The sequence below is a fragment of the Bhargavaea beijingensis genome, assembly GCF_900101985.1.
In the GTDB taxonomy this organism is placed as follows: Bacteria; Bacillota; Bacilli; order Bacillales_A; family Planococcaceae; genus Bhargavaea; species Bhargavaea beijingensis.
Map to the genome: position 1 here is coordinate 281,846 of NZ_FNAR01000001.1, position 48,053 is coordinate 329,898.

The following is a 48,053-nucleotide window of genomic DNA, read 5'->3' on the forward strand; positions in this document are numbered from 1 at the left end:
TCCCGCCCCCTCGACTGGAAAACATTTATAATAGATGGTACAAAGCTGGAACAAGAGGAGGACCATCCAATGCCCATCCACAACAAACTCGTCCGCGACCGGATCCCGGAAATCATCGAACTCGCCGGCAAGGAAGCAAAAACACGCGTCCTGAACGACGATGAATACATGCAGGAACTCCGCAAGAAAATCGATGAAGAATACGAGGAATACCTCGCCGCCGAAAACGCCGTCGCCGCCGTCGAGGAACTCGCCGACATGCTCGAACTCATCTACGCAACCGCCGCCGCACACGGCGCCACACCCCATCAGCTGGACATGATCCGGGAGGAAAAGGCGAAGAAGCGGGGCGCGTTTGATGAGAAGATTTATTTGGTTGAGGTTGTTGACGGTTAATGATTAATGATCTAGTAATTCCCACTAGCCAAAAAGCGGGCGTCCACAACATGGATGCCCGCTTTTAATCAATTTCCGGCCGAATCCCCCAAGCATCCACAATACTGGAGTAAAAAAAGAGTGGATTACTAGAGTTGGGATGATAGGTAGAGTTCCGGAGCAGCGTCTCCCTGATCTCGTTCGTGGTATCCTTGCCGGGAACATACAGCCTCGGATAGTCGAGCATCAGGTGCTGCCTGATTTCCTCAACCGTGGCAAGGCCGCCGCGGTGCTTGAGGATTTCAATCAGGATGCGAAGGGGCAGTTCGTCCGGCCAGATGCTCCAGAGGCCGGAACCGATTCCTTTGGGTGCATAGAAGAGATCATAGCTGTCCCATCTGAACGTGCCTCTGAAGATTTCGCAGTCGCTCGAATGGCGGTAGATGATGTTGCGGATGATGGCCTCTTCGTCCTGGTAGTGCCGGATGGCCGGTTCGTTGTTGCGGACATATGTATAGATATCATCCAGGTGGCAGATCGGTCCTTGTGTTCTGATGGCTTCCTGGACGGCGGTCAGGATGGCTTGCTGGTTGGACATGACGGAGTACCTCCTTTCATATGAAGGGATTACTTGTCGATCGTCATATACCTATTGTATCTGAAATCTCCGAATGCTTCCTGGTTAGGAACGATAAAATCGGCTCCCGCACGACGGGCCGCTTTTCAGGTACGCATATTTACATCCAATTCCAAAGTTCATCGTCCCGGTCGCCTCACGAAAATGAAACTTCTCCGGGCTTTGGTCCGGAGCGGCCGGTTGGAGGCGGAAGGTGACCTGTCATCCATCCGGATGTATAAAATCAGGCTGGCCCCCAACCGATAAGAAAAAGCGGTTCATCACGCGGGAGCCGCTTTTGTGTTCGATCAAAACCTCATTGTACAGGCTATCATTAAAAATTCCTTGCCGAAGTTCTGGGTGTTGGAGGTGAAGGCGACGCTGGCGAGGAGTGTTTTGCCTATCACGGAATCTTAAGTGCCGGGCATTCCTCTGCTTCAACCTCCTCGTCACCGAATAGTTGATAATAGTGAGTCCGCTCCGGTTTTCCTTCCTCCTTCACAGATCCGTTGGCTCCAAATCGGATTTTCTCCTGTGGAAGTTCCTGCACTTTGTTCCCGGCCTGATCTACATAAAAGGCTCTTAACCGGGAGGCCCCCGAGTTTTCTTTGCTCACCCAGCCGAAGTCCATCGGCGAGGATGTATTGATGATCCCGTCATCAGGGACTTGGTACACGATTTCATTGTCTTCGATTTTCAGGGGCGGGGCGCCTACCACCTCATAGTTGATCAGGACGCATCCTTCGAAGCCCATCGGCAGCAGGAAGGTCTCGTCAACTCCCGGTTCGCTGTTAATGGCAGATAAATAGAGCAAGGCGGCTATAAATAGGACGGATACAATCATGCCTGCCCGCTTTGTGAGGCTTCCTTTTCGGTCGTTCCAAAGTCCGATGAACAAGACGTAGAGGAGGAGCGCCAATACCGCAAGCGCCACACCATAAAATTCGATTCTGAAGATGGTCTTCATGAGATAGCAGAAAAGCAGGGTCACGGCGAACCCCGACATCAACGTAAGTACGCCTTGTTTCCGGAACTTATGAAGAAGCTGGCGGACAACGAAAGCGATTCCTGCGCTGGCCAGCACTGAAAGCGCGATCTGGTACAGCGTGATTAAAGACAAGTGGGCTCCTCCTGTTCCAAGCTTCGTGATCCTGCTCTTTCCATTTGATAACGTTCAGGCACCGTGGCGGGTTCCCTGGTCTTGTTGGGCGATCCATAAAAACATTGAAAGCCCCCGGAATCCTTACAGATCCGGGGGCTTGATGTTTCAGTAGTGAACGATTCTTACTTGGTCGTGACAGCTTCCTTCGATGTGTGTTCCATCTTTTCCTCGGCCACTTCTTTCGTCGCTTTGGCGATGCCGATTCCCGTGTAGCCGAGGATGATCGCGAAGATGAACCCGGTATAGCAGAGGATGGCCCACGGCGCGTAGCTGAAGGTGGAGACGCCGAGGGTGCCGGCCATGAAGACGCCTGCGGACGACCAAGGGATCAGCGGCACGACGACGGTGCCGGAGTCTTCGAGGGTCCTGGAGAGGTTCTTGGCGGCGAGGCCTTTGACCTTGTAGGTGTCTTTGTAGATTTCCCCCGGGACGATGATGGACAGGTAGGAGTTGCCGGTGACGAGTGCCATCGTGATGCACGAAAGGACGGTTGACAGGATCAGGTCCCCTGTGCGTTTGACGATCTTCATGAGGGCGTCGATGATGACTTCGAGCGCGCCCATCTTCGTCAGGATGCCTGCGAAGATAAAGGCGGCGAAGGCGATCAGGACGACGCCGGTCATGGACTGCATGCCGCCCTGGTTGACGAGGCGGGTCACCTCGAAGATGACGCCGGCCGGGTCGAATCCGTCCCGTTCAACCATCTCCACGGTGAATCCGGAAACGGTCGAAGCGAAGATGTTCGACGCGCTGACGCCCTGGACCAGCCAGGCTAGGACCGCTGCCACGATCGACGACAGGATGATGACCGGGAGGGTCGGGTACTTCTTGATCGAGCCGAACAGGACGATGGCCGGCGGCAGCAGGAGAAGCCAGCTGAATGTGAACATCTCTTGGAGCTGCGCCAGCATGGTGATCATCGTCTCCGGTGTGCCGGCGTTGCCGGTGTCCAGATTGAATCCGGCGATCAGGTAGATGATCATCGCGATGACAGCGGCGGGGATGGTCGTCCAGAGCATGTGCTTGATGTGTTCGTACAGTTCGCTTCCCGCGGCGATCGGCGCGAGGTTGGTCGTGTCGGACAGTGGGGACAGCTTGTCCCCGAAGTAGGCGCCGGACACGATGGCGCCTGCGGTTGCGGCGAGGTTCGCGTCGAGACCGGTGGCGATGCCCATGAGCGCCACGCCGACTGTTCCGACGGAGCCCCAGGAGGTTCCGGTGACAATCGAGATCAGGGCGGAGACGATAAAGGCGATCACAATCAGGTAGGTCGGGTTGATGATTTCAATGCCGTAGTAGATGAGCATCGGGATGGTTCCGGCAATCATCCATGTCCCGATCAGGATGCCGATCGAAATGAGGATGAGGATCGATGGCATCGCCTGGCGGATCTTGTCCTGGATGCCTTCCATCATCTCATCCCATTTCAGGCCGACGCGGAGGGCCACGAGCCCGGCGTACAGGGATGCCAGGATCAGGAGCGGCTCAGGCGGGAACTTAAAGACGCCGTAGCCGATGGCGAGCAATAGCAGCATCACGACAATCGGGGAAAAAGCTTCAAACAGATTCGGTTTTCGAGCGGTCAACGGGTGCCTCCTTGTGGTGGATGTGTCATGGGGGTCAGTGTTTCTCGAACGTGCCGAACACGATGATTTCGCCGTCTTCCATCAGGCGCCGTCCTTTGGCGAAGACGTCGCGCAGGGCGAGCGTGTCCTTGTCGAGAATGAGCAGGTCGGCATCGGCACCTTCTGAAACGATGCCTTTGCGGTCCAGTTTAAGCGCGCGTGCAGTGTTGGAAGTGAAGAGCGGGAGAACTTCTCCGAGCGGGAGGCCGTGCTCGTTCACGCTTGAAACGAACTGCTCGTACAGCGTCCTCATGCTGGCGACGCCGAGACCGGTCATCACGCCGGCTTCGTTGAAGACGGGCAGGCTGCCATTGCCGTCGGACGAGACGGTCAGCTGGTTCATGTCGCCGCCGTTTTCCTTGTAGTAACGGATCCATTCGCCGGTCTTGCCGTCCGCGGTAATGTCGACGAACGAGCCGCGTGCGGCCAGGCGGATCGCATCATCTACGAGACCCCGGCTGCGTGTGATGTGGGTCGCATAAAGCGTGGTCGGCGGAATCTCGTAATGGTCAAGCAGTTCGTGCAGCTGGGAAAGATAGGCCTTTCCCGGGCCGGTGTGGAAGTGGACGACGCCGGCTTTTCCGCTGAGGAGTCCTCCGACCCGTGCCTGTCCCGCCAGTTTGGACAGTTCTTCGACGGTCGGCTGGCCGGAGCGGGAATCCGAGATGGCGATTTCGGCGATTCCGACCACTTTGTCGATGAGGATGATGTCGTCTTTCGCACTGCCGGTGATCGTCGGGGTGTCGACGTCATAGTTTCCGGTATATATGTAGGTGGTGACACCTTCCTCCTCGAGGCCACGGGCTTTCGCAAGAAGGGAGGTCATGTGCCGGGTCGTGCCGTCGGTGCCGAGCAGGCCGACCGCGGTCGTGATTCCGCCGCTGATCATATCGCTCAGCTGCAGTTCAGGCGTGCGTGTGGCGAAGCCGCCTTCGCCGCCTCCTCCGATAAAGTGGACATGGGGATCGATCAGCCCGGGAATGACGAGATTCCCTTCGGCATCGATGATCTTCACCTCGGCGCCGGAGTTCTTAAAGGCGGCTTCGTCGATTTCTCCGATTTTAAGGACTTCATTGCCCGCGAACAGGATGGAATGGCTTCCGAGGGGTTCTGGAGCATAAATTTCAGCATTTTTGATTAAAGTCAACATGTCGCATCAGCCTCCTTATTTGATTACTATATTCAAACTACTCTTTCGTGTCACTAAAATTAATAAAGTAATAATATTAAAAATAAAGAAGGGTTTTTGCGCCTTCATTTTCAAATGGGTGAATATGATTTCCGTGTAACTTGACTAACAAAAAACGTCTCAGATTTTCAGCTTCAGCTGAATCTGAGACAGTACATGATTATGTCCGATTCCAAAACCTCATCGTCCCGATCGCGTCCACAAACTCGTCGCCGAAGTTCGGGTTATCCGCCGCATACACGACGCCGGCGAGGTTGTTCTGCGGGGTGGCGATCACGTAGTTCTGGCCGGTGGTGGCGACGCCGATCGGCTTGAAGTGGGTGTAGGCGACGCGGACGAATTCGACGATGTCGCGGTCGAATTTCACCTGATTCCTCGCGCTTCCGCCGACGACGTAGACCGAGTCGACGAGGTACGGGCTGTAGGTGAGGAACGTTTCGTCGACCTTGAGCGTCGAGCCGTCAGAGCCTCTGACCGGGTTGAGGGTGTCGGAGATGATGGCGACGAAGACGCCGTTTTGCTTCAGGGTCTCGAGAGTGCGGCCGACTTCCTGGCTGTCGTAGCCGTCGCCGATCAGGACGCCGGCTTTCTGTGTGGCGGGGGATTTCGGTGTGGTGTACTGGCTCAGCGACGGGTAGCGGGCTTCCGCGTCCACCTGGGAATTGGCCGAGCGCCGGACGCCGATGTTGTCGGCGACGACGGCGGCCATGCCTTCGTCGACTTTGGCGAGGATGTCGACGTTCTGTTCGCGGACGGATTGGTTCCGGCATTTTCCGAGCTGGTAGCTGAGCCCTTCGATCGTGTGCTGTTTCTCGACCGGGGTGAGGGAGTTCCAGAAAATGCGAGGCTGGGAGAACCAGTCATTGAACGATTCGCTCCGGGCGCGGATTTTGTGGCCCTCGACCCGCGTCGGGTAGTATTCGTAGCCGCCTTCATCGACCGGGACAGTGTACGGGGTGTTATCGGCGAGCGAGTTCTGGTGGTAGTTCACCTGGTCCGTGTCGATCCGGTACCGCATGTGGCCGCGCCGGGTGTTGTTTGTGAACGGGCAGAGCGGACGGTTGATCGGGAGGTCCTGGAAGTTCGCGCTGCCGAGCCGGTGGTACTGGGCGCTCTGGTAGGCCATGAGGCGGCCCTGCAGCACCGGATCATTCGAGAAGTCGATGCCCGGGACGACGTTTGCCGGGTTGAAGGCGACCTGCTCGGATTCGGCGTGCTCGTTCGAGATGTTGCGGTTCAGGGTCATCTTGCCGATCAGCTTGACCGGGACGAGTTCCTCCGGCCAGAACTTCGCCGGGTCGAGCACATCGAAGTCGAATTTGAACTCGTCGTCCATCGGGATCAGTTGGACGCCTAGCTCATATTCCGGGTAATAGCCCTTGTCGATCGCTTCGCGGAGGTCGCGGCGGTGGAAGTCCGGGTCGATTCCGCCGATCTTGAGCGCTTCGTCCTGAAGCAGCGAGTGGACGCCGAGCACCGGCTTCCAGACAAACCGGACAAAGGTCGGGATTTCTTCCGCGTTCACGAACAGGTATGTGTTGATCGCCCAGGATTCCATCATCCGGTAGCTCCGGAGAATGCCGCGGTCGGACATGACCCAGAGCGTCATGTGGAGGGCTTCCTGGTTGTTCGCGACATAGTCCCAGAACATGTCGTGGGCTCCGGATGCGGTCGGGATGCCGTCGTCCGCCTTGGACTGGTAGGCATGGATCACGTCCGGGAACTTCATGGCGTCCTGGTTGATCAGGACCGGCATCGCAATCGTCGTCAGGTCATAGTTGCCTTCCTCGGTGTAGAATTTCACGCCCTTGCAGCGGAGGTCGCGTGCGGTGTCGTACGAGCCCCGCGGCCCCTGGACGGTGGAGAACCGGACGAACGTCGGCGTCTTTTTTCCGGGCTTCTGGAGAAACCCGGCTTTTGTGAACTCCGCCATCGACTCATAGCACTCAAACTCGCCGTACGCCCCGTAGCCCCGCGCGTGGACGACACGCTCCGGGATCTCTTCCCTGAGGAAGTGGGTCATCTTCTCGAAAAACAAGTGATCCTGCCGGAGCGCCGGGCCGCGGACGCCGGCCTTCAACTGCTCCGAGTCGCCGGCCTTCTTCAACGACGAGTTTGTCGTCAGCGGGTTGCCGGTGTTCCGGATGCGGTACTCGTCTAATTGCTGCTGCTTCGGGTTGTCGGGACCTTCGAAGGCTTCCAGGCCTTTGTAGTCGTCGCTGCCTTCGCCGCCCTGGCCTTCGTTTTCCGGCCCTGGTGGAAACGGATCCATGTCATCACCCGTCCTTTCTTTTCCATTCGCCTGTAAATGTATGCTTGCGGGTAGGGGAACATTCCCTTTGTGCGGATGAGGGGGGTAACCGAAGACGCGGATGGGCCGCGGAGCGAAAATAACGTCCGGACGGCCGGGTGGAACGGACATGCCCCCATAGCCCCGCTTGATTCCGGTATGCTGCCGGAATCATTTTTTATCCCGAGACTCACATTCTTCCTTGAGAAACATGGTTAACTCGAAGAATTTCAGTCCATCCTTCTTCTATGAATCCATCGCTGTTAGGGGGAGGTGCAGAAGATGAGTGATTTTCTGAAGCGGCTGTTCAATGGTCAGAGCGGGCAGCCGGAAGGTGGAGGGGAGCAGGACGCGATTCCGAAGGAACCCTTTTCCGAGGTGCTCGATGTCAATACGAAGCGGTTTGAAGACCTGTTCCAATATCCCCTCAACAGTGCCCTGAAACAGCGGGAACTGCAGATTCCGTCTGTGGACCGCAGGGCGATGGTGTTGTTCGTCGACGGGGCTTCCGATTCAGACAAAATCGCCAAACAGGTGATCCAGCCTCTGCTGGAACTGAAACCGAAACCGGGCGGGGAATCTGTGGATCACCTGGTGGATGAACTCAAAAACAATGTCTTGACCATCTCCGGCAGAGAAACCATCGGAGACCTCAACCAGGCCGTTGCCAAACTGATCAATGGAAGCGCCATCCTGTTGATTGACGGTGAGAAACAGGCCATCGCGGTTGAGACCGCCGGTTTTGAAAATCGCTCGGTTGCCGAGCCGAGCCGGGAAATCGTGATCAAAGGGCCGAAAAGCGCCTTTGTGGAATCGTCGGCCATCAATCAATCCCTCATCCGCAGGCAGGTGAAGGATCACCGGCTTGTATCCGAGACGATGACAGTCGGCAGCCAATCCCCCCAAGAGATCTCTGTCTTATACATGAGCCACATCGCGGATCCGCAATTGGTCGAAAATGTGAAGGAAAAGATTTCACAGGTGGACAGGGACGCCATCCTGACGCTTTCCCAGATGGAAGAGCTGTTGGAAGTACGGCCGTATTCGCTGTTTCCTTCCACGATGACGACCGAGCGGCCGGACCGGGCGGGTTCGTTCCTCTTGGAAGGGCATGTCGTGTTGCTGATGGATAACTCACCTGATGCGCTCATTGCCCCGATCACCTTTTGGTCGCTATACCATACGGCGGAGGACCAGTTCCTGAGATGGGCCTATGGCAACTTCGCGAGGATCATCCGATTGTGTGCGCTGTTTTTCTCCTTGCTGATGCCGGCGATCTATCTGGCTGTCGTCACTTTTCATCCTGAGATGATTCCGACAGACCTGATGCTGGCGATTGCGGCTTCCAGGGAGCGGGTCCCGTTTCCCACGCTGTTGGAGCTGCTCCTGCTGGAACTCACGTTTGAAATCCTGAGGGAAGCGGGCATCCGCGTGCCGACCCCGCTCGGCACGACCATCGGAATCGTCGGGGCGCTGATCCTCGGCCAGGCGGCTGTCCAGGCCAACCTGGTCAGCCCCCTGCTCGTCGTCGTCATCGCCATCACCGGCCTTTCATCGTTCGCCATCCCGGACGTCGGGCTCAGCGTGATGACGCGCATTCTCCGTTTTACTTTTGTATTGTCAGCCCATCTGATGGGGTTTGTCGGGATCGCTCTGACGTTTGCCGTCATGCTGGCTTACGCCACTTCGATCAAGTCGTTCGGTGTGCCGTTTTTCGCTCCTCTTGCCCCTCATATGCCGTCGTCCAGGGATCTGTTTTTGCGGCCGATTGTCAGGAAACAGTGGCTCCGCCCTCTATCCATGAAACCGCGGAATGCCGTAAGGGCGAAGCCTGAGGGAGGGGACCGCCCGTGATCCAAGTGTCCGACGGCAAAATCGGCACAAGGGAGTTTTTCTCCATCCTGTACGGGATGATGGCGATCCGTATCACCAACTCAACGCCAAATATGCTGCTTGAAGCGGGACTCACCGCAGCCTGGATGATGCCGCTGATCTCTGCGGTTGCCCTGTTCGTGCCACTGCTGATGATGCTCTCTCTTATGAAAAAGTCCGATGCAGACCTGCTCGAACTGGTATCGGAGCTGACCGGAAACTTTTTTGGGCGCTTGATCACCTTCCTCCTGTTCGCCGCCGTCTATTCCTCAGCGGTACTCAATAGCCGGAGCTACTCGGATATTGTCACGACGATGTATTATCCTGATACCGCCATGCTGATGGTAATGGTGGTCCTGATTTTAGGTGCGGCATTTTTTATTGCGCATAGAGGGCTGGAGGCGATTGGCCGGACAGCCTTGCTGGTGGTCCCGGTCTTTATGGTGACGTCGATGATCCTGCTTGCAGGGGTGGCCGGTCAGCTGAATTACCTCTACCTCTTCCCGATTGCCGGTACGGGGGTTGCGGAAGTGGTAAAAGGCGGCGTGGGATACAGCTCTTTTTTTGCAGACATCATCATTGTCGGGGTTCTGGCTTCCCGGGTGCGGACATTCAGGGCGTACCGGAAAGCGTCCATCTGGGGGTTGTGGGTGCCCGCATTCAAGATGGCGCTGTTTTTGGCGGTTTATGTCATGATGTTCGACTATCCTGCCGTGAGAAACATTGCGTACCCTTATCACCATCTGGCCAGGCTGGCCATGATCGGATCCCTTGCAAACCATGTGGAAGCCGTTTTCCTGGCGCTCTGGTTTATCGGCGCCGCCCTTCACTTTGCGATTTACCTGTACATTTCCGCTTATTTGCTCGGCAAAACGATAAATTATCCATCCTATAAACGCCTTCTCTTCCCTTTGGCGGGGTTAACCGTCATTTTGGGGATGAGCCCGGAAAACCATTTGCAGGGGGACCATCTCCGGAAGTTGCTCTTGCAGGCGAGTTCGGCATTGTTCCTCCTGCTGCCTGTGTTGCTATGGGGATTGGACCGATTCAGAAAGAAGGGGAAACGATGAGAAGGAACGGTTGGGCGCTTGTGGGGGTTTTGGCGATCCTGGCCTTGGCGGGATGCGGTGAGCGGCAGGAATTGGAGACGCAGGCTTTTGTCTCTGTCATCGGTCTGGATCAAGGGGAACAAGACCATCAGGTGAATGTCACCTTCCAGATTTCCAATCCCCAGGTCAACACGACCCAGTCGGCTGAAGCTCAGAAGGAACCGCCTTCAGACATTGTCACGATTACCGCGGTTGATTTGCTGTCAGCGAAGGAACTGGCACAGTCCTCTCTTTCCAGGGAGATCACGTTCTCGCATCTCCAGACGATCATCGTCGGGGAAAACCTCGCAAAAGGCGACCTGTTCAGCCACGTCATCGGCTCTGCGATCGTCGATCCCGAGATGAGGCGTGAAGCGGTCCTGATTGTATCGAAAGAGCCTGCGGAAGCGTTTATCCATGCAAATACGCCGACCATGGAAACGCGTCCGCACAAGTACTATGAGTTCATGGAAGACAACTGGAGAAAGACGGGCTTCTCTCCGGTCTCCAATCTGAACACCTTTTTCCAGCGGACGGAGGGAGAGCTGTTCTTGGCGGCTTACGCAACCACCGAAAGAGATTCCGTCGGCACCAAGCATGACGATGAATATTTGGCAGGCGAGGTGCCGCAAGCTTCTGGGGACCCCGTTCAGATGATCGGCTCGGCCATTATGCAGAAAGGCAAAATGGTCGGAACGTTAAACGGGGAAGAAACGAGGATCTCCCAGTTGCTCAGGAAAAAGAACCTGATTGAGACCATGACGACCACATTTCCCGACCCCTTAAACGAAAACTATCGGATCTCCCTCATCATGAACCAAAGTGCACACACCGAGATCAAGGTGAATACAGACCGGACCCCGGTCAAAATCAGGGTGAACGTGCCCGTCCAAGTAAAGGTCAACTCCAACATTGCGCTCGAAGACTTCACCACCAGCCAAAAAAGGCGGGACGCTTTGAAAAATACGGTCAAAGAAAACATGGAACAGGCGTCGGATTCGCTGATCAAAAAACTGCAGGAAGAATACACAGGAGAGCCGTTCGTCTGGTACGCAACGGCCCGGAAAAACTTCTGGACCGTGGAGGAGTTTGAAGAATTCGATTGGGGAGAGAAGTTCAAGAAAGCCGATGTCGATATCGACTACGAAGTCTCGATCGTCAGCTTCGGCGAACAGCTCCGCCCGCCGGCCTTTAAAAAGCTTAAGGAAGGAAAATGAAAAACAGAACCGCCGGAAGGGTTGAAGGCCCTCCGGCGGTTCGTTCGCATGGCGGATCGGGATACGGACATACTGTGTTCGGGCGGATTATTGGCCGCCGTTTTTCATTTGCTGCTGGGCTTGGGCGACAAGGCGCTTCGTGATTTCTCCGCCGACGGATCCGTTGGCACGCGCTGTCGTGTTTTCACCCAGTTGTACGCCGAATTCACGTGCAATCTCTTCCTTCATCTGATCGAGTGCCTGGCGTACGCCCGGTACAACGAGTTTGTTGGAATTGTTGTTGTTTGGCATGTTCGTCTCGCCTCCTTTGTGCAGTTAGAATAACCGCTGGAGACGGAACGATTCGATGAGATATTTTCCAGTTCACCTGTGATACAGTAAGCGGAGGGGAATATTAGGAGGAGAATCATGAAGGCACTGAGAATAGCGGGGCTGATTGTCGCCATCACGTTAATCGGGTATCTGATCTTTGCGATGATCCGGATGAACCTTCCGTCTGATCAGGCATTTGATGCGTCAGAATATGAGGACGCGAACGTGGAAGAGGAACAAGACCCGGAAGAGATGTTGAAGACGGGTCTCAAAAGCGGAGAGAAGGCCCCTGATTTTCAATTGCAGAACCTGGACGGAGAAACCGTGAGTTTATCGGATTTCCGCGGAAAGAAAGTCGTCCTGAATTTCTGGGCGACCTGGTGCCCGCCCTGCAGGGAAGAAATGCCCGAGATGCAATCGTACTATGCAGAGCACACGAACGGCCGGTTTGAAATCATCGCCGTCAATGCGACATCGACCGAACAGAGCGGCGGAAAAGCCGTTCAGCCGTTTGTCGAGGAACTCGGTCTGACCTTTCCTGTCTTGATGGATACGGAAGGAACCGTCTCGGACCAATTCGAAGTCATGTTTTATCCGACAACCTACCTGTTGGATGAATCCGGTGTGATCATCGAGCGGATTGTGGTTCCTCTGAATGAGCCATTGCTGGCCGAAAAATTACAATAAACAAGCAGCAGGCAATGGTGGATGCCTGCTGCTTGTTCATTTCAGCATATAAAGGGTTTCTCCGAGAATGTTTTCCGTCTCAAACGAGCCGTCCGGAAACGCGCGGGCGACGAAGCTTGCCACTTCTTCCCGGGAAATGCCGTAGAGCACTTCAATCTCTTTGGAGAACAGCCGCTTTTCTTTCCCCAGGACGGACTGGAGGTTTGGCGGGTCCGCTGCAACCGGTTTGCCTTCGGTGAGGACCTGTTTCAGGGCTTCTTCGTACGCTTCGAGCGGGCGGGCGCCGGCGATCTTCACGCTCTGCTGGTTGCTGTTGGCGAGGACGATCGTCGGGAGGCGGCGGGCGCCGAGTCTTGCGGCCGTCCGGAAGTCTTCTTCGAGCAGCTGCTGCGCTTCCGGTGTTCCGGCTTCCTTCACGATGGCGTCTCCATCAAGTCCGAGCCCGTCGGTGATTTCCTTCAGGACGGCGGTGCCGGAAATGTTGCGGTTAAAGGCGAACAGCTCCTCCCGTGCGCGGCGGAGAAAGGCAGGGGCGAGGGACGGGTCGTGCTTCTGGACGACTTTGAACACGCGGGACGGGATGAATGACGACGTGACGGGGTCCGTGTGCCAGAGCGAGCCGTCGATCGGCATCCGGCTCTGTTCGCCGACTTCCCGCCAGTGGGGCGCGACGTCTTCCGGACCGGAAATGCCGTTGGCGCGGTCGGCGAACCCGTCCCAATTCTCGAGCAGGCCGCCCATGACGATGTGGACGTTCAGATGCTCGCGGTAGCGCTCCGTGAACGCGCGGAACTGCGGCTCGATTGCCCAGCAGTGCGAGCAGATCGGATCGGTCACATAGTACAGGTCGGCTTTTTCCTGCGGTTTGCTGAAGTCGAGCATCTGGAAACCGGTCGCGTTCGCCTCTCCCGGAACGCCGCAAATGCCGGTCTCCATGTCGCAGATCAGGTTGTCTTTGTTCATGACTGTTCCTCCTCGGACGGGGTGGGGGTCCCGCGTTATGAATAACCTTAGTATACCTGGTCCTATCCTCGCGTGTGGTTGCGAAAGATCAACAACGGGGCGCGAATGATCAATATCAGGCCGTGAATGATTAGTAACGCACCGCGAAAGATCATCAAGACGGGCATGCCGGGGGCGGAGCGGGCGAGTTTACACATTCAATATGAAAAGAAGCTTGCGGCCCGGATGGGTCGCGTGCTTCTTTTATGACTGGACGGGCACGGTGCGGAATGCGCGCATCTGGCCGAGGATCAGCGCGCCGACAGTCTGGACGGCGGATTTCGCGATCACTTGGCTGAGGATGGCGACCGGGACGGCTTCCCATGGGATGAATCCGGCGCCGATCGGGCTCATGCCGACGATGACGAAGACAGCCGAGTCGAGGATGCCGCCGACGATCCCGCTGTAAAAGACGCGCCATGCGAACGGCACATTCAGGCGGGTGTAGATTTCCGTATCCGCTGATTCGGCGACGATGAATGCCAGTGCCGAAGCCCCGACAATCGCAAGCGTGTCTCCGAGGATAAAGGAGACGGCCGCGGACAGGACGAGCGCGATCCCGATGAACATGTACGTCTTCTTGCGGCCGTACCGGTTTTGGACAAGGTCGCGGAAGATGAACGTCGCCCCTGCAAACAGGGTGCCGACCGGAATGATGAAGATCCCGAATTCAAGCGGCATGAGTGCTGCCGTCGCGACGTTGGCGATTACAATGGAGATGAGGTAAAGGAAGATCCTCATGGCTGCAAGACCTCCTCAGCCGGTCTGCCGGCGGGGCGGGCGTTTCCGCTTTGCTTCCCAACATAGGTTTCAAGGCCTTTCCTGCGCAGGCGGCACGCCGGGCATTCACCGCAGCCGTCGGCCTTGATGCCGTTGTAGCAGGTGAGTGTCTTTGTGCGGATGTAGTTCAGCTTACCCAACCGGTCGGACAGTTCCCACACCTGGGATTTGTCGAGCCACATGAGCGGCGTGTGGATGACGAACGGCCCGTCCATCGCGAGGTTGAGCGTGACGTTCAGCGATTTCACGAAGGCGTCGCGGCAGTCGGGATAGCCGCTGAAGTCCGTCTCGGAAACGCCCGTGACGATATGCTTCGCGCCGATCTGGTTGGCGAGGATCCCTGCGAATGAGAAGAAAAGCAGGTTCCGCCCCGGTACGAATGTGGACGGCAGCCCGCCGTCCTCGCCGTCCGCGACTTCGATTCCCTTGTCCGTCAGCGCACTTGGTGCGAGCTGGCCGATCAGCGACAGGTCGAGGACATGGTGTTTCACGCCGAGCTCCGCGGCGATATCTGTTGCGCATTCCACTTCAAGGGCGTGGCGCTGGCCGTAGTCGAACGTCACCGTCTCCACTTCGGCAAAGTTTTTCAGTGCCCAAAACAGGCATGTCGTGCTGTCCTGGCCGCCGCTGAACACGACGACCGCTTTTTCTTGTTTCATCGGGTAAGCTCCTTTGATTGAAAACAGCGCGGCTGTTTCCCTTAGTTTTTTAGAGAAGGTCGCTAAGAACTTCTTCCGGGTCCGGTCAGCGGTTGTCGATCGTTTCCGGGTTCATGTCATGGTTCATCAGCCGGTAGTTCGCGATTTCCTCGTACTTCGTCCCCGGACGGCCGTAGTTGCACCACGGGTCGATCGAGATGCCGCCGCGCGGCGTGAACTTGCCCCACACCTCGATATAGCGCGGGTCGAGCAGCTTGATCAGGTCGTTCATGATGATGTTCACACAGTCTTCATGGAAGTCGCCGTGATTGCGGAAGCTGAACAAATACAGCTTCAGCGACTTGCTTTCCACGAGCTTCTTGTCCGGGATAAAGGAAATGTACATCGTCGCAAAATCCGGCTGTCCCGTGATCGGGCACAAACTCGTGAACTCCGGGCAGTTGAACTTCACGAAATAGTCGCGGTTTGTATGCAGATTATCCACTGCCTCCAGCACTTCCGGAGCGTATTCGGTCGAGTATTGGGTATTCTGGTTTCCCAGCAGGGTCAGATCGTTCAATCCTTGTTCATGGCTTCGGCCAGACATATGAAAAAGCCTCCTTGTATCATGCGCCCGGCATGCACAAGAGAGGTTGGAAGTCCCATAAAAAACAAAAAGCCGTGTCCGGCATGGACATGGCTGAAATCGTCATGAACCATAGTTTTTTATAGAGGGTATCCGCTATGAACCTCTCCCCGTGAATCCGGGCATTTACTTGTCGTTATTAGAATATAGGAAATTGAGGGGAGGGTCAATGGCTGCTCAATCTTCCTGGGACTCATCCATCCTCCAGGGCAGCACAGCCTCGAACTCGAGTATAAGGCCGTCTTCCGAGCGGGAAAAGCCGATGGTGAATTCACCGATTGCGGCGGTGACGGATTCATCCCATTGGCCGTCCATGATTTCCGGTCCGTCGAGCAGCCGGCCTGCCAAATGATAATGCCCGATATACAGGCGCTTGTCAGGACTCTCGGCCGGGAAATCCGAAAGCAGGTCCGGTAGAGCAGGGGCGACGCCGAGTTCTTCAAACCAGGGAAAGCCGGAAAAGGCTTTTCTGAAGTTCCGGCAATATAGGCATCCGCAGGGTGGGCAGGCACTCCGGTAATGGTCATGGGTGGCTTCGGGGTCTGCTTCGATCCGCCATTTGGCAATCTGCACTGTCTTCATGAAACCACCTGGATGCCGGCGGATTCTTCACGCTCTTTCTGCATCGTCTTGAACTTCCTGTCGAGGAAGAAGTTCGCGAATGGCACGAAGGCGGCCGCGATGCCGAGCAACGACCAGATGATGTTCCACCGGACCACAATCTGCGCCGGAACGAGGGCAAGGACGTAGGTGACGAAGATGCCGCCGTGGATGGCGCCGACGACCGACACGGCGAGAGGCATGCCGGCCATATATTTCATCGGCATCGCGATGAACAGCAGGACCAACAGGGATACGCCGTCCGCGATTCCCAAGGCCCGCGCAAATTTAAGTGCAGGAATGGACAATGGATTCTCCGCCTTTCGTTTCGATGTTTCCAGTATAAAAGAAAGTGGCGCCGGCCGGCTTGTTCCAAGGCTCCCGTTTCTATGACGATTTAATGGCTGATTTCATTTCACCAGTTTGGGCACGCGACCCCAAACTGCGCCCGGTTTTTCGTGCGCGAGGTTTCTAACTCAATCACCGCTCCGCTTTTCGTGCGCGAACTTCCCGAATTCGCACGCAAACCCAATTGCCGTCCTACTTTAAGCAAACCTCTCAAACCCGAACAAAATCCCAAACCGCACCTCTCAATACGCAGTCAGTCCATCGCACCCGCTGTTCGGCGGTTCATCATTTCACCGGAATGGACATCAAAGCGTTCGACGGTTCGTTCCCCGGACTTGCGGTGGTAGACGACTTTCATGAGGCACGCTTCCTCCTGGCTGAATGCGTGGATGATCACCCGCTTCGTTTCTTCATAAATGTGTATGGGAACGTAGCCGGACTGTGTTTCCTGCTTCTCCATCCAGTCCGCCAGCGGGCTGTCGGTCAGCTCGGCCAAAAACCTTGAGTCTCTCATTGACCGTCTTCCTTTCAAATTTAAACTCTAGCAAACATATTGGGTTTTATTGAAATGGGGAAGGGTCAGTTTAACGAGGAGAGGGGTGGTCAGTTCCACGGTGAATTCGCCTTAATCCCTTCACACTTTCCCTGTCTGAAAAGTGCTACACTAAAAGAAAAAATCGGTTCGATGGAGGAATGGGAATGAAGACGCTGTGGCATGGGGGAACGTTTGTGACGATGGAACAGGAAGGGCACACGGTCGGGGCGGTGCTCGTGGAGGACGGGCGGATTATCGCAACGGGTACAGTTGAAGAGCTGAAGGGCCGGGCCGACCGGGAGGAGAATGTCGGCGGTGCGGTTGTTTATCCGGGATTTGTCGATACGCATATGCACCTGATCGGCCATGGCCGGCAGCTGCTCAGCAACAATCTGTCCGCGGTGACGTCGTCGGGGGAACTGCTCGCGATCATGCGGAAAGCGGCGGAGCAGGTGCCGGACGGCGAGTGGGTGCTCGGAGAAGGTTGGGATGAGAACCTGTTCGCGGACCGGCATATCCCGACGCTTGCGGAACTGGATGCCGTGACGGACAAGCCGATGATGCTGAAGCGGACGTGCCGCCACATGCTGCTTGCGAACTCGGCGGCGCTGCGGCTTGCGGGCATCACGAAAGAGACGCCGGATCCGGAAGGCGGCGTCATCGTGCGTGATGCGGACGGACACCTGACCGGCTTCCTGAAGGAGGACGCGCAGGACCTGGTCGAGGCGATTGTCCCTCATCCGTCAGAGGAAGCGATCCGCGCCGCGCTTGAAGCGGCGGTCGATGACCTTGTGTCGATGGGGCTGACGGGGGGCCATACCGATGACCTCGGATACTTTGGCGGATACGAGAATCCGATGAAGGCGTTCCATGAAGTGCTCGGCGAGGGCAAGCGGAAGTTCCGTGCGCATCTGCTTCGCCGCTCGACGGTCTTCGATGCCATGATGAAAGCGGATGTGTCCTACACCAAGTGGGCGGAGCCCGGCGCGATGAAGTTCTTTATCGACGGGGCGCTCGGCGGCAAGACCGCCGCGCTGTCGGAGGATTACTCGGATGATCCGGGCAACCGCGGCACGTTCGTTGTGACTCGGGAGGAGACGGAGGAACTGGTGCGCCTCGCTCGCAGCCACGGCGAGGCGATCGCGGTGCACGTGATCGGCGACGCAGCAGCGGAGAGGGCGATCGAAGCGATCGAGAAGTACCCGTGCCCGGAAGGCAAGCGCGACCGGCTGATCCATGTGTGCGTGCTGCGCGAGGACCTGGTCGACCGGATGGAAAAGCTCCCGGTCATCCTCGACATCCAGCCGATCTTCGTCGGCTCCGACTTCCCGTGGGCGGAAGACCGCCTCGGCCCGGAGCGGCTTGAATGGGCATACGCGTGGAAAAAACTTATGGACCGCGGATTCATCTGCGGCGGCGGCTCCGACACACCGGTCGACTCCCCGGACCCGCTCCTCGGCATCTACACCGCCGTCGCCCGCAAGCTTCCGGACGACCCTGTGGAAGGCGGCTACCTGCCGGAAGAAAAACTTTCCCGCTACGAGGCGCTCCGGCTTTATACGACCGAAGCGGCGAAAGTGCTCGGCCAGGAAGCCATCCGCGGCAAAATCGCCCCGGGCCACTTTGCCGACTTCACCATGGTCGACGCCGACCTCGAGCGCGTGGCGGAAGACGACATCGTAAACGCGGCTATCGTGATGACGGTGGTCGACGGGGACGTGCAGTTCAGGAAGTGAGCCGAGAGGAGGATGGGGCGGATTGTAACTTTCCCCGCGTGAATCGTAACATTCGTGAGCGGTATCGTAACTTTCCCTGCCGGAATCGTAACATTCACGGGCAGTTTCGAATTGCCTGAATCCCATCATTCACAATCCAGACGGCCGGGCCCATCCGCACCGGCCGCACAACATGAGGAGGGATGGCCATGGCTTCAATGGCACGCCCCATCCGCAATTATCTGCCGGGACTGCTCGTCCTGGCAGGCGGGCTGTATACCGTGTATTACTACTATATGTACTGGCTCCGTGTGTACGGGGCGCTCTGCATTCCGGGCTACGGGGACCCGATCAAGGTGGAGGTGACGCGGGGGATCTGGATCCGGCTGGATGCAATCCTGTTTCCGACGGTGTTCGGGGTGATCCTGACGCTCCTCGGGGTCATGCTCATTTGGAAAAAGAAGTTCGGGGCGGCGGTCGTGGCGCTTGTGCTGAGTGCGACCGTCATCAACTGGCCGGCCTTTGTCCTTATTGCCGGCGGCGCCATTCTCGGCCTGCTGTTTTGGCGGAAGACGCTTTTGCCTGCCATCGATCTTCCCGATGAGACGATGGAGTGGTTGAATCATGTGGCAGAATCGCCCGCCCCTAAATCGTTCCGGCGCTTGCCGGCGAAGCGGCTCGCCTACTCGTTCCGCAATGAAGGCGGAGAACACGTTGTGATAAAAGAAACGGAGTCCCCGGAAGCGGCGGAACGGGAAGCACAAGCCCTCTCCGCAACCACTGACCGGGACCTTCCCGCGCCAAAGGCGATCGCGACAGACGGCCCGTTCCTCCTGATGACGCAGCTGGACGGCTTCCCGTTTTTGCAACCTCTTGACTTTGAGGCTTGGATCGAAGAAATTGCGGGTATATTATCCACCACCCACCAGGCCCGCATGCCGGATAGGCAGGCGCACCCCAGGCCGGCCGAACCGGTCATCCCCGGCTGGGCATTTGACCGCGCCAACTGGGAGCGGGCCGCCCGGATCTTCCGGGAGGAAACCGCGGATGCCGCTCCGGTGATGATCCACGGGGACTTCGAGCCGGCCAATGTGCTGTTCCGGGATGGCCGGGCGACCGGACTGACCGGCTGGGGCCATGCCGGCTGCGGTCCGGCCCAGCTGGACGTCGGCCGGATGCGGGTCGCGCTCGAGCTGATCCACGGCGGAAACGTGGCGGACACATTCCTGGGCATGTATAAAAACGCGGCGAAAAACCGAGGCTTTACCTACTGCAGGTACTGGGACCTTCTCGCGGTGTACGGCTGGCTGGAACAGGATCCGGGCAGCATCGCTTCCCACTGGAGACGGTTCGGCATCACGACCCTCTCGGAGGATGAAGTGAGGCGCCGTTTGGAACGGTTCGTGAAAACCTTGGCAGACAAGGAGTGAGGCCATGAAGGACATCAGGATCCTTCTCCTGTTTATCGTCCCCGGCGCCATCATCGGCGTGACGGGAGCCGGCGCCGAATCCATGGCGCTTAAAGTAGGCTCCATGCTGCTTGCTGCATTGCTCGTGGTCGTGGCGCTGGTCGCAGGGATTCAATCCGTCGCACAAAACAGGGAGAAATACAGTAAACGTTAAAAAATTCTGTTTATTTGATTATTGATCCGATAAATAGGGAATGCTTCACGATAAGTCGTTCCGCTGGTGCGGGGCGGCTTTGCTGTGCCGCGAAAAGGCCGCCACCCTGCACGGATGGCGGCTGCTTTCATTTTTCGTTTTGACGGCTGTCTTTTTTGTTTGGCTTCTTGCCCGCCGCATCCGCGCGATTGAAGTCATCCTGATACAGCACTTCCTGCGTGTCGCGGAGGCCGTTGTGGGTCTCGGCCATGCGCTCATGCGGCTCCCGGTTTCCTTTCTTCATCCCAAACACTCCTTTCGAATGATAGGTTCTCCCGTTACAGATGCGGTTAAACGTGGTACAACGGAGTAAGGAAGGAGCGATTTTATATGGCAGACGGAAAAAACCGCGCGGACGTGAAACCCGGCCAGCGCGTGAAGATCGTGCTTAAAAAAGATCAGCGGATGGGCGCGCTGACCGAAGGGACCGTGAAGGACCTCCTCACGAATTCCCCGACCCATCCCCATGGCATCAAGGTGCGCCTGGAGGACGGACAGGTCGGCCGCGTCAAGGAAATCATCGGATAAGGGAAAGGGCGCATGCGGACTGCCGCATGCGTTTTTAATTTCCTTAACAAACTCCTAAAACGTGCTTCATATGCCCTTCATACAGGATGGGTATGGTGGGGGCAGAAGGGAAGGAAGAGCGGATACAGGGAGGCGGCGCGATGAGACGGCTGTTGGTGATCGGGCTTGCGACGTTGTTTTTTTTCGGGGTTCAGGATGGATGCGGCCGCGCCGGTGGAACAGGCGCCGCCGGAGCATCGGGTGGAGGCGGCGGCCCTCCAGGCGGACGTCCCGGCCGAGATGCCGGCCTACTACGGCGATTACCGGCCGAATCCGACTTTCACCGATGACCGGCGGCTCAGGAATCCCGGTGAAGTGTGGCGTGACAGCCGCGGCGAGATGGAGGTGCTGAAGGCGACCGGCGAGCAAAAGCGGGTTGACGGGGGTGCCGCCGAACTGACAGTCAGGGAAACGAAGATTCTCCGCTATGAGCCGGACGCACAACCGGAATTCAAGTTCGTCAAACTGTTTGTCGAGGTGCGGAACACCGGGGACGAGCCGGTCCGTGTCGAACCGGTGTCCGAGATGGTGACCGATACGGGCGAGACGGTCCATTGGCAGGAAGAAATCTATGGGGAAGGGCTCGGCGGCATGCTGGCACCCGGCCAGGTGAAGGCAGGGAACGTCGGGTTCATCTTGGAAGATACGGACGCCCAAGTCCTGACCCTCCATGCCGGAGCTGAAGGCAAGGCGGAAATCAGGTTCTAGAGGGAAACACCCGGAGGAGGTTCGATGGATGATACTCAGAATCAGGCGGCTATTCCCTTTTCGCAGGACGGCGCAGGAAGCCCGGGAACCGGACAGACTCCGGAAAAAGAAAGTCGGCATTCCGATCAGGAGGAGAAGGTGACCGACGGAATACTGGCATTCAATAGATGAAGGCAGGGAGGAATCGGGATGAAACGGACGGCTATGATCATCGGACTTGCAGCGCTTATTCTTACAGGCTGTTCATGGGAACTGGCAGAGACGGAGCGGGCACAGAACGTGAACAGGGCGGAAGCGGCAGCACTGCCGGCACCTGAGTGGAAGGAAGCGCCGCCTTATTACGAGGGCCACCCGGTCAACCCGCAGGTGACGGACGACCGGTTGCTCCGGCAGCCGGGCGGGACGGTCCTGGATGAGCGCGGGGAGGCGGAACTGCTTAAAGCAGGCAATGGGAAGCGGATCACGGCAGGCCCGGTCGATCTGGCCGTCCGGGAAGCCAAGTTGTTTCGCTACTATCCGGACGAAGAGCTGATCGGCTTCTACCAGATGTTTACCGATGAGATGGGCTTCCCGGTAGCCAAGCTGTTTGTCGAAGTGACGAATACCGGGAACCACCCGATCCGCTTCGAACCCGCCGCTGTCTTGGAGACGGACGACGGCGAAAAAAAGCTCCGGGAGGATGACATCTACCTTGAGGGGCTTGGTGGTGAAATCAGACCTGGTGAGACAAGAAAGGGAAATGTCGGATTCATCCTGGAAGATGGAAACGCCGAACGCCTGACCGTCAGGACGAGTGATGTTATGGACAAGAGCGGCGAAAAACTCACCGGCGGCACGGAGTTTGATATCCGGCTGGAATGAGGCGGAGGGGAATAGGAAACCACAACGCATGCGGACGGCATGTGTTTTTTTATTGGGCGATGGGTCGGGCTGCGGTCGCGAAACCACAGATAGCGGCGCACCCACTGCACAAAGAGAGGATTGCGGGGCACCGTAGTTCATGCAATAATTGGAAGTAAAAAGAAACAATGGGGGCACGAGTAAGCGTTCAGCCATGTTCGGGGCTGACAGGTTTCCATTTAAGGAGGTTCCGCTATGTTTTATAGAAAAATGTTTGTGATCGGGCTGCTGCTTCTTTTGGGGGCCTGCGGTCAGGAGGAAGCCTCCATCCGCCCTGCAGATCTGACGGAGAGGGAGGAGGCCATCCTCAAGATGATGGCAGATCCGTCATTTGTGTTCGACTTCGATTTACCCGATGACGACGGGGAGATATCGGTATGGATTGAACACTATCAGTCCGGCCGGTTGGACAACGATCGATTCTTGGATCTCACGGCTCCAGTCGCGCAAAACGGGTTTTTCACGTTTGTCAGCACCATTCAGGGCAAGGACGGGACACAATTGTTCCGCCTCGGCATCAACAGTGACGGAGACGCGATAGGTTCATCTTTGGCCATGGATCCGGAACACTTAGAGGAAATGTCGGGCACTTGGGCAGCATTGCAGGAAGAGAAGAGATGGGAAGCCGACGAAGAAAAGGTGTTGGCCTATATCGGCTTTTCTTCCGGCAGCCGCATGAGCAGCCTTTCACAGGACTTTTTTGAAGACCCCGACAACCATCTGGATGAGCTGGAGCAATACGACGATGCCTATGTAATGAAAGCAAAAAGGGAAAAATGACCCTTGACGGATCGGAAACGCAGGCGACGGGGATGTGAAGATTTGAAATTATCCCCTTCCCGGTCACTCGTGGCCGGTTTTTTTACATTCCGGGTTGTCATATATAAATGACAAATGTATAATATAGGTGACAAGTTTCCGGTTGGAGGGACTTTTGTGAAAGATGTGACACTGAAGAACGCGGTGAAGCTGAAACGGATTGAACGGGGCGGTTTCACCCAGGGTGAGCTTGCCAAGCAGGTCGGGGTGACACGCCAGACGATGAATCTGATTGAAGCCCAGAAATACAATCCTACCATCAAGGTCTGCTTGCAGATTGCGAAAGTGCTGGATGCGAAATTGGATGAACTGTTCTGGATGGAGGATGAGTCATGAAAGGATTATTTACGTATCTACCGGCAGCGGGACTGCTGCTGATCCTCTTGATTCTCGAGGACTCAATTCTGAAATGGGTGGCGATCGTTGCCGGAGCGGCGCTGATCGCCATGGCCAAGTGGCAGCGTTCAAAGATGAAGGAAGAGGAGATTGAATATGATGACCGTGTCAATGCGAACATCACCAAGTGGTCTCTCAGGACCCTATTTGTGATGAATGCCCTGCTGCTCGCATGGCTTGCCCTGGATCATTGGGCCGCTTTACCTGTGGAATTGTCTGCGGATACCCTAATCGTCTATGTGCTGATTTCCTTATTTGTTCCTTTTTATATCATCCCGGCCATTGTAAAACAATTTTAAGGAGGGAGACGGATGACTGTCGATATGATTGTAATCGGACTGATTTTCTTTGTCTTGGGTTATTTGATCGGCGTGAAGAAAATGACTTTTCTTCTTGCCGGATTCAATGAACAGCGTGTGCGCGACAAAGACAGACTCGGCCTTCTTGTAGGCGGCGCACTGGGAGTTTTGGGCGCCATCATGCTTATTGCCGGCTTGCTTGGTGCAGCGCCTGCCCAGCCATTTATCGTCGGAAGTGTGATCGTCATGCTGCTGCTCGTCGTCTACGTCAATGCCAAAATGGTGGAATGAAGAAGAAAGCGGTCCGGGATGCGGCCGCTTTCTTTATATTCATTTCATCCGGCCAAGCACGGTCCACGCCACACACCCGGCCAGCGCCCCAAACGTATTCAGAATCACATCATCCACATCAGTCGTCCGTCCGAGGAAATACTGGACCGCTTCCACGCCCAAAGACAGCAGCAGGCCGGCAAGCGTCGCTTTCAAAATGATCCTGCGGCGGACGGTCCTTCTTGCCCCGAACAGGAATCCGAACGGCACGAACAGCAGGATGTTCAGCCCGATATTCCGCAGCAAGACGCCTGGCCCATCCGCGTTCGCGATCATCTCCGCCATGCTCCGGAACGGAATCAGGTGGACATTCTGTTCGCCTGCCGGCCCGAGATCTTCCGGGTACAGGGTGATGAACAGGATCGCCATGACGCTAAGCGAGAACAGAACATTCACGAAAACCGGCTTCCGGCCCTGGCCGGGATTCCTGACATGCAGAACCGCATAGACCACCCCGGCGACAACCGCGGTGAACAAAAACAGCGGAATGACCCCGTCAAACGCTTTCCAAAGCTGTTCCATGGCGACACCTCCAGTTTAGAATACTTCCTGTCTACCCGGGATGCGGGCAGGTCATGCAGGAAGGGAAACGGGGTAAGGAACGAGAAAGGGAAGAGGCGGGGAATAAGCGGCTGAAGTGGACAATCAAAGGAGACGATCAGATGAACACAAACTGGTGGACAGCACTCGACATGGACTACCCGATCATCCAGGCGCCGATGGCCGGTTCGACGACGCCCGAGTTTGTCGCGGCATGCCTGGAGGCGGGGATCCTCGGTTCGCTCGGGGCGGGATACATGACGGCAGAGGAGACGCGGGCGGCAATCCGGGAGATCCGGAATCTCTCCGGTAAGCCATTGAATGTGAATCTGTTCGTGCCGGAAAAACCGGAGCGGGACGACAGCGTGATCGGGGAGGCGCACCGGGCGCTGGCGCCTTACCGGGAAGAGCTCGGATTGCCGGGGGAACTGCCTGCCTTAAGCGACAGCGAGTTTTCGCGTCAGGTCGACGTCGCAATCGACGAAGGCGTGGAAGTGGTGTCGTTCACGTTCGGTCTGCCGGATGAGGACACCGTCCGGAAACTGAAGGATGCCGGCACGTTTCTGATCGGCACGGCGACGACGCCTGAAGAGGCGGTGGAAGCGGAGCGGAGCGGAATGGACGCAGTCGTGCTGCAGGGGAAGGAAGCGGGCGGCCACCGGGGCGCGTTTATCGGGGAAGACCGCTTCCTGACGCTGCGCGATCTGCTCGGCGGGACCAGGCTGACGGTCCCGGTCATCGCCGCCGGCGGCATCCATGATGCGGAAACGGTCCGTGCGGCGCTGGATGCCGGCGCGTCCGCCGTCCAGATCGGGACGGCGCTTCTCGTTGCGGAGGAAAGCGGCGCGAACGCCTTACATAAGGAAGCGATCCTGAACTCCGAGGCGGGCGGGACAGTCATCACGAAGGCATTCAGCGGCAAAAACGCACGCGGGCTCAACAACCGCTTCATCAAAGAAATGGCCGATGCCGCGATCGCCCCGTACCCGGTCCAAAACGACCTGACCAAAGCGATCCGGTCGGCCGCCGGCAAACAGGGCAAGGCGGGCCTCCTGTCGCTCTGGTCGGGCGAGAACGGATGGAAAGCCAGGAGAGGCAAGGTATTGGAGATCGTCAGAAGAATGACGGAGGAAGAGGAATAAGCGGTCTGGAAGTTATGCATCATGCAATAATAAGACCCCGGTCCGGAGGGGGCCTGTTTGGATGGCCACTTTATCGGGAGACGGCGGGGACCCATGTTGCAAAAAAGTTGCACGGGCCTCCCGCTACTCATTAGAATAAGGGGAGCAGTCTTGCATGTGCAGACGCGAGAGGACGTTTAATTGTGAACAAAGAAGTGAAATTGGAAAAACGGATCTTGTGGCTATCGTTCTGGACAGGTGGCCTTTTTGCTCTTGCCGAATTTTTCATGGCGATCTACTCCGGATCCCAGGCCGTGCTGATGGATGCGGCCTATGATGCCTCGGAGCTGCTGATTCTCGGGCTCATGCTGTTTCTGATGCCGCTGTTCCACCGGCCCATCACGGAGAAACTGCCATTCGGCTTTTCTCAGTTGGAGTCCATCCTGGTCATCATCAAGGGCTTCATGCTCCTGTCGGTCACATTCGGCCTGTCCGCGAAAAGCGTGGAAGTTGCCTTGACGGGAGGGAATGAGGTCGACGGGATCCAGATCTCCATTTTCCAGGCGGTTGTCGCCCTGGTGAGTTTCGGCATTCTGTTGATGATGCGCCGCATGAACCGGACGCTTTCTTCCCCGATCCTCGATATGGAGATTTACGGATGGAAAGTGGACGTGGCCTACAGCCTGGGGATGGGATTGGCCTTTTTCGGTTCCACGTTTTTGAAGGGAACGCCGCTTGAGGTCATCTCTCCTTATTTCGACCAGATCGTCTCCGTGCTGATTGTCCTATTCATGATGCCGGAAGCGTTGAAGATGCTGGTCCGTGCCATCAAGGATGTGTTTTTGTTTTCGCCGGAAAAAGAGACGATGGAACGGATCAAGGAAATCTGCGGGAATGTACTGGAGCGCCGCGGGCTAGAACCCGTATTTTACGACGTGACCCGCACGGGAAGAAGATTGTGGGTGTCAGTGTACTTCCGGAAGGACAGTGAGTTCCTGGTCGTCCGTGCGCTTCAGGACGCCACGCGCGAGGCCAATGAAGCCCTATCGGAGGAATTCGACCATTGCGTCTGCGAACTGATCATGGCGGGTCCTGATGAAGGTCAGCTGCACCCCCGGCACGAACTGCCAACATAAACGAACACTCCCCTTTCCGGGCAGGTCCGCGCCGGGAAGGGGAGTTATTTTAATGGGTGAATAGGTTGTGCTGATAGAGGTCGGGCCCGTCCAGCATGAGCAGATGCGGACCTCGCGTGGCGACCAGCAGCGGTGAGAGTCTCTTTCCGCTGGGCTTCTTGAACCGGAGGCGGCCGCGCCGGACATATCGCCGGTCTTTTCGTTCGGTGAGGATAAATTGACCATCCTCGTAAAACAACACCCGGCTGCCGTCCTCCGTCGCGGCCATGGCGGACGCCCCGTCGATATCAGTAGAGTAATAGGCCGTCTGCCCGCCATGGATGAACCCGACATCAAAGTCCGTGTAGTAGTGGAATGCCGCTTCGTTGCCGACAGTCGTCATTGCATAGCAATCGGCGATGAAGCGGTTGCCGGTGCCCTGATACTCCCAGGCCATCCGGCCGTCCGGACTCCATTTGACAAGACCCGATTTTCCGAGCGGGTCATCCCATCCGTAGTTGCCGAATATGCCTTCATCGAAATACCCGCACCAGATATGGTTGTCCGGCGTGACGGACAGGTGACCTATGCCGTCACCGAGACAGAACCGGCGGACAAGCTGTCCGTCCTCTGTGTAGACACGGGCATTCCGTTCGATGTTGCCGGCCCCGTGATGGTAGGAGCGGGAGCCGCACAGGAGAAGATGCCTTCCTTCATCAATCGTCTCGAAAAAGTGATAGTTCCATTTCTCCCGGGGCAAGTCGGTGACCGTTCTGGTTCCGCCGCGGATGACGACCGCTCTGTAGGCGATCGGATTCTCGGTCACGGACTGGGGGAACATCCCCTCGGCGAGGGGCGGGATCTCCTTCGTGAAAAGAACGCACAGCTCGCCGCCCGCACCGATGGCCACACTCACCGGAATGAAATCTTCCATTTCCTCTGAAACAGAGGCGGCCGGACGGAGCGGGATGGTTTTGTCCGCCATCAGTCCCTGTATGTGACGGCCGTGCCCGTCGCGATGCACATCATCATGCCTTCCCGCAGTGTTTCAAAGTCGAGGTCGACTCCGATCACCGCATTCGCACCGAGGCGTTTCGCCCGGTCCTCCATTTCACGAAGTGCGATTTCCCGGCCTTCCGCCAGCTTGTTTTCATACGCCGAGCTGCGGCCGCCGATCACATCCGTCACTGATGCGAAAATGTCCCGGACGATATTCGCCCCCATGATCGCTTCCCCGACCACAATCCCGTGATACGTCTCGATTTTTTTGCCATCCAAAGAATTCGTTGTCGTCACCAGCATGATGAATCCCTCCATTTTTGTGATACCTGTTATACGCTTCTCCGTCTGTGAATGTTTCACCTTCAGAAAACCTTCATGAATTCATGAGGGAAAACTTCACATCCGGAGCGTATAGTGGGAGGAGAGGGCGCGCCTGTCGGGGAATCGAGACATTCGTCTGGCGTATTGAGACATTCACTTGCGGAATCGAGACATTCGAATAGCGTATCGGGACATTCACAAGGAGTATCGAGACATTTGAGCAAAGCGGCGGCTTTCCGCGTAACACTCGCGGGACATTCGGTAACACCCAACGGATGCTCCCTAAAAATATTCCCCAACCTGGGGCTTTCGCCTGAAACATGAGGCACGGTTCGCCCGTATAGTGTAGTAACGGGATCGGCGGTCCCGGGGCGGAGTCGGTCCGGAGGCTGAGACGGGTTCCCGCCGGAGGCCGTTTTGGAAAAGGAGGGTCCGGTCCACAATGAAGATAACGACTGACAAGGCCGGGCCGGCATGCCAAAGCGGGCCGGGGCCGGAAAACAGGGGGAACACCATCGTGAATGAGATTTATATCGTACTGACGGATACAGGGACGGTGCTGTCGAAAATCATCCGCCGCTATACGGGCTGCCCGCTGAATCACGTCTCGATCGCCTTTGATGAGCGGCTCGGGGAGATGTACAGCTTCGGCCGCGTACAGCAGCGCAATCCGTTCTCGGGCGGATTTGTAAAGGAACGGGCGGGAGAAGGGCTTTTAAAAGACGCCCAATGCGCGGTGTTCCGGTTCCGCGTGACGGAGGACGAGCTCCGGCGGATCCGGGAGCGCATCCTGGAAATCGAGCGGGAACGCGACCGCTATACGTACAACTTCATCGGCCTGATCGGTGTCATCCTGAATCGGGAAATCTGCCGGAAGCGCGCATACTTCTGCTCGCAGTTTGTCGTGGCGATGCTCGCGTCGGCAGGCATCAAAATCACCGACGAGCCGGCGTGGCGCGCGCAGGCCCGGCACTTCTCCCAGTCGAATCAGCTGGAGCCGGTGTATGAGGGGCCGCTCCGCAACTATGTGGCACCCGGAAATGTCGTCACCATCAGGGCGCGCCGCGGCATCCGCGCCCGCATGCTCCGCGTTCCATTCAGAAAGGCAGCATCGTGATCAATTGAAAACACGCACAGGGCCCGGGGCCTTGTGCGTGTTTTTTCATGTGGTTGATCATCCCCATCAGTGTTCCGTCTGTACGCCTCTCTTCAGCCGGAAAGCTGGCTTGATCTCAGCCACAAGCACAGCAACCAGGATCAGTGCCGCTCCGAACACCATCCGGCCGGTCATGACGTCGTTGATGAACAGGACGGCCAATGCCGAGCCAAAGAACGACTCCAGTGACAGGATGACGGCCGCCTTCGTCGGCGTCGTGTAGCGGAACGCAAGGTTCTGGCAGACGTATGCGATCGTCGTCGAAAAGACGGCAAGATAGACGACCGACCAGATCGCTTCATTGGATAAGGTCGACGGGAAGCCGCCCTGGAAAAGGACTGCGACTGTGCTGAGGAGCGCCGCCGTCGCGAACTGGACGATCGTAAGTGCCAAGGCATCCTCTTTTTTCACAAACAGATTCGTGTAGAAAATATCAAAGGCGAACCCGACCGCGCACAGCAGGGTAAGCAGGTCGCCGATGTTGATCGTGAACGATCCCTGCAGCGACAGGAGCGCAATCCCGGTGAGCGCGATGACGGAGGCCGTCAGCTCATGACGGTCGATCCGCCTCCGGTACACGAGATAGGCGATCACCGGCACGATGACGACGTTGACCGCCGTCAGGAACGCATTTTTCGAAGGCGTCGTGTATTCGAGTCCGACCGTCTGCAGCGCGAACGCCACGAACAGGATCGTGCCGAGCACCGCGCCTTTCCATAGCACGGACTTCGAGATCAGCCGGAGCTTCTTGTAGAAAAGGACCGTGATGATCAGCGTGCCCAGGAGGAATCGCCCGGCCATCACCTCATAAGCGGTCAAGTGTTCCAGCGCAACCGCCGTCATGACAAACCCGCTTCCCCACACAATTGCGGTGATCAGAAGCAGGATATCCCCGATATACCGTTTCATGGCCGACCCTCCCCGTCATTTCATTCTTCTAATATATCATGGGGGCGAAGGCTGGGGAGGGCAAAATTGGCTTAATATCCGATGTCAGGACTTATCCACGGGCGAAAGGGAGCAGAAGCCTCCCTTATCCCCGGACTTATCCCGACATTCCACAGCCAAAATCCGATTTTGACACCGAAACCGGGGATAACCCGGATATCCACAGCCTTTTTGGAGAGTGAGGAAGAAGTTCTCCACAGCGCCACAAATTAGAGATTGCCCTTGTTTTAATTTTCATGGCCGTCATTTCCAAAAATCGTGGGTAGTTAGTTCCAGTAAGGTGTAACAACTTTCATATTTACTCAAGATTGAATACAGCCTTTTGTCCGATTAGAGAAACAGGGAATTTCTGAGAGAATTAATGATATTAGAGATTTCCGTTTCCGGGAGTGTGAATCAGTGAAGGTATTGGATGTTCAGCAATTTCATGAGGGGCTCCATCGGAGAAGCTGAACCGCTTGGAAGAAGAGGTACAAGCAATTAAACAGGCGGTGGAAGAACTTGTCATGCTGGAAGAAGCTTTAAAGGGAGAAGGCGGCAATGCCATTCGCGCGTTTTACCAGGAATGTCATTTGCCGCTGGTGAATTTCTTCTTAAGTTTTAAACGCCGTTTCGCTGATACTCTCCGGCGTATCGGAGAAGCATTGGATTCATTCGAGCCGGACCGGATGGGATACATCAGGCAGGAATTTCTCGAAGGCGAAGTCCAGGCAGGGTCAGAGGAGGTTCGAAGGATTACAGGAACCCTGACAGACGAGACGAACAGCATCATGGACAGTGTTGCAGATATTGTATCTCTTCCTCATCTCGATGACAGTGAAGTACAGGAAGGTGTCAGATCCTCGGAGAGACAGCGCGACTCTACTATTGAAGGACTGATGGAATCCGACCAAAGCCAGACTGTGGCTTTATCTACTGTTGACATGGATTTGAAGAAGATGGAGCAGTGGATCATTGATGTTGAGAGTATGATGGCCGAGGGATTGACAGGCGCCGATTTTCCGTCAGATTCATGGAAAGCAGTCACGGCCCGGCATCCGCTGCGACTTACCTTGACTGCGCACGACGGATCTGTTGATGGTCTTTCTAATATGTCAGGATTGAATCGTCCCAACATAGTATCCGGAGCAAACTCCTATCAGGTAGGAGGAATGGCAACTTACGGACGGCCGCTATACCCGATGGGAATTGCTGGTGTCAATGCCTCCCCGGTCCCTACGCTTTCAGCCGGAGAAAAGATTCGTTACGGCCTGAAAGCTCCGGCCCATGAAGATGAAGGAACTGAAGAAAATAGTCTAGCAGGATTCTTTAAGGATGCGGGGGATGGAGCCTTAAAAGTCGGGAAAGGTGTTCTGGATTTTCTAATCTTAGACGACATTAAGACCCTCGGAGATTCGGATGCTTCTATAAAGGTGCTCCGACACATGGTATTCCTATAAATAGCCAAACGTTATTGTCTAGTTTTCAAAGTTCTGTACAAACGGCTGTAACTGAAGGTATAAAATACGAAGAGATAATTACTGTAGGGAAGTGGGAGTTGATTTTTAGTAAGCCTCGTGGGCATGGTCAGTTACCGGTAGTCAAGCATGCTGTATACAAGCCGTGATTTGAAAAAAGAAGGATGGTGTCTCTATCATGTTAAAAATAATAGATTATAATGCAGTAAAGCTCACTAATGTTGAAATAGATGTGTATATACCTATAAACATTGAATTCGGAACATGGAATGTATCAGTAGAACCTACAATTTATTGGAGAACAGGGGACTTTAAGAAATCATTAATTGAAATAGGAGTAGGAAAAGACTCAGGGGATATTCGATCGGTTACATTAACTGTTTGTGAAAATGTATATTGGAAAGACTATGGACACCAATGTCTAAGTGACAAAAAAAGGATTGTAGGGCTTCCTATTATTCAGACCAATCAAGAAAATGATGTAACGTACCAAGACAACAAGGGAAATTTGGAAGTCTTTTTGGGGGAAAGAACTGTTTATATAAAGTTCTCAGAGAATGAAGTTGTATCTTTTATTAAGAATGAAAACGTTGAATTTGGTATTGATCATGAACATAGGATTTGTAGCGTTTTATTGAATGGGATAAATGAAGGGGAAAAAAGCATTTTGGATGAAGCTTTAGACATACCTCATGATTAAGATAAGAATCGATATGTAATTTGAATTAAAAAGGTAATCAGTTTAGAGATTAGGTTGTGTTCAGAATGAAGTTATTCGAAGATCATCTCGCGGAAATTCAAACTGACATGGTTGCAGTTTGTATGGAGTATGCTGATCATCAAGTAGATGAAATATATATCTATGGCTCGTTTGAACCTAACATGTATGCTTTTGATGTTTTCTATAAGGTTAATGGGCAGGTTGTCCACAAACATCAATTAAATCAGACTGCTCAACAAACAGGTAATTTACAAACACATGAGTATGATGTTTCTGATAACAGGCAGTTGGCAATGCTGAAAATCGGCATTAAGAACTTAAAAAAGATACGAAAAAAATGCGAAGAATATAATAGGGATATGCCAACAGAAATCAAGCTGCATTATAACGTGAAACAAAACAAACTTAGCGGAAAATATCGCTATGATCTGGTGTATTCAAATAGTGAAGAGTTGCTTCCGGACCATATCTTTGATGCGTGGTTTGAAGAAGTGAAACACCAAGAAAACTAAGTGAAAAGAAACCCGCAGGGACTCCTTCCTGCGGGTTTATCACCTATTGCTCAGGCCGCCTTGGACTCATTACCAGTGTACTTGAAGTTTATTTCCATTCGGGTCATAAAAGTGGAAGAAGGCATGGCCGTGATCTTTTTTAATATCCTCGACCTTAACATGATGATCGATTAAGTGTTGATGAAAACTGGATAATTCCGGACTCGTAAAGCCGATGCTGAATTCTTGTTCCTGGTCAATTGTAAAGTGTGCATATGTTTCATCTTCGGTAGGAACTAAGATCAGCAGGAAAGGTCCTTCATTTACTTTTATAATTGCACGCTCATCCGTAGTGTTTAGCAGCTGGAGACCTAATACATCCCTATACCATCGTGCGGACAGCTCCAAATCTTTTACGGGAATTCTAATGTAATGTACTTGTTCAATAAATGATTGACCCATAGCCTTCGCTCCTTTTTTCAAGCTGCATATTAAATTAGTTCCATTTCTAAATATCTTTTTCCTTGTATGGTGTTATAGAGTTCTTCATGAAGAAGAAATTATTTAAACCCGCAGGGACACCTCCCTGCGGGTTTGATAGGATTAGGAGAAGCATGATGGGGTTGACGGGAGGAGGCAAGCAGATGGAGAGGTTTCCGGAGATGATGAAGTTCTGTCATCCGTGGCGATCTTATCAGAAAGAGGTGCTGTCGGAGCTTGACCGGCACCTGGAAAATGGGCATCTCCATCTGGTCGCGCCGCCGGGTTCGGGGAAGACGGTGCTGGGGCTGGAGGTGATGCGTCGGATCGGAAGGCGGACGCTGATTGTCGCACCGACGATTGCGCTCCGGGAGCAGTGGGCGGACCGGCTCACCGAACTGTTCCTGGAGGGGGTGCGGCCGGACTGGCTGTCGTCCGATCTTTCATCGCCAGGATTTGTGACGGTGACCACGTACCAGTCGCTTCACGCGCTGTTCAAGTCCGGCGGGGAAGGGCGGCTGCTTGCCGAAGGTTTCGGTGCGATCGTTCTGGACGAAGCGCATCACCTGCGGACTTCCTGGTGGAAGACGATGATGGACATCAAGGAAGGGCTGGAGAACCCGGCTGTTGTCGCGCTGACCGCGACGCCACCGTACGACGAGTCACCTGCCGGCTGGCAGCGGTACGTTTCGCTGTGCGGACCGATCGATCTCGAAATCCCAGTCGCCTCGCTCGTGAAGGCGGGCGACTTGTGTCCGCACCAGGATTATATCCGCTTCACGGTTCCGTCGGCCGAAGAGCTCTCGGAGATTTTGGCGTTCCGGGAACGGACGGATGAATTCCTGGATGAGCTGCGGGAAGACGGGGAATTCGTTCGCTATCTCGAGCAGCACCGGTGGATTGCTGAGACGGAGGCCCATGTTGAGGAGATTCTCGGGTTGTCGGCCGTGTTTTCGGCGATGCTGATGGTATTGAAGGAAAGTGGTTCAGAGGCGTACCGGGAGGCGCTGCCGCTGATCGGCATGCCGGAGGAGACGATGCCGGCGCTTGACCGGAATTGGATGGAGGAACTGCTGACGGGGATGTTGTTCCGGTTGGGGGATGACGAGGAAGAAACGGTCAAACAACTGCGGAAGATGCTGTCACGGATTGGGGCCATCCACCGGCGCTCCGTTTACCTGACGTCCACGCCGGCGATCAGCCGCGCGCTTGTCCAGAGCCAATCGAAACTCAAGGCCGTTGCGGAAACCGTCCGTCTTGAAAAAGAGATCTTGGGTGACCGGCTGCGCATGGTCATCCTGACCGATTACATACGGGCGGATGACATGCCGACAGCGCCCGGCGATGAACAGCCGCTGACCCGGATCGGCGCGGTGCCGGTGTTCGAGATGCTGCGGCGGACGCTGGGCGACCGGGTGAAGCCGGCCATTCTCACGGGCTCGATTGCGGTCGTACCGGCAACAGCCGCGTCAAGGCTGGAAGGGGCGGTTCCGCTCCCGCATGATCCGTCGTTCGTAAGGATCCCGGTGAATGATGCGAACCGGCAGGGGATGGTCGCCGCGGTAACGGCACTGCTTGAAAAAGGGGAAATCGATGTGCTGACCGGGACGGCGGCGCTTCTCGGCGAGGGCTGGGACGCACCGTGTGTGAACTCGCTCATCATGGCGTCGTACGTCGGTTCATATATGCTGTCCAATCAGATGCGCGGGCGGGCGATCCGCAGAAATCCGGGAGATCCGGACAAGACGGCATCAATCTGGCATCTCGTCACCGTCGACCGTGACGCGGAAGACGGCGGCGATGACTGGCGGTCGCTCGTCCGCCGGTTCCGCTCGCTTGCGGGGCCTGGGACGGGGCGGGATGTAATCGAGACCGGCATCGGCAGGCTCGCTGTCGGGGAGCCGCCGTTTTCAATGGAAGAGATCGACCGGCTCAATACGGAAATGGAACGCCGGGCCCGTTCGCGGGAAACGCTCCGGGAGCGCTGGATGCTGGCAGTTGATTCCGGCAGCTGGATGGTGGAGGAAGCGGTTCTGCCGCGCCGCTCCGTTCCGAGGCCGTTTTATCTCGACAACACGCTGAAGGGCCTTTTGTATGTCGCGGGATTCACTGCGGCCGGGGCGGCGTGGGACGCGGGCGGCTGGATCCGCCAGCTGACCGACACGCCGTTCGGTGAATCCACACTCTGGGGCGGGCTTGCGGGACTTGCGGTTGCCGCGCCCTCATTCTGGCGCGCGGGCCGGCTGTACGTTAGGCATCCGTCTGTCGAGTCGAGCCTGAAGGAGATTGCGGAAGCGCTCTATGCCGCGATGCTCCGGGGCGGGATGCTTGCCGGGCCGGCGGAAGAGGGGGCGATCCGGGTCACCGATGACGGGCAGGGCTATTACACATGCTGGCTTTCCGCCGGCACGACCCATGAAAAGACCCGGTTCATGAACGCGCTTGCGGAACTGCTCGGCCCGATCGGGAACCCGCGCTACCTGATTGTCAGGCGCTCCCGCGGTTTCGGAAAGCGGTTAGATATTCATGCCGTGCCGGAGGAACTCGGGCGAAAAAAGGAGACCGCGGAAATCTTTCTGGAAGAATGGAAAAAGCGCGTCGGCCGGGCCGAGCTGATCTATACAAGGACGCCGGAAGGCAGGAGGCAACTGCTTGAAGCCAGAATGCGCGCGCTGTCCGCTGCATTCATCCCGGAACCCGAGCGCATCAGCGGCTGGCGCTAAAGTTATCCACGGATGGCCGGGAGCCTGCATAACCCGAATCACCGGCTTATCCCCGTCCTCCACAGAAAAGTCGGATTTTTACACGGGAATCCGGGGATAACCCGGTTATCCACAGGCTGTTTCGTGAAGTCGCCAAGAGTTCTCCACCACAAAGACGCCGAGGCCAACTGGCCCGGCGTCTTTGTTCAAATCACCAGCAACACTATCTGTTGCAGTTAGGGGATGAACCAATCATCTATGACCTAGAAGGGAACCGACTGCATTCGCTGAATACAACAATGACACGACCTAAAAAAATACAAAAGAGAGTCGCCATCACCAATTACATATTTGAGGGGGTAATCAAGTTGTTCATACATAAGATAAACGAGGACCTATCGTTAAAACTAATAGATTTAAGAGATAGCGAAAGCGTATTTGAGTTAACAGACAGGTCAAGAGGCCATTTGAGAAAATGGCTGCCTTGGTTGGACTTTAATACAAAAATCGAAGATACCACAGAATTTATAAAAGGATGTTTAAAGGGTTTTGCTGAAAACAAGAGCTTGATTTCTGTCATTTTGTTTAAGGGGAAAATTGTTGGAGTTGCCGGCTACAATGACATCAATTGGGCAAATAAAACTGCATATATCGGGTACTGGCTGGGAGAAGGATTTCAGGGACATGGAATCATGACCGAGGTGGCTAAGGCATTGACCGATTATGCTTTTGATGAATTGGGCCTAAATAAGGTTGAAATAAGAGTTGCTGTCGGCAATAAGAAAAGCAGGGCGATCCCTGAGAGATTGAACTATGTAAATGAAGGATGCATTAGACAAGCGGAGTGGTTATATGACCATTATGTAGATCATATTGTATATGGAGTTTTGGCTGACGAATGGAAGGGGAAATAGGTACTTCAAACGGGTGTACAAAAATACGCCGAGGCTAACTGGCCCGGCGTATTTTTCATGCCAACAGCAGCGCATCCAAGTCAAGAATCTCTATCTCTTTTTGCCCATTTTGCCGGATCCACCCGGCATCTTCGAACTCCGCGAACTTGCGGCTGATTGTCTCGGGCGTCGTGCCGAGATGCGATGCCAGGTCCTTCCTCGTCATCGGCAGCCTGATGGTCGGGGAGTTCAGCCGATCCGACAGTTCGGCAAGATACATGGCGATCCGGGTGTCGGCGGGTTCCGTGGCGAAGCTCGCCGCCTGCTTTTCGGAGTGGCCGAGCCGGCGGGCGAACTCATCCATGATGCGGAGCGAGATGGTCGGGTATTTCATGAGGAAAGACTGCAGGTCTTTCCGTCCGAGTGTGCAAAGCTCCGTGTTTTCAAGCGCCTCCGCATAGGCGTCATGGACCGTTTCATTAAAGACGGCGAGTTCTCCGGTAAAGTCGCCGGGTCCGAGGAGCCGGACCAGCTGCTCCTTGCCGTTGTCCGACAGGCGGCAGATTTTCACCCGTCCTTTATGGACTATATACAGCCGGTCGGATGTATCGCCTGCCGAGTAGATCGTCTCTCCGCGCTTTACCTGCCTGGGTACGACCGTCCGGACGATTTCCCGGAGCTCCGCCTCATCAAGGTGATTAAAGATCGGCACGATTGAGATGCACATGTCATGCGCATGGTCTGATTCGGCGTGCGCGCAGGAGGCGCACTGCATCGGTTCCTGTTCCATCCCGCTCCGCTCCTTTCCCTAATTTCGTCATTCGAGCCGTCAATTTCGTCATTCGGACGACCGATCTCGTCATTCCCGCCGGTAATCTCGTCATTCACACAAATGCCCCGTCTATTTCACTCCACCACAGCCGGCTGTGGTCCGAACGGTTCCACGCCGCCAGGCATCCGTTCCTTCTTACCGCCATTATACCGGACCAGCCGGATGGCGTTCAGGATGACGATCAGGACGCTGAGTTCGTGGATCAGCATGCCTGAGGCGAGGAGGATTTTTCCGAGCAGGACGCCGGCGAGCAGCAGGAACACCGTGCCGACGGCGAGCCAGGTGTTCTGTTTCATGTTGCGGACGGTGGCTTTGGCGAGCGAGCGGGCGTGGGCGAATTGGTCAAGCCGGTCGGCCATGAGCACGACGTCCGCGGTCTCCATCGAGATGTCCGTGCCGCCGGCGCCCATCGCGATGCCGATGTCGGCGGTGGCGATGGCCGGCGCATCGTTGACCCCGTCGCCGGCCATCGCGACCCGGCGCCCGTCATCTTTCAGCTTTTTTACGAATGCGACTTTGTCTTCCGGGAGAAGTTCGGCGTGCACTTCATCCAGGCCGAGCTGTCTGCCGACGAGCGCGGCGGCATGGCGGTTGTCGCCGGTGAGCATGATGATCTGCTTGACGCCGTTGGCGCGGAAGCTCCGGATGGCGTCTTGTGCTTCGGGGCGGATGCGGTCGGCGATGGAGATCAGGCCGCGGAGCTGTCCGTCGACCGCGGCGAAGATGGCGGTGTTGCCGGCTTTCTCACGCGCAGTGGCCGCAGCTTCCGCTTCCGGTGTAACTCCGATGCCGTTTTCAGCCATCAGTTTCCTCGTGCCGGCAACGATGCGCATTCCGCCGACCGTCGCCGTGAGCCCGTGTCCCTTGATGATTTCAACTTCTTCCGGCTGTTCCAATCCGACCATGCCACGGTTCCCGGCTTCTTCCACGATCGTGCGTCCCAAGTGGTGCTCCGAGGCGGTTTCCGCGGCAGCAATCATCCGCAGCAGTTTGTCCGCATCCCCGCCAAATGCATCAATCGCCGTCACTTCAGGCCGGCCTTTTGTAAGCGTGCCGGTTTTGTCGAACACGACCGTATCGATCTTCGCGAGGGATTCCACCGATTCGCCGCCTTTGAACAGCACGCCGTTTTTCGCGCCGTTGCCGATGCCGGCGACAATCGAGACTGGGGCCGAGATGACAAGCGCCCCCGGGCAGGCGATGACAAGGAAGGTGAGCGTCAGTTCGATGTTTTGTGTGAGCAGATAGACGATGACCGACAAAACGACGATTCCCGGCGTGTAGATGTTCGCGAATTTCTCCAGGAACTGCTGGGTCTTCGTTTTCGACTCCTGCGCTTCTTCGACCAGTTCGATGATGCGTGCGAATGTCGTGTCGTCGCCTGTCTTCTCGGCGATGACTTCCAGGTAGCCGCTGTCGACGATCGTGCCGCTAAAAACAGCGTCGCCGTCCGCTTTGGAAGCGGGTACCGACTCTCCTGTGATCGCCGCTTCGTTCAGGTGCGCCCGTCCGCCGGCAACCCGTCCGTCGACCGGCACTTTGCCGCCCGTACGGACAAGGACCCGGTCGCCCGCTTCAACCTCGTCTGCGGGGATGACCATTTCGCGTCCGTCCCGCACGACGGTCGCTTCCTGCGGCGCCATGTCGACGAGGTCTTTCAGCGACTTGCGTGTTTTCTCAAGTGTCCGGGCTTCCAGGTAGGCGCCGAACAGGAAAAGGAACGTGACGGCCGCCGACTCGACGTATTCGCCGATGAACAGCGCCCCGGCCACGGCGATCGTGACGAGCAGCTCGATGCTGAAGGCCTTCATGCGGAGGGCCTGGAACGCCTTCAGGGCGATCGGGGCGCCGGCGATGACGGTGGAGAGGATGAGCGTAGAGGACCTGAGTTCCTGCAGGCCGGTCAGGTGGAAGAGGATGGCCAGGACCAGGAGGCCGCCGGTGACGGCCGTGATCCATGCCTTTTGCTTGCCTGTCATGTTCATTCACACCTTTCTTTTAATGGGCACTCTGCGACATTTTCTTCGATAGGACCGGATAGCCGAGTTTTGTGACTGTGCGTTCGATTTCCTCTGCGTTGATTTTCCTTTCATCGAATCTTGCCTTCACCTTGCCGGAGTTGAACAGCACTTTTGCCTGTTCCACACCGTCCATCTTGCCGAGCGCGCCTTCGATCTTTTTGATGCAGCTCGGGCAAGTGAGGGCTTCCATCTGCAGGACGACTTGTTTCATGGTGGATTCCTCCTCGGTTGTTGTTGTCTTTATTATCGGATGGATGGGTTTTTCAGACCTTGACACCCGTCAAGAGTGCGGATTTATTTTTCTTGACAAGCGTTTCAGTGCCGGTGAAGGGGAATACGGTAGGTAATGGACTGGGAGGGGGGTGCGGATGGATACCGAGCAGCAGCGGTTTTCGGATATGAAGCGGCGTGTCTATAAAATCGCCCTTCCGGTGCTGGCATTTTCGCTCGGGTTAAGTCAGTTTCTGACGGTCCATGAAGGGTGGCTTCTGACGCTCAACCTCATCCTTCTGGTCGGTATGCTGTTCGCCTGGCTTCTCCTGTCGACGAAACTTCATCTCCGGGTCATTGAATGGTTCCTGCTCACCCTTGCCGTCATTTATCTGCTGGCGATGGTGATCCACGGGATTTATACGCAAATGCTGGGGCAAGGGGCTTTCTCGCTCGGTGATTTCATCATCTGGCTGCCGCTCGTCTCCCTGCAGATGTTTCTCCTCTTTGACCGCATGCCCGCGCTGATCGCGAATCTTGTTTTATTCGCCGTCCTGCTGGTCCCGGCAATGCCGGCATTTTCGCGCCTGGAGCCGGAGCAGGCCGAGTCGCTCGTCCTGTTTTACGCGGGGATTGCGGTCTACACGAGTCTTGCTTATTTTCTTCAGCAACTGTACAGAAGGCGCGCCGAGCAAAACGCGATGCTGCGGTTTGCTTATACCGATGCGCTCACCGGGATTGCCAACAGGCACCGGATCGACAGTTGGCTGAGAAAAAAGGGTGAGCTGGGAGAGCAAACCGGACAACTGTTTTCGGTCATTTATTTTGATCTGGATCATTTCAAGGACGTCAACGATCTTTACGGCCACAAAACGGGAGACGATGTCCTTTGGCAACTGGCCCAAGTCATCCGGAAAGAATTGGGCAAGGGGGACTTGTTCGGCCGGTGGGGGGGGAGTTCATCGTCCTGACAGATACGGGCGAGGCGGAATCGTTCCTTCTTGCTGAGCGGCTGCGCAAGGTGGTGGAAGAACACGACTTCGGAATTGCAGGACGGGTGACCGCCAGCTTCGGCCTGTCCCTCAACCGTCCCGGCGACACCGGGGAATCGGTCGTGTCCCGGTCGGACGAGCGCCTGTACCTCGCCAAGCAGGCCGGAAGAAACCGGGTGGTCGGACGCACGATGGCGAGCGGAGATCACTGACCCGGAGACGCCGTGGAAGGAGGAGGGGGAGTTGGACAGTGAACAAAAGCTGTTTGAAGAACAGAAGCGGCATGCCTATCTGTTCATTTTGCCGGTTATTGCCGCATCACTTGTGCTGAACCTCCTGATTGCGGAAGAAATCCGTCTGGTTCAAGCCATTCACTTTATCTTGCTTTTCTCGATTCTGGCCTGCTGGGGGCTGCTTTGGGCCCGGCTGCCGCTCGCCATCCCGGAAATCCTCATCCTTGTGGTATCGCTCATCTATCTGCTTTCCGCAATTCTGAGCTCGCTGTTTGTCGATATGCTGGCACAGGGGGAGCCGCGGCTCGGGGATTTTATTCTTTTTCTGCCGCTTATCATTGTCCTTGTCTTTCTCATCCTTGAGAGAAAGCAGACTGTCATTGCCTGCTTCACTCTTCTCCTCCTCATGATTGCGCCGGCCATTCCGGTTTGGGGCAGTCTCACCAGCAGCCAGATCAATTCGCTGATCACGATGTATGTTAGCCTGTTCGTTTACACGTTTTTGTCTTTTTTCCTTCACATCCTCTACCGGAGAAGGGCGGAGCAGCGGGCGATTGCCCGATTCGCCTACCTGGATGCCCTCACCGGGGCGGCGAACCGCCACCGGATCGACGAATGGCTGGCGGAAAAAACGGAACAGGCCGACCGGGAGGGCACCGAGTTCTCGGTCATCCTGTTTGACATGGATCATTTTAAACGGGTGAATGACCGGCACGGGCACAAAACGGGGGATGACGTGCTGCGGCAGATGGCCGACATCGTCCGCATGCGGCTGGGAGCGGGGGAACGGTTCGGACGGTGGGGCGGCGAGGAATTCATCGTCATCACGGATGAGGAGCTGCCGGGCGCGATGGTGCTCGCGGAGCGGCTTTGCGAAGCGATCGGTTCCCGCCGTTTCGGGAAAGCCGGCAAGGTGACCGCGAGTTTCGGGGTCGCGGGCGAACTGCCGGGAGACACGCCGGAGCGGCTGCTCAACCGGGCGGATGAGCGGATGTACCACTCCAAGCGGACAGGGCGGAACCGGGTGACCGGAGAAAAGGCTGAAGGCTGAAAAGGCGTAAAATATCCTGTAAGTCATTTCTTAATGTTCGTCTTTCGGTTATAATTAGATGAGATCAGCCGAAAGAGGTGGACTGTGTGAAGCGGATTTACGAAGGCAAGACGAAGGATGTCTACGAGCTGGAGAACGGGACAATCCAGCTGAAGTTCAAGGATGACGTGACCGGGGAGGACGGGGTGTTCGACCCGGGCGCGAACACGGTCGGCCTGACGATTGAGGGCGCGGGCCGCGCCGGCCTGCGCATGACGGAATACTTTTTCGGAAAGCTGGCCGAGGCCGGTGTCCCGACCCACTTTATCGCAGCGGATCTGGACAGCCAGACGATGAACGTCCGCAAGGCGGACGTGTTCGGCAAGGGTCTTGAAGTGATCTGCCGGTACCGCGCGGTCGGGAGCTTCCTGCGCCGGTACGGGGCCTATGCGGAAGAGGGACAGGTGCTTGATGCGTTCGTCGAGGTGACGATCAAAGACGATGAGCGCCAGGACCCGCCGATCAGCAAGGATGCCCTCGTCGAGCTGGGCATCCTGGATGGCGGGGAATACGATACGCTCAAACAGCTGACCAAACAGATTTCCGGCATTGTCAAAGATGAGCTCGCCTACCGGGGGCTGGAACTGTACGACATCAAGCTTGAATTCGGCCGCGACGCGGAAACCGGCGGCGTCCTCCTGATCGACGAGATCTCCGGAGGCAACATGCGTGTTTACAAAGGCGGCGAATACATCGAACCGCTCCGGCTTGAACAGCTGCTGTTCGGTTAAAGAACGACGAAAAAAGCACCTGCCCGTTAATGGGACAGGTGCTTTTTGATCGGATCGGAATTGCATAACAGTCACTCGCGATGGTTTTGCCGACACTGATCGCGGGGTTCGAGGCACCCGCGGTTATTTTCGAAGCACTCGCACCGGTTCATGCGTCACTCATCCGCCAGCGCGAACTTTTCTTTCATCTCTTGCAGGCTGTCCCTGAACGCCGGATACGGTCGGAAAACGGATAAGGCGCCATTGATGGCGGTGCGGTCGGCCCCGGCGCCTGCTGCCGCCTGGGTCTCGAGAAAGTCCAGGGTCGACTGCAGGTATTGGGCGGTCGCGCGGGGGATCGCCAGTCCGCAAAGGGTCGTGCGCATGGCCTCAATCACCCCGCTCACATCTTCCGGTTCCTCTTCTTCGGGGAACAGTCCCGAGAACAGTGCCCGCAGCGTCTCGTCATCCAGGAGCGGCCGGAGCGTGCCCCCGAGAAATCCTTCGGCCGCCTGTCCGGTCATCCGGACGATGAGGTCCGTCAGGGTTTCCGGATTCAGAGCCTGAGGGTTCGAGATGAACTGCTGCATATAATGACTTTTGATGCCTTCCGTGATGACGTAAATATCGTGGGTATACGGCCGGATCGCCTCCCCATAGATGGAGGTAAGCTGGTCGCGGTACCAGTCGGCCTGCGATACCCGGAGTTCTTCGATAAACCTGATCAGTTCGGGGTTCAGGCTAAAGGCCTGTTCGCGGATCACCATGATGATAAAGTCGATGTGCCGCTGCATCTGGGCAATCTGGACCTCGGTCTGGCGCCGGAAGTTTTCCTCTGCGGACAGTCCGGGGGCGACGGCGCGCTCCATCTCTTCCTGGATCAGCGAGGTGTAGTATCTGAAAATCTCCACCTGGAGAGCGTCCTTTGATTTAAAGTGAAGGTAGAAGGCGCCTTTGGAAATACCGGCCTGGACGGCAATCTCCTGGATCGGGGTGCCGTGGAACCCTTTTTCCGTGAACAGGGTGATTGCCGCCTCGATGATGCGCTTCTTTGTTTCGTTCATCTGCTTCCGTCCTCCTTTGACCCTTCGGTCAGTAATGTCAGTATAGCAGAATAAAAATGGATAAAGTGTGACAGCCGGCTCATATGATTGTATCCGGACGGCGTTTCCTTTATCCTGATAGAGGTAAACTGACCGGTCAGTCACGAGAACGGAGGAAAGCTCGCTTGAAGAAGATCATCAACTTTTCCATCAATAATAAGTTCGCCATCTGGCTTCTGACCATCATGGCTATCGCAGCGGGAATCTACTCCGCGGCCACCATGAAGCAGGAGTCGATGCCGGACATCACCGTACCGGTCGTGTCGGTCATGACCGTCTATCCGGGTGCTTCCCCGGATGAGGTCGCCGATTCGGTCACCGTCCCGGCCGAACAGAGTTTGAGGAACGTCGAGGGTGTGAAATCGATCCTGTCCTCATCGATGGAGAACATCTCGTCCATCCAGCTAGAGTTTGATTTTGAAAAAGACATGGACCGTGCCGTCACGGAAGTGGAGGGCGTCCTGAAAAACGTCCCGCTTCCGGATGATGCGCGGGATCCGTCCATTTCCCGGATCAGCATCAACGCTTTCCCGGTCGTCGCCCTCAGCATCACGGGCAACGGCCAGGACCTTGATGAACTGACGGAAATCGCCGTCAAGGACATCGTCCCGGCAATGGAAGAAGTCGAAGGGGTCGGGAACGTCCAGGCAAGCGGCCAGAAGTCGAAGGAAGTCCGGATCGACTTTGACGATGCCAAGCTTGCCGCGGCAGGACTTGACCAGGAAACGGTCACAGGCATCATCCAAGGTTCCAACATCGCCTTCCCGCTCGGGCTGAACAAGCTTGACGGTTCCATGAAGAATGTCGTCATCGACGGCTCGGTCGCGTCCCTCGAGGCGCTGGAAAACCTGCAGATCCCGGCCATCCCTGCTCAGGGGGCAGGCCAGCCGGGCGCAGATGCGGCCATGGGGGGACAGGAGGCCGGCGCAAGCCAGGCAACGCCGGAAGCCGGTGCGGCCCAGGGAGGCCAAGATGCCGGTGCAAGCCAGGCAACGCCGGGCGCGGTTTCAGGCACCGTTCCGCCGGCTAGCATGGCCGGCCTGCCGACAATCGCCCTGTCTGACGTGGCGACCATCGAGGTCGTCAATGAATCCGCATCCATCTCCCGCACGAACGGGAAAGACTCGATCGGCATCCAGATCGTCAAGAGCCCGGACGCCAACACGGTCGATGTCGTCAATGGAGTCAAAGACGAAGCGGAGAAACTGGAAAAAGATTATGGCGTCGACATTGCCATTACGTTTGACCAGGGAGAGCCGATTGAGCAGTCAGTCGAAACGATGCTTTCGAAAGCGCTCTTTGGCGCGCTGTTCGCGATCATCATCATCCTGCTTTTCCTGAGAAGCATCAAAACCACCTTCATCGCGGTCATCTCGATTCCGCTGTCGCTTCTCCTCGCGCTGCTTGTCCTGAACTCGATGGACATCACGCTCAACATCATGACGCTTGGCGCGCTTACCGTCGCGATCGGCCGGGTCATCGACGACTCGATCGTCGTCGTCGAAAACATCTACCGCAGGATGCACCTGCCGGATGAGCCGCTGAAAGGCAAGAAACTGATTCTTGAGGCGACGAAAGAGATGTTTGTCCCGATTGCGTCCTCGACGATCGTCACCATTGCGGTGTTCCTGCCGCTCGCGCTCGTCTCCGGCCAGGTCGGCGAACTGTTCCTGCCGTTCGCGCTCGCAGTCGTGTTTGCGCTGCTAGCCTCGCTTCTCGTCGCGGTCACGGTCGTGCCGATGCTGTCGCACTCGCTGTTCAAGAAGCAGCTTTACGGCAGCCAGGCCGGTGTTGCCCGCAAAACCGAGAAGCCGGGCCGCCTTGCGCGTTGGTATAGGGGTATTCTGGAATGGGCGCTCAACCATAAATGGATCACGGCCGGCATTTCGGTCCTTCTTCTGGCGGGGAGCTTCCTGCTCGTGCCGCTGATCGGCGTCACGTTCCTGCCTGAAGAAGAACAGAAAGTGGTCATGGCGACCTACAATCCGGAAGCCGGCCAGCCGAAGGAAGAAACGCTTGAAATCGTCTCCCGCGCCGAAGAGCTCCTGGAAAAACGGAAGGGCGTCACATCCTACCAGTTTTCCATCGAGGAAGCCGGCGGCATGGGCATGATGATGGGCGGAAGCGCGAACTCCGCGCTGTTCTTCATCGAATACGACTCCGACTTCGAAAACTTCTCGGAAGAGGCGAAATTGCTCGTCGGGACGCTGAACGAAGAATCCGGAAAAGGCGAATGGGGCTCGATGGACTTCACGTCCATGAGCGGCGGCTTCGAACTGTACGTCTATGCGGACAACGAGGACGACCTGAAGGCCACATCCGATCAGGTGGAGGAAATCCTGAACAATACGGACGGCCTGGAAGCGGTCGAAAGCGACCTGACGGAAGCGTACGACCAGTACACCTTCGTCACCAACCAGCAGCGCCTTGCCGAACTCGGCCTGACGACTGCGCAGATCGGAATGGCGCTGAATGAAGGCACACAGGGAGCGGCCCTCACCTCGGTGAAGCACGAAGGCGACACGCTTGACGTCTTTGTCGCCGTTGAAGAAAAGGAATTCGGCACATTCGAAAAGCTCGAATCCTCCGAAATCCCGACCGCACTCGGTGGTACTGTCCGGCTCGGCGAAATTGCCGAAGTTCAGGAAGGCGAAGCGCCGACGACGGTGACCCGCCGGAACGGCAAGCTGTACACGACCGTCTCCGCGGAAGTGACCGGCAAAGACTCCGCAGCGATTTCCCGTAAAGTTCAGGAGGAAGTGGATGAGTTGGATCTCCCGGCAGGCGCCAACGTTGAATTCGGCGGCATCACCGAGCAGATCAACGAGTCGTTCACGCAGCTTGGTCTCGCGATGCTCGCGGCGATTGCGATCGTCTACTTCGTCCTCGTCGTGACATTCGGCGGCGCGCTCGCACCGTTCGCCATCCTGTTCTCGCTGCCATTCGCGCTCATCGGAAGCTTCGTGGCGCTCTGGATCGCGGACGAACCGATTTCGGTATCCGTCATGATCGGCGCGCTCATGCTGATCGGAATCGTCGTCACGAACGCGATCGTCCTTATCGACCGCGTCATCCACAAGGAAAACGAAGGCGAAACGACGCGCCAGGCCCTGCTTGAAGCCGGCGCCACCCGTCTCCGCCCGATTCTGATGACCGCACTCGCGACCGTCTTCGCCTTGATTCCGCTCGCCATCGGAGCAGAAGGCGGCGGCATGATTTCCAAAGGACTCGGCATCACCGTCATCGGCGGGCTCGTCAGCTCGACCCTGCTGACGCTGCTGATCGTCCCGATCGTCTACGAAGTCCTTGCGAAATTCCGCAAAAAACCGATGGCCGAACCGGAATAAGCAGTGTGAAAAGCACCTGTCCCCTTGGGGGCGGGTGCTTTTTGGATCCGGGGATGTTGGCGGTGGTGTTGGATGGGTCGGGAGATTGCACTATAGGACGCGGAAATGCAATATGGGTCGGGAGATTGCCGTATGGGTCGGGGGATTGCACTATGGGTCGGAAGATTGCACTATGGGACGCGGAAATGCA

Annotated in this window: 49 protein-coding genes and 1 pseudogene; 27 read left to right on the forward strand and 23 right to left on the reverse strand. The window is 56.3% G+C overall.

Features of this window, described 5'->3' with window-relative positions:
• Positions 1 to 69: 69 nt before the first annotated feature.
• On the forward strand, positions 70 to 396 hold the full coding sequence (locus tag BLT01_RS01550) for a nucleoside triphosphate pyrophosphohydrolase (RefSeq protein WP_092093691.1): 327 nt from the start codon (positions 70 to 72) through the stop codon (positions 394 to 396).
• Between the two features lie 64 nt (positions 397 to 460).
• Here BLT01_RS01550 and BLT01_RS01555 read toward each other — a convergent pair whose 3' ends face one another.
• The 5 genes from BLT01_RS01555 to BLT01_RS01575 all read right to left on the reverse strand — a co-directional run bounded on the left by BLT01_RS01555 (position 461) and on the right by BLT01_RS01575 (position 7,239).
• A complete protein-coding gene (locus BLT01_RS01555) occupies positions 461 to 973 on the reverse strand; it encodes a hypothetical protein (protein WP_092093697.1) in 513 nt (170 codons plus the stop codon).
• A 421-nt stretch (positions 974 to 1,394) separates the two neighbouring features.
• Positions 1,395 to 2,111: a DUF6843 domain-containing protein gene (locus BLT01_RS01560; RefSeq protein WP_092093702.1), complete on the reverse strand. Its 717-nt coding sequence runs from the start codon at positions 2,109 to 2,111 to the stop codon at positions 1,395 to 1,397.
• Positions 2,112 to 2,275: 164 nt separating this feature from the next.
• The gene (nhaC, locus tag BLT01_RS01565; protein WP_245696832.1) at positions 2,276 to 3,739 is read right to left on the reverse strand and encodes a Na+/H+ antiporter NhaC; all 1,464 of its coding nucleotides are present in this window, start codon (positions 3,737 to 3,739) and stop codon (positions 2,276 to 2,278) included.
• 34 nt (positions 3,740 to 3,773) lie between these two features.
• Positions 3,774 to 4,928 carry a beta-aspartyl-peptidase gene (gene iadA / locus BLT01_RS01570; protein WP_092093706.1) on the reverse strand — a complete coding sequence of 385 codons (1,155 nt, stop codon included), beginning with the start codon at positions 4,926 to 4,928 and terminating at the stop codon, positions 3,774 to 3,776.
• A 199-nt stretch (positions 4,929 to 5,127) separates the two neighbouring features.
• On the reverse strand, positions 5,128 to 7,239 hold the full coding sequence (locus tag BLT01_RS01575; RefSeq protein WP_092093711.1) for a catalase: 2,112 nt from the start codon (positions 7,237 to 7,239) through the stop codon (positions 5,128 to 5,130).
• A 300-nt stretch (positions 7,240 to 7,539) separates the two neighbouring features.
• Here BLT01_RS01575 and BLT01_RS01580 point away from each other — a divergent pair, with 300 nt between their 5' ends.
• From BLT01_RS01580 to BLT01_RS01590, 3 genes are read left to right on the forward strand one after another with little or no spacing between them, the layout of a single operon-like run.
• The gene (locus tag BLT01_RS01580) at positions 7,540 to 9,111 is read left to right on the forward strand and encodes a spore germination protein (protein ID WP_092093717.1); all 1,572 of its coding nucleotides are present in this window, start codon (positions 7,540 to 7,542) and stop codon (positions 9,109 to 9,111) included.
• Positions 9,108 to 10,199 carry a GerAB/ArcD/ProY family transporter gene (locus BLT01_RS01585; RefSeq protein ID WP_092093722.1) on the forward strand — a complete coding sequence of 364 codons (1,092 nt, stop codon included), beginning with the start codon at positions 9,108 to 9,110 and terminating at the stop codon, positions 10,197 to 10,199. Before BLT01_RS01580 ends, BLT01_RS01585 begins: the two co-directional genes overlap by 4 nt.
• The gene (locus tag BLT01_RS01590) at positions 10,196 to 11,434 is read left to right on the forward strand and encodes a Ger(x)C family spore germination protein (RefSeq protein ID WP_092093726.1); all 1,239 of its coding nucleotides are present in this window, start codon (positions 10,196 to 10,198) and stop codon (positions 11,432 to 11,434) included. The genes BLT01_RS01585 and BLT01_RS01590 overlap by 4 nt, the downstream gene beginning before the upstream one ends.
• Positions 11,435 to 11,521: 87 nt before the next feature.
• Here the strand turns inward: BLT01_RS01590 and BLT01_RS01595 are convergent, their stop codons facing one another.
• Positions 11,522 to 11,725, reverse strand: a complete 204-nt coding sequence (locus BLT01_RS01595; protein WP_063182138.1) for an alpha/beta-type small acid-soluble spore protein — start codon at positions 11,723 to 11,725, stop codon at positions 11,522 to 11,524.
• Between the two features lie 117 nt (positions 11,726 to 11,842).
• Between BLT01_RS01595 and BLT01_RS01600 the strand changes: the two genes are divergently transcribed.
• Positions 11,843 to 12,433 carry a TlpA disulfide reductase family protein gene (locus tag BLT01_RS01600; RefSeq protein ID WP_092093730.1) on the forward strand — a complete coding sequence of 197 codons (591 nt, stop codon included), beginning with the start codon at positions 11,843 to 11,845 and terminating at the stop codon, positions 12,431 to 12,433.
• Positions 12,434 to 12,469: 36 nt separating this feature from the next.
• Here the strand turns inward: BLT01_RS01600 and BLT01_RS01605 are convergent, their stop codons facing one another.
• From BLT01_RS01605 to BLT01_RS01635, 7 genes are all read right to left on the reverse strand, one after another.
• Positions 12,470 to 13,396 carry a DsbA family protein gene (locus BLT01_RS01605; RefSeq protein ID WP_092093735.1) on the reverse strand — a complete coding sequence of 309 codons (927 nt, stop codon included), beginning with the start codon at positions 13,394 to 13,396 and terminating at the stop codon, positions 12,470 to 12,472.
• Between the two features lie 243 nt (positions 13,397 to 13,639).
• Positions 13,640 to 14,176 carry a VUT family protein gene (locus tag BLT01_RS01610; RefSeq protein ID WP_092093738.1) on the reverse strand — a complete coding sequence of 179 codons (537 nt, stop codon included), beginning with the start codon at positions 14,174 to 14,176 and terminating at the stop codon, positions 13,640 to 13,642.
• Positions 14,173 to 14,874, reverse strand: a complete 702-nt coding sequence (gene queC, locus BLT01_RS01615) for a 7-cyano-7-deazaguanine synthase QueC (protein ID WP_092093742.1) — start codon at positions 14,872 to 14,874, stop codon at positions 14,173 to 14,175. Before queC ends, BLT01_RS01610 begins: the two co-directional genes overlap by 4 nt.
• An 85-nt stretch (positions 14,875 to 14,959) precedes the next feature.
• Positions 14,960 to 15,460 (reverse strand): preQ(1) synthase, encoded by a 501-nt coding sequence (gene queF / locus BLT01_RS01620; RefSeq protein WP_092093745.1) that lies wholly within the window; start codon positions 15,458 to 15,460, stop codon positions 14,960 to 14,962.
• A gap of 216 nt (positions 15,461 to 15,676) precedes the next feature.
• Positions 15,677 to 16,081 carry a hypothetical protein gene (locus BLT01_RS01625; RefSeq protein WP_092093749.1) on the reverse strand — a complete coding sequence of 135 codons (405 nt, stop codon included), beginning with the start codon at positions 16,079 to 16,081 and terminating at the stop codon, positions 15,677 to 15,679.
• Positions 16,078 to 16,407, reverse strand: a complete 330-nt coding sequence (locus BLT01_RS01630) for a DUF3817 domain-containing protein (RefSeq protein ID WP_092093754.1) — start codon at positions 16,405 to 16,407, stop codon at positions 16,078 to 16,080. Before BLT01_RS01630 ends, BLT01_RS01625 begins: the two co-directional genes overlap by 4 nt.
• Before the next feature lie 293 nt (positions 16,408 to 16,700).
• The gene (locus tag BLT01_RS01635; RefSeq protein ID WP_092093758.1) at positions 16,701 to 16,961 is read right to left on the reverse strand and encodes a PIN domain-containing protein; all 261 of its coding nucleotides are present in this window, start codon (positions 16,959 to 16,961) and stop codon (positions 16,701 to 16,703) included.
• 185 nt (positions 16,962 to 17,146) lie between these two features.
• Between BLT01_RS01635 and BLT01_RS01640 the strand changes: the two genes are divergently transcribed.
• The 3 genes from BLT01_RS01640 (at position 17,147) to BLT01_RS01650 (ending at position 20,320) form a co-directional block, all read left to right on the forward strand.
• Complete coding sequence (locus BLT01_RS01640) at positions 17,147 to 18,718, forward strand: amidohydrolase (protein WP_092093761.1); 1,572 nt, start codon at positions 17,147 to 17,149, stop codon at positions 18,716 to 18,718.
• 188 nt (positions 18,719 to 18,906) lie between these two features.
• Positions 18,907 to 20,127, forward strand: coding sequence for a phosphotransferase family protein (locus tag BLT01_RS01645; protein ID WP_176764984.1), 1,221 nt, complete (start codon positions 18,907 to 18,909; stop codon positions 20,125 to 20,127).
• A 4-nt stretch (positions 20,128 to 20,131) separates the two neighbouring features.
• On the forward strand, positions 20,132 to 20,320 hold the full coding sequence (locus tag BLT01_RS01650; RefSeq protein WP_092093771.1) for a hypothetical protein: 189 nt from the start codon (positions 20,132 to 20,134) through the stop codon (positions 20,318 to 20,320).
• Positions 20,321 to 20,447: 127 nt separating this feature from the next.
• On the opposite strand, the gene BLT01_RS01655 is transcribed toward BLT01_RS01650, so the two are convergent.
• On the reverse strand, positions 20,448 to 20,603 hold the full coding sequence (locus tag BLT01_RS01655) for a YfhE family protein (RefSeq protein ID WP_092093776.1): 156 nt from the start codon (positions 20,601 to 20,603) through the stop codon (positions 20,448 to 20,450).
• 86 nt (positions 20,604 to 20,689) lie between these two features.
• Here BLT01_RS01655 and BLT01_RS01660 point away from each other — a divergent pair, with 86 nt between their 5' ends.
• The 7 genes from BLT01_RS01660 (at position 20,690) to BLT01_RS01690 (ending at position 24,339) form a co-directional block, all read left to right on the forward strand.
• Positions 20,690 to 20,887, forward strand: a complete 198-nt coding sequence (locus tag BLT01_RS01660) for a YwbE family protein (protein WP_092093780.1) — start codon at positions 20,690 to 20,692, stop codon at positions 20,885 to 20,887.
• 195 nt (positions 20,888 to 21,082) lie between these two features.
• Positions 21,083 to 21,634 (forward strand): DUF4352 domain-containing protein, encoded by a 552-nt coding sequence (locus tag BLT01_RS01665; RefSeq protein WP_092093785.1) that lies wholly within the window; start codon positions 21,083 to 21,085, stop codon positions 21,632 to 21,634.
• A gap of 189 nt (positions 21,635 to 21,823) precedes the next feature.
• The gene (locus tag BLT01_RS01670; protein WP_092093790.1) at positions 21,824 to 22,495 is read left to right on the forward strand and encodes a DUF4352 domain-containing protein; all 672 of its coding nucleotides are present in this window, start codon (positions 21,824 to 21,826) and stop codon (positions 22,493 to 22,495) included.
• A gap of 234 nt (positions 22,496 to 22,729) precedes the next feature.
• Positions 22,730 to 23,314 (forward strand): hypothetical protein, encoded by a 585-nt coding sequence (locus BLT01_RS01675; protein ID WP_092093795.1) that lies wholly within the window; start codon positions 22,730 to 22,732, stop codon positions 23,312 to 23,314.
• Positions 23,315 to 23,470: 156 nt separating this feature from the next.
• Entirely contained in the window at positions 23,471 to 23,689 is a 219-nt protein-coding gene (locus BLT01_RS01680; RefSeq protein ID WP_245696833.1) for a helix-turn-helix transcriptional regulator, read from the forward strand.
• Entirely contained in the window at positions 23,686 to 24,048 is a 363-nt protein-coding gene (locus BLT01_RS01685; protein WP_092093800.1) for a hypothetical protein, read from the forward strand. Before BLT01_RS01680 ends, BLT01_RS01685 begins: the two co-directional genes overlap by 4 nt.
• A gap of 12 nt (positions 24,049 to 24,060) precedes the next feature.
• Positions 24,061 to 24,339 (forward strand): DUF3784 domain-containing protein, encoded by a 279-nt coding sequence (locus BLT01_RS01690; RefSeq protein ID WP_092093805.1) that lies wholly within the window; start codon positions 24,061 to 24,063, stop codon positions 24,337 to 24,339.
• A 39-nt stretch (positions 24,340 to 24,378) separates the two neighbouring features.
• On the opposite strand, the gene BLT01_RS01695 is transcribed toward BLT01_RS01690, so the two are convergent.
• Positions 24,379 to 24,900 carry a VanZ family protein gene (locus tag BLT01_RS01695; RefSeq protein ID WP_092093809.1) on the reverse strand — a complete coding sequence of 174 codons (522 nt, stop codon included), beginning with the start codon at positions 24,898 to 24,900 and terminating at the stop codon, positions 24,379 to 24,381.
• A gap of 140 nt (positions 24,901 to 25,040) precedes the next feature.
• Between BLT01_RS01695 and BLT01_RS01700 the strand changes: the two genes are divergently transcribed.
• Both BLT01_RS01700 and BLT01_RS01705 read left to right on the forward strand, forming a co-directional pair.
• Positions 25,041 to 26,060, forward strand: coding sequence for an NAD(P)H-dependent flavin oxidoreductase (locus tag BLT01_RS01700; protein ID WP_092093933.1), 1,020 nt, complete (start codon positions 25,041 to 25,043; stop codon positions 26,058 to 26,060).
• A gap of 182 nt (positions 26,061 to 26,242) precedes the next feature.
• Entirely contained in the window at positions 26,243 to 27,175 is a 933-nt protein-coding gene (locus BLT01_RS01705) for a cation transporter (RefSeq protein WP_092093813.1), read from the forward strand.
• Positions 27,176 to 27,224: 49 nt separating this feature from the next.
• Here BLT01_RS01705 and BLT01_RS01710 read toward each other — a convergent pair whose 3' ends face one another.
• Positions 27,225 to 28,178 (reverse strand): hypothetical protein, encoded by a 954-nt coding sequence (locus tag BLT01_RS01710; protein WP_143020572.1) that lies wholly within the window; start codon positions 28,176 to 28,178, stop codon positions 27,225 to 27,227.
• Complete coding sequence (locus tag BLT01_RS01715) at positions 28,139 to 28,456, reverse strand: YbjQ family protein (RefSeq protein WP_092093822.1); 318 nt, start codon at positions 28,454 to 28,456, stop codon at positions 28,139 to 28,141. Before BLT01_RS01715 ends, BLT01_RS01710 begins: the two co-directional genes overlap by 40 nt.
• 538 nt (positions 28,457 to 28,994) lie before the next feature.
• Here BLT01_RS01715 and BLT01_RS01720 point away from each other — a divergent pair.
• Complete coding sequence (locus BLT01_RS01720) at positions 28,995 to 29,594, forward strand: C40 family peptidase (RefSeq protein WP_143020573.1); 600 nt, start codon at positions 28,995 to 28,997, stop codon at positions 29,592 to 29,594.
• Between the two features lie 66 nt (positions 29,595 to 29,660).
• On the opposite strand, the gene BLT01_RS01725 is transcribed toward BLT01_RS01720, so the two are convergent.
• Positions 29,661 to 30,542 (reverse strand): DMT family transporter, encoded by an 882-nt coding sequence (locus BLT01_RS01725; protein WP_092093830.1) that lies wholly within the window; start codon positions 30,540 to 30,542, stop codon positions 29,661 to 29,663.
• Between the two features lie 488 nt (positions 30,543 to 31,030).
• Between BLT01_RS01725 and BLT01_RS01730 the strand changes: the two genes are divergently transcribed.
• From BLT01_RS01730 to BLT01_RS01740, 3 genes are all read left to right on the forward strand, one after another.
• On the forward strand, positions 31,031 to 32,020 hold the full coding sequence (locus BLT01_RS01730; RefSeq protein WP_092093835.1) for a ribonuclease YeeF family protein: 990 nt from the start codon (positions 31,031 to 31,033) through the stop codon (positions 32,018 to 32,020).
• A gap of 196 nt (positions 32,021 to 32,216) precedes the next feature.
• Positions 32,217 to 32,738 (forward strand): hypothetical protein, encoded by a 522-nt coding sequence (locus BLT01_RS01735; protein WP_092093839.1) that lies wholly within the window; start codon positions 32,217 to 32,219, stop codon positions 32,736 to 32,738.
• 65 nt (positions 32,739 to 32,803) lie between these two features.
• Positions 32,804 to 33,271, forward strand: coding sequence for a DUF600 domain-containing protein (locus BLT01_RS01740; protein ID WP_092093843.1), 468 nt, complete (start codon positions 32,804 to 32,806; stop codon positions 33,269 to 33,271).
• Between the two features lie 69 nt (positions 33,272 to 33,340).
• Here BLT01_RS01740 and BLT01_RS01745 read toward each other — a convergent pair whose 3' ends face one another.
• Positions 33,341 to 33,712: a VOC family protein gene (locus BLT01_RS01745; RefSeq protein ID WP_092093847.1), complete on the reverse strand. Its 372-nt coding sequence runs from the start codon at positions 33,710 to 33,712 to the stop codon at positions 33,341 to 33,343.
• 182 nt (positions 33,713 to 33,894) lie between these two features.
• Between BLT01_RS01745 and BLT01_RS01750 the strand changes: the two genes are divergently transcribed.
• Positions 33,895 to 36,453 (forward strand): DEAD/DEAH box helicase family protein, encoded by a 2,559-nt coding sequence (locus tag BLT01_RS01750; protein ID WP_092093852.1) that lies wholly within the window; start codon positions 33,895 to 33,897, stop codon positions 36,451 to 36,453.
• Positions 36,454 to 36,800: 347 nt separating this feature from the next.
• Positions 36,801 to 37,346 (forward strand): GNAT family N-acetyltransferase, encoded by a 546-nt coding sequence (locus BLT01_RS01755; protein WP_092093936.1) that lies wholly within the window; start codon positions 36,801 to 36,803, stop codon positions 37,344 to 37,346.
• A gap of 55 nt (positions 37,347 to 37,401) precedes the next feature.
• On the opposite strand, the gene BLT01_RS01760 is transcribed toward BLT01_RS01755, so the two are convergent.
• The 3 genes from BLT01_RS01760 to BLT01_RS01770 form a co-directional block, all read right to left on the reverse strand.
• Entirely contained in the window at positions 37,402 to 38,115 is a 714-nt protein-coding gene (locus BLT01_RS01760; protein ID WP_245696834.1) for a Crp/Fnr family transcriptional regulator, read from the reverse strand.
• 116 nt (positions 38,116 to 38,231) lie between these two features.
• Positions 38,232 to 40,136, reverse strand: a complete 1,905-nt coding sequence (locus tag BLT01_RS01765) for a heavy metal translocating P-type ATPase (RefSeq protein WP_092093941.1) — start codon at positions 40,134 to 40,136, stop codon at positions 38,232 to 38,234.
• A 19-nt stretch (positions 40,137 to 40,155) separates the two neighbouring features.
• On the reverse strand, positions 40,156 to 40,389 hold the full coding sequence (locus BLT01_RS01770) for a heavy-metal-associated domain-containing protein (RefSeq protein ID WP_092093856.1): 234 nt from the start codon (positions 40,387 to 40,389) through the stop codon (positions 40,156 to 40,158).
• Between the two features lie 700 nt (positions 40,390 to 41,089).
• Here BLT01_RS01770 and BLT01_RS15365 point away from each other — a divergent pair.
• From BLT01_RS15365 to BLT01_RS01785, 3 genes and pseudogenes are all read left to right on the forward strand, one after another.
• Positions 41,090 to 41,592, forward strand: a pseudogene (locus BLT01_RS15365) (GGDEF domain-containing protein).
• Between the two features lie 31 nt (positions 41,593 to 41,623).
• Positions 41,624 to 42,664: a GGDEF domain-containing protein gene (locus BLT01_RS01780; RefSeq protein ID WP_092093860.1), complete on the forward strand. Its 1,041-nt coding sequence runs from the start codon at positions 41,624 to 41,626 to the stop codon at positions 42,662 to 42,664.
• An 86-nt stretch (positions 42,665 to 42,750) separates the two neighbouring features.
• A complete protein-coding gene (locus BLT01_RS01785) occupies positions 42,751 to 43,434 on the forward strand; it encodes a phosphoribosylaminoimidazolesuccinocarboxamide synthase (protein ID WP_092093864.1) in 684 nt (227 codons plus the stop codon).
• Between the two features lie 155 nt (positions 43,435 to 43,589).
• Here BLT01_RS01785 and BLT01_RS01790 read toward each other — a convergent pair whose 3' ends face one another.
• The gene (locus tag BLT01_RS01790; protein ID WP_092093869.1) at positions 43,590 to 44,477 is read right to left on the reverse strand and encodes a TetR/AcrR family transcriptional regulator; all 888 of its coding nucleotides are present in this window, start codon (positions 44,475 to 44,477) and stop codon (positions 43,590 to 43,592) included.
• Positions 44,478 to 44,641: 164 nt separating this feature from the next.
• Here BLT01_RS01790 and BLT01_RS01795 point away from each other — a divergent pair, with 164 nt between their 5' ends.
• Positions 44,642 to 47,863, forward strand: a complete 3,222-nt coding sequence (locus tag BLT01_RS01795) for an efflux RND transporter permease subunit (RefSeq protein WP_092093874.1) — start codon at positions 44,642 to 44,644, stop codon at positions 47,861 to 47,863.
• Positions 47,864 to 48,053: the final 190 nt, after the last annotated feature.

Bases quoted from the DNA above. Each gene is read 5' to 3' on its own strand.
- BLT01_RS01550 (WP_092093691.1), top strand. From the start codon at position 70: ATGCCCATCCACAACAAACTCGTCCGCGACCGGATCCCGGAAATCATC.
- BLT01_RS01555 (WP_092093697.1), bottom strand. From the start codon at position 973: ATGTCCAACCAGCAAGCCATCCTGACCGCCGTCCAGGAAGCCATCAGA.
- iadA (WP_092093706.1), bottom strand. From the start codon at position 4,928: ATGTTGACTTTAATCAAAAATGCTGAAATTTATGCTCCAGAACCCCTC.
- BLT01_RS01575 (WP_092093711.1), bottom strand. From the start codon at position 7,239: ATGGATCCGTTTCCACCAGGGCCGGAAAACGAAGGCCAGGGCGGCGAA.
- BLT01_RS01580 (WP_092093717.1), top strand. From the start codon at position 7,540: ATGAGTGATTTTCTGAAGCGGCTGTTCAATGGTCAGAGCGGGCAGCCG.
- BLT01_RS01590 (WP_092093726.1), top strand. From the start codon at position 10,196: ATGAGAAGGAACGGTTGGGCGCTTGTGGGGGTTTTGGCGATCCTGGCC.
- BLT01_RS01595 (WP_063182138.1), bottom strand. From the start codon at position 11,725: ATGCCAAACAACAACAATTCCAACAAACTCGTTGTACCGGGCGTACGC.
- BLT01_RS01600 (WP_092093730.1), top strand. From the start codon at position 11,843: ATGAAGGCACTGAGAATAGCGGGGCTGATTGTCGCCATCACGTTAATC.
- BLT01_RS01605 (WP_092093735.1), bottom strand. From the start codon at position 13,396: ATGAACAAAGACAACCTGATCTGCGACATGGAGACCGGCATTTGCGGC.
- BLT01_RS01610 (WP_092093738.1), bottom strand. From the start codon at position 14,176: ATGAGGATCTTCCTTTACCTCATCTCCATTGTAATCGCCAACGTCGCG.
- queC (WP_092093742.1), bottom strand. From the start codon at position 14,874: ATGAAACAAGAAAAAGCGGTCGTCGTGTTCAGCGGCGGCCAGGACAGC.
- queF (WP_092093745.1), bottom strand. From the start codon at position 15,460: ATGTCTGGCCGAAGCCATGAACAAGGATTGAACGATCTGACCCTGCTG.
- BLT01_RS01625 (WP_092093749.1), bottom strand. From the start codon at position 16,081: ATGAAGACAGTGCAGATTGCCAAATGGCGGATCGAAGCAGACCCCGAA.
- BLT01_RS01635 (WP_092093758.1), bottom strand. From the start codon at position 16,961: ATGAGAGACTCAAGGTTTTTGGCCGAGCTGACCGACAGCCCGCTGGCG.
- BLT01_RS01640 (WP_092093761.1), top strand. From the start codon at position 17,147: ATGAAGACGCTGTGGCATGGGGGAACGTTTGTGACGATGGAACAGGAA.
- BLT01_RS01645 (WP_176764984.1), top strand. From the start codon at position 18,907: ATGGCTTCAATGGCACGCCCCATCCGCAATTATCTGCCGGGACTGCTC.
- BLT01_RS01650 (WP_092093771.1), top strand. From the start codon at position 20,132: ATGAAGGACATCAGGATCCTTCTCCTGTTTATCGTCCCCGGCGCCATC.
- BLT01_RS01655 (WP_092093776.1), bottom strand. From the start codon at position 20,603: ATGAAGAAAGGAAACCGGGAGCCGCATGAGCGCATGGCCGAGACCCAC.
- BLT01_RS01660 (WP_092093780.1), top strand. From the start codon at position 20,690: ATGGCAGACGGAAAAAACCGCGCGGACGTGAAACCCGGCCAGCGCGTG.
- BLT01_RS01665 (WP_092093785.1), top strand. From the start codon at position 21,083: ATGGATGCGGCCGCGCCGGTGGAACAGGCGCCGCCGGAGCATCGGGTG.
- BLT01_RS01670 (WP_092093790.1), top strand. From the start codon at position 21,824: ATGAAACGGACGGCTATGATCATCGGACTTGCAGCGCTTATTCTTACA.
- BLT01_RS01675 (WP_092093795.1), top strand. From the start codon at position 22,730: ATGTTTTATAGAAAAATGTTTGTGATCGGGCTGCTGCTTCTTTTGGGG.
- BLT01_RS01685 (WP_092093800.1), top strand. From the start codon at position 23,686: ATGAAAGGATTATTTACGTATCTACCGGCAGCGGGACTGCTGCTGATC.
- BLT01_RS01690 (WP_092093805.1), top strand. From the start codon at position 24,061: ATGACTGTCGATATGATTGTAATCGGACTGATTTTCTTTGTCTTGGGT.
- BLT01_RS01695 (WP_092093809.1), bottom strand. From the start codon at position 24,900: ATGGAACAGCTTTGGAAAGCGTTTGACGGGGTCATTCCGCTGTTTTTG.
- BLT01_RS01700 (WP_092093933.1), top strand. From the start codon at position 25,041: ATGAACACAAACTGGTGGACAGCACTCGACATGGACTACCCGATCATC.
- BLT01_RS01715 (WP_092093822.1), bottom strand. From the start codon at position 28,456: ATGCTGGTGACGACAACGAATTCTTTGGATGGCAAAAAAATCGAGACG.
- BLT01_RS01725 (WP_092093830.1), bottom strand. From the start codon at position 30,542: ATGAAACGGTATATCGGGGATATCCTGCTTCTGATCACCGCAATTGTG.
- BLT01_RS01735 (WP_092093839.1), top strand. From the start codon at position 32,217: ATGTTAAAAATAATAGATTATAATGCAGTAAAGCTCACTAATGTTGAA.
- BLT01_RS01740 (WP_092093843.1), top strand. From the start codon at position 32,804: ATGAAGTTATTCGAAGATCATCTCGCGGAAATTCAAACTGACATGGTT.
- BLT01_RS01745 (WP_092093847.1), bottom strand. From the start codon at position 33,712: ATGGGTCAATCATTTATTGAACAAGTACATTACATTAGAATTCCCGTA.
- BLT01_RS01750 (WP_092093852.1), top strand. From the start codon at position 33,895: ATGGAGAGGTTTCCGGAGATGATGAAGTTCTGTCATCCGTGGCGATCT.
- BLT01_RS01760 (WP_245696834.1), bottom strand. From the start codon at position 38,115: ATGGAACAGGAACCGATGCAGTGCGCCTCCTGCGCGCACGCCGAATCA.
- BLT01_RS01765 (WP_092093941.1), bottom strand. From the start codon at position 40,136: ATGACAGGCAAGCAAAAGGCATGGATCACGGCCGTCACCGGCGGCCTC.
- BLT01_RS01770 (WP_092093856.1), bottom strand. From the start codon at position 40,389: ATGAAACAAGTCGTCCTGCAGATGGAAGCCCTCACTTGCCCGAGCTGC.
- BLT01_RS01790 (WP_092093869.1), bottom strand. From the start codon at position 44,477: ATGAACGAAACAAAGAAGCGCATCATCGAGGCGGCAATCACCCTGTTC.